Genomic DNA, 55,465 nt, shown 5'->3' with positions numbered 1-55,465 from the left:
CATGCGTTGGTCCTGACGGGTGCCAGTGAGCGACTGGCACTGATCTATCCGCCCAACCAGACAACCGAATCCGAGATCGCGGCGGTGCTGCCGGAGGCAATTGCGCTATCCGACGAGCGGATCGTCGCCGGCCTCGCCGGCGCGCCGCAGACCAATGAAATCGCCCGGTCGGCGATGCTGCTGCCGGGATTTCTGACGGTGGCGCGGGAAACCGGCCTGCCGCTGGATCTGTGCGAGATCGGCGCCAGCGCCGGGCTCAATCTCCTGTTCGACAGCTTTCACTACCGCTACGGCGATGCCGAGTGGGGATACCCGACCTCCCCCGTCCGGTTGGCGCCGGAGGTGCGCGGCCTCGCTGTGCCGCTTGGTGGAGCGATCGACGTCCGCCATCGCGCCGGCTGCGACATCGCGCCGGTCGATGTCGCCGACGCAGCGGCGCGGGTACGGCTTCGGTCTTACGTCTGGGCCGATCAGATGGCACGGCTGGCCCGGCTCGACGCCGCGCTGTCACTTGCCGAAAAGTTTCAACCGCTGCTTGTCAAAGCGGACGCGGCGGATTTTGTCGAGAAGGCACTGGCCGCACGGCAGCCGGGGAGCGCCTTCGTGCTCTATCATTCGATCATGTGGCAATACCTGCCGCGGGTGACCAAGGATGCCATCACCGCCACGCTGGAGCAGGCCGGCAGAGAGGCCACGGCCGTTGCGCCTATCGCAAGGCTGAGGATGGAGCCGCGCGATCCCACGAAGCGGTGGGCGGTACTCAGCCTCACTCTATGGCCCGGCGGCGAGACACGCCGCCTGGCCCATTGCGATTACCACGGCCGCTGGATCGAATGGATTGGCTAGGCCGATCGAACAGTTCTGGTTGCGCATGGTCTCGTCCGAAAAGTCTGCAACTTTTTGCTGCGCCGACCTTCGTTCGGGATCATGCGTCCGCCTCAGCCGTAGATCTGCTTGTGGACCTGGTAGAGCATTTCGCTGCGGTCGGCGCGCATGTCGGCCAGATCGCGGCTGGAAAAGGAGTCGATTTCGGCGATGAGGCGGTTGTATTGCCGGCGCTTGGCGATGCTGGTGCGAGCGCGGCTCATGAGGCTGTCGAGAATCATAGCGAGGTTCCTTCTGTGCCGCATTGTTGCGGCAGGTTGTTCCTCCCTGATCGATATGGAGCATGACATAGTTATGGTGCATTGCAAAAGAAGATGTTGCAATGCACCATTGCACTGGACGCATAGCCGGTTAACCGGGCTGGAAGCCTTCATTCGGCCCCGTGATTTGAGCAAGGGCGGCCTTGCCGCGGTTTGCCTCGATCCCCTCAAGATGCGGTGAGACCGTATCAACGATCTTGCCATATCGATCGCCGGCTGGCTTGATCGCGCCGGCACTAACGATTTGCATGACTGGGAGGAACCATGGCCGCCGAAGACTACGAAATTCTCGATCCACGCTTTGCGCGGCTGTTCAACGGCAATGCGCAGGTGGACAGGCTGTTCACCGGATGCCGGTGGGCGGAAGGGCCGGCCTGGTTTGCGGCCGGCCGCTATGTGGTGTGGTCCGACATCCCCAACAACCGCATGCTGCGCTACGACGAGACCGACGGCAGCGTCAGCGTGTTCCGCCAGCCGTCGGGCAATTCCAACGGCAACACCGTCGACCGGCAAGGCCGGCTGGTCACTTGCGAGCATTCGGGCCGCCGGGTCAGCCGCACCGAGCACGACGGCTCGATCACCACCATCGCCGACAAATGGCGCGGCAAGCGGCTGAACTCGCCCAATGATGCGGTGGTCAAGTCCGACGGTTCGATCTGGTTCACCGACCCGACCTACGGCATCGATACGGATTATGAGGGCGACAAGGCCGAGAGCGAGATCGGCGCCTGTCATGTCTACCGGGCCGATCCCGGCACCGGCGAGATCGACGCGGTGATCACCGACATGGTCAGGCCCAACGGGCTTGCCTTCTCGCTCGACGAGAGCAAGCTCTATGTCGTCGACACCGGCCGCACGCATGGCGCGCAGAATCCGGCGCATATGCGGGTGTTCAATGTCGACGAGGGTGGCAAGAAGGTCTCCGGCGGAAAGGTCTTCGCCGACTGCACGGCCGGCCTGTTCGATGGTTTCAGGCTCGATGACCAAGGGCGGATCTGGACCAGTGCCGCCGATGGCATCCATTGCTACGATCCGGACGGGACGCTGATCGGCAAGATCAAGGTGCCGGAAGTCGTCGCCAATTGCGTGTTCGGTGGCAACAAGCTGAACTGCCTCTACATCGCCGGCACGACCTCGCTCTACATGGTCCGGCTGATGGTCAACGGCGCAAAGACATTTTGAGCGGCCGCCAAGCAATGGAGGACATTGCTATGCCTTCTCGGGCGGATCGCGCCGAGCAGATTTTACCACATGGTGTGTTTGTATTCTTCGTCCAGCCAGCGGTCGGTCGCCTCGGCCGAGTCGGCGAGCGCCAACTGGTCGCGCAGGATCTGGCCGAGCGTCGGCAGCGTCGCGCGGTCGTACCAGGTTTCGGGCTTCCACAGATCGGAGCGCATGAAGGCCTTGGCGCAATGCATGTAGGCGGCCTTCACCGTCACCAGGACGACGCTTTGCGGTTCCTTGCCGTCGACGGCGAGCCGCTCGCGCAAAGCCGCATCGATGGTGATGCGGGCATCGCCGTTGACACGCAGCGTCTCGTTCATGCCCGGGATGAGGAAGAGCAGCCCGACGGATGGGTTGAGAAGAATGTTCTCCAGCGTGTCGAGCCGGTTGTTGCCGGGCCGGTCGGGGATGGCGATAGTCTTCTCGTCAAGCACGGCGGCGAAGCCCGGTCTGTCGCCCTTCGGCGTCACATCGGCATTGCCGGCACCGTCGGAGGAGCCGATCAGCACGAAAGGGCTTTTGCCGATGAAGGAACGGCTGTGGCCATCCAGCGCTTTCAGTTCCTTGCGGATCGAGCCGTCGGTCGGCCGAGGCGTCTTGTAGATCGTTCTCAGCTCTTCGCGCGTGGTGACGAATTCCATGCCCTCTCCTAACCGTTACTTGCCGGCCTTCTCTTCGTTTCCGGTCTTGCCTTCCAGCGAATGGCGCATGATCAGCGGCATCTGGCTGAAGGTGAAAAGAAGCGTGATCGGCATGATTCCCCAGACCTTGAAGGTAACCCAGGCGTCGGTGGAGAAATTCCGCCAGACCACTTCGTTGACAAGGGCCAGAAACAGGAAAAACAGGCCCCAGCGGAAGGTGAGTTTCTTCCAGCCCTCGGCATCAAGGCTGAACGCCGAATCGAAGACGTAGCCGAGCAGCGATTTGCCGAAGAACAGGCCGCCGAGCAGCACGCTGCCGAACAGCATGTTGACGATGGTCGGCTTCATCTTGATGAAGATGTCGTCCTGCAGATAGAGCGTCAGCGCGCCGAAGACGAAGACGACGACGCCCGACACCATCGGCATGATCGGCAAGGTGCGGGTGAGCAGCCAGGAAGCGGCCAGCGCGATCGCGGTCGCGGCCATGAACAGGCCGGTAGCGACGAAGATCGGCCCGCCGAATTCGGCCAGCGCCGGAAATTTCTGCGCCAGCCACGCGCCGCGGGCGTTGGCGAAGAAGAACACCATCAATGGGCCGAGCTCCAGCACCATCTTGAGCAGCGGATTGACGCCTTCCTTCTTCTGTTTCTGCGGGTCGGACGGGTCGCGTTCGAGGATGCGCGGGTTCATTGGCTTTCCTTCTTGCGCATGATCCTGTCCAAAAAGTCTGCGACTTTTTGGGATCATGCTTGTTATGCCACTCCAGCGATCGCCCTGGCGAACTCGCTTGCGGAGAAAGGTTCGAGGTCGTCGACCTGTTCGCCGACGCCGATGAAATAGACCGGCAATTTGTGCTTTGCCGCGATCGCCACCAGAATACCGCCGCGTGCCGTGCCGTCCAGCTTGGTCATCACCAGGCCGTTGACGCCGGCGACATTGCGGAAGATCTCGACCTGGTTGAGCGCGTTCTGGCCGGTGGTGGCGTCGACCGTCTGCAGCACGGTGTGCGGCGCCTCCGGATCGAGCTTGCCCAGCACCCGGACGATCTTTTCCAGTTCCGCCATCAGTTCGGTCTTGTTCTGCAGCCGCCCGGCGGTGTCGATGATCAGCACGTCGGAGCCGGCTTGCTTGGCCTGTTCGAAGGCGTCGTAGGCAAGACCTGCCGCATCGGCGCCAAGCTTCGAGGCGATGACCGGCGACTTGGTGCGCTCGCCCCAGATCTTCAACTGCTCGATCGCCGCGGCACGGAACGTGTCGCCGGCTGCGAGCATCACCGACAGGCCGCCATCGGTCAGCTTTGCCGCCAGCTTGCCGATGGTCGTGGTCTTGCCGGTGCCGTTGACGCCGACGACAAGGATGACATGCGGCTTGTGGCTGAGGTCGAGCTCCAGCGGCAAGGCGACATGGGTCAGTACCTTCTCCACCTCGGTCGCCATGATGGCGCGGACTTCCGTCTCGGAGACGTCCTTGCCGTAGCGGCTGGCGGCCAGCGAATCGGTGATGCGCAACGCCGTCTCCATGCCGAGATCGGCGCGGATCAGCACGTCCTCCAGATCCTGCAGCGTGTCTTCGTCGAGCTTGCGCTTGGTGAAGACGCCGGCGATGTTGCCGGACAGTTCCCGGGAAGAGCGGGCAAGCCCCTCCTTCATGCGCTGGAACCACGAGCGTTTCGGTGCTGGTTCCGGCGCCTTCTGCGGCTCGGCTCTCTGCTCGACCTTCCTGGTGACGGTGACCTTGCCGGGAGCGGGCTTTGCCTCCGGCGATGGTTGCGGAACGGGCTCTGGCTCTGGTGCGATCTCGGCAAGCATCGGCTTCGCCTCGACCGGCGCAGGTTGGCGAATGGGGGGCGGGATTTCGGCTGACGGCGCCTCAGGCGCTGCTGAGAGGGTCTCGGCGGGCGGTGCGGTATCTTGCGCAGGTTCGCGCTGCCCCTCACCCTTACCCGCTCCCCGTAAAGGACGGGGAGAGGGGGGCGTCAGCGTCGGAGCTTCTTCTTTGCCGCTTTCAAGAGGAGGCTCGGCGTGACGATCAGCACCCTTCTCCCCGTCACTATACGGGGAGAAGGTGCCGGCAGGCGGATGAGGGGCAGCGCCACGTTCGGCTGACGGAGGCTCAGTCTGGACGATCTCTGGCTGGGTCGGCCCTGGCTCAGGGATTTCCTCCGGCTCAGGCTCCGGAGCTGGCTCGCGAACGACGGGAGCGGCCTCTGACGCCGGCTGTTCGGCAGGCGCCCCTGGCTCCTCAACCGGAGCAGGCTCCGGCTGGATTTCCGGCGCGGGGGAAATGATCGGAGCGGGCTCGGCCTCTTCAACCGGCGCCGGCAGCGGCGCGGGCGGCGCTTCCGCCTTGACCGGTGGCGGAGGCGCAGCTTCTGCCTCGGGCCGGGGCTCTTCGCGTTTCAAAAATTCCGGAACAGTCTGTTCGGCGGCCGGCTTCAGCGCCTCCAGCGCATCCCATTTGATCGGCGGCAGGGGTGCTGACTCATCGATCCGCTCCTCGACCACTTCCTTCTTGCCGAACGAAAATATCTTCTTGAGAAAACCAGCCATGTTCCTGCGTCTCAGGCGGCGCGGGCGGCAAGCGGCGCCGCGATCAGCCGGGCGCCGTCATGGGCGGCGATGTCAGCCTCAACGATTTCGCCCGGCGCGCCCGCGGAGATCGTGGCAAGCGTAAACCCTTCGGTGCGGCCGAGCCCGTCGCGCTCGACCAGGATCGACTGGCGTGTTCCGGCGAGTGCGGCGAGGTGGCTGATATAGGCGGCCTCCCCGGCGGCGCGCAGCCGTGCCGCACGCTGCTTGACCACCTCGCGGCGAAGCTGCGGCATGCGCGCGGCGGGGGTGCCTTCGCGCGGCGAAAACGGGAAGACGTGGAGATGCGTCAGCCCGCATTCCTCGACGATCTCCAGCGATTTTTCGAACATGGCGTCCGTCTCGGTCGGGAAGCCGGCGATGATGTCGGCGCCGAAGACGATACCGGGACGCAATTTGCGCAAATCCTCGCAAAAACGGATCGACTGATCTCGGTTGTGCCGGCGCTTCATCCGCTTCAGGATCATGTCGTCACCCGCCTGCAGCGACAGATGCAGATGCGGCATCAGCCGAGGTTCGGTGGCAATGGCGTCGAGCAGATCGTCGTCAGCCTCGATCGAATCGATCGAGGAGAGGCGCAGGCGTTTTACGTCAGGCACCTGCTTCAGGATTGTCTTGACCAATTTGCCGAGTTTCGGGCTGCCCGGCAGGTCGGCGCCGAAACTGGTCATGTCGACGCCGGTCAGCACGATCTCGGCATAGCCATTGCCGCTCAGCCGCTTAACCTGTTCGACCACGGCGCCCATCGGCACCGAGCGCGAATTGCCGCGGCCATAGGGGATGATGCAGAAGGTGCAGCGGTGGTCGCAGCCGTTCTGCACCTGGACGAAGGCCCGCGCCCGGCCTTCGATGGCATCGACCATGTGGCCGGCCGTCTCGCGTACCGAAAAGATATCGTTGACGCGAGCCTTTTCGGTATCGTTGACGCCGAAATCCGGCAGCGCGCGATAGGAATGCGCCTTCAGCTTTTCCTCGTTGCCGAGGACGAGATCGACCTCGTCCATGGCGACGAAATTCTGCGGCTCGGTCTGCGCGGCGCAGCCGGTGACGATGATGCGGGCCTGCGGGTTCTCGCGGCGGGCCTTGCGGATCGACTGTTTTGCCTGGCGCACCGCCTCGCCGGTCACAGCGCAGGTGTTGAAGATGATGGCGCCGCCTTCCAGCGCGCCAAGGCCGGCGCTTTCCGCCTCTCGCCGCATCACCTCGGATTCGTAGGTGTTCAGCCGGCAGCCGAAGGTAATGACGTCAACACCTTTAGGAAGAGTCGGACCTTTGGGAAGAGTGGGACCCCTGGAAAGAACGGGACCCTTGTTGGCAAGAGGAGCCATCAGGCGGCGCTTTCGGTGTCGCGGGCCCACACGCCGGCCGACGGGTCGAAGCTGCCGGAAAATTCCCATTCGGCGGTGCCGGTGAGAACGACGTGGTCGTCGTCGCGCCATTCGACATGCAAGGAGCCGCCGCCGGGCGTCACCAGAGAGACGCTGCGTCCGGTCCGCCTGGTGCGCGCGGCAGCGACGACGGCGGCACAAGCCGCCGTACCGCAGGCCTTGGTCAGGCCGGCGCCGCGCTCCCAGGTGCGGATGACCATCGTCTCGGGCGAGGTCACCTGTGCGATGGTGATGTTGGCGCGTTCGGGGAAGATCGGGTGACTTTCGAGCAGCGGGCCGAAGCGGTCGAGCTCGTAGGACCAGACGTCGCGGTCGACCCAAAAGATGGCGTGCGGATTGCCCATCGACACGACCGAAGGCGAGTGCAGCACAGGCGCATCGATCGGGCCAATCTGCAGCTCGATCATGCGGGTGTCACGGAATTCCTCGGCCAGCGGAATATCCTGCCAGCCGAAACGCGGCTTGCCCATGTCGACCGAGATCAGCCCGTCGGCATGTTCTTCGGCGTTGAGGATGCCGGCGACCGTCTGGAAGGCGAATGTCTTCTGGCCGGTCTCGGCAGCAAGTGCCTGCACCACGCAGCGCATGCCGTTGCCGCAGGCCTGCGCGCCGGTTCCGTCGGAATTCAAGATGTCGATGTAAAAAGCGGTGCCCGGCGTCCTGGCGTCGTGGATCGCCATGATCTGATCGAATTTCGTCGCGGCATCGGCATTGAGCGCAAGGGCGGCAGCCGGCGTCACCCGATCGGCGCGACCGCGCATGTCGGCAACGATGATCTCGTTGCCGATGCCGTTCATCTTGGCGAAGGGGGCGGTGCTTGCCATGGATTGAAAGGTCTCATGCCGGTTTGGCGCCTATATGGCGGATACCGGCCGAAATTACCAGTGTGCGGACGCGTCGGAGCGACGTGTGTCCCTTGGACGCACAAAGCACGCGCTGACACTTTGAACGGGCGCATCGTGCTTTCCGAGAATCGATTCCGATTTTTCGGGCCGATGCGTCTAACGCGCGTCGCGTTTGAACGGATTCATACGACGCGCTTAAAGCTCTTGTTTTTATGCATGTCGTTATCGCAAAACCGCTGCGCACTTTTGCGCGACATGTATTAGGCCACCGCGAAGACGCCAAGCATGACCAGCAGGAAGATGATCAGCACGATGCCGATGAGGATACGGGCGCCGGTGGCGGCGGCTCCGGCCAATGCCGGCATGCCGAGCAGGCTGGCTGCGGCCGCGATAATCAGAAGAATGACAATCCATTTGATCATGGGGAAATCCCTCGCAGCCGACGGTTGTGGATGACTACCAACGCGTTTACGACGGCCCGAGTTCCCGTGCGCCGCGAAGCCGGTCGCCTGTCTAGAGCGCCGGCACGTCCCAGACCTCGCCGGGACGCAAGGCGCGAAAGCGTTCATGCGGGACACCTTGATCGTCGAGGGCCTCGCCGAGCTTTCTGGCCGGCTCGTCGATCGGCTCGTTGGTGAGCCGGAACGTGCCCCAATGGCAGCCGGCGGCATAGGCGGCGTTGCACAACAGCATGCCTTGCACCGCCTCCTCCGGGTTCTGGTGGTGCGGCGCCATGAACCAGCGCGGCTCGTAGGCGCCGATCGGCAGGATGGCGAGGCGGAAGCCGCCGTGCCTTTCAGCCATCAGCCGGTAGTTGATGCCGTCGTGGAAACCGGTGTCGCCGGCGAAATAGATCTTTCCGCCCGGCGTCTCGACCACAAAACCAGCCCACAGCGCCATGCGCCGGTCGCGGGTGCCGCGCGCCGACCAGTGGTGCACCGGCTCGACATGGACGGCGACGTCCTTGCCGATCTCGACCCGCTCGCCCCAGTCATGCACGGAAAGCCGCATGCCGGGAACGCCATCGTCGATGATGGCGTCGTTGCCGAGCGGTGTCAGTACCAGCGGGTCGTGCTTTGTCTTCAGCCGCTTCAGCGTGGCGAGGTCGAGATGGTCGTAGTGGTTGTGGCTGACCAATACGAGGTCGATCGGCGGCAGGTTGGAAAAGGCGATACCCGGCGGATTGACCCGTTTCGGCCCGGCAAAGGAGAGCGGCGAGACGCGCCGCGACCAGACCGGGTCGGTGAGGATGTTCAGGCCGGCTGTCTGGATGAGCAGCGTGGAATGGCCGACCATGGTCAGCCTCAGTTCGGAGCCTTCGATCCGTTCGGCCGGTGTCGCCTGATGAAACGGACTTGGATTCGCCGCCGGCCATTTCGAGCGTTCGCCGCCCAGCTGCCACTTCAAAAGATCGGAAAAACGGGCAGGCGGCTTGCCGTTGGGATTGAAGAACAAGGTGCCGTCGAAATGATCGCTCGGTGGGCCGCTATAGTAGCGATTGGCAGCCCTTTTTCTCGCAGCCAAGGTTTCGCCTCCGGCAGGGTTCCGTTTCATCAGAGATAGGACCGAAGCGGGCTGGCGCAAGCATTTGGTGACCAGACTGCCAAGGGCACGCTTGTCCGGGTAGACCCCTGCGCAGCCTGGGGGTCAGCCCCGAAGTGCAAGCTCGGCGGGCATGAATTTTGTGGTAAAATTGCAACAGATGCTGCCGCAAATGCTATTTTAACCATATCGGGTTGAAATTTCGCCACCTTCTCCATCTTGGTGAAGGGGATATTGTGCGGACGGCAGCCCCAGCCGGATCCGACGGAGGTTTGAAATGAATTTTTCGAAAACCGGTCTGCTGGCCGTATCGCTTGCCGCGCTCCTTGCGAGCGGCTGTTCAACGTCACGGTTCTCGTCGATGGACCAGGAGCAGCCGTCGCCGCTGCAAGCCGCGCCCTCTGGCAAGGTGACCGCAAATCAGTTGCCGCCGCCGGCGTCGCCGGGCACGGCCGACCCGTCGAAATTTCCGACGGCGCCGCAAGGGACGGTAAACCCCCAGGTCGCCTCGCTGCCGCCGGACGGGACGGCTCCGGCCGGCGCCCCGGATCTTACGGCAGGCAGCGTCGCCGGCGTGTGGAAGGCCAGCGTGTCCGGCCAGAGCTGCCAGGTGGCGACGCCGCAGACCAAGTTCGGCGCCGGCTACCGCGCTGGACCGCTGCATTGCCCGGCGCCGATCGACGGCATCAAATCCTGGAACGTCGCCGGCAAGCAGTTGACGCTGTACGACGAGAATGGCGGCACGCTGGCACGGCTCTATTCCTCGGGCGGAGAGAAATTTGACGGCCAGACTTCCAACGGCCTGCCGATCTCGCTTACAAGAGGCTGACCCGCCGCTTATTTGTTTTACGCAATTCCGAACGGAAAACCGCTAAGCGCATTTGCTGGAATTGCTCTAGAACGACGTGACCAATGCATCTGCGTGACGGCCTTCAGACCCATGCGACCGTCCGGCAGCGCTACGACCATCTGGTTGTGTCAGGCCTGATCGACCGCGATCCGGCGCAGGAGCGGATCGTCGCGGCACTCGACCGGCTGATCGATGAGATCTCGGCAAAGCGGCTGGCGCACAAATCGAGCGCGCTGGGCTGGCTGTTCGCCCGCAAGCGTGAAACGCGCGAGGCCGTCAAGGGCCTCTATATCCATGGCGGCGTCGGCCGCGGCAAGACCATGCTGATGGACATGTTCTTCGAGCTGGTGCCGGTCAGGCGCAAGCGCCGTGTGCATTTCAACGACTTCATGGCCGATGTGCAGGACCGCATCCAGAGGCACCGGCAGGCGCGTAAAGAGGGCGCCGTCAGGGAAGACGACCCGATCGCGCCGGTGGCCCGCGCGCTGGCCGAGGAAGCCTGGGTGCTGTGCTTCGACGAGTTTTCCGTCACCGACATCGCCGATGCGATGATCCTGTCCCGGCTGTTCTCGGCGCTGTTTGCCAACGGCGTCGTGCTGGTCGCCACGTCCAACGTCGCGCCGCAGGATCTCTACCGCGACGGCCTGAACCGCCAGCTTTTCCTGCCCTTCATTGGCATCCTGGAGCGGCATGCGCAGGTGCTGGTGCTGAACGCCGACAAGGACTACCGGCTGGACAAGCTGAGCCGCCTGCCGGTCTATGTCACCCCTGACGATGCCGCCGCCGATGCTGTCCTCGACGAGGCCTGGGAAGTGATGACGCGTGGCCGACCGACGGCCGAGGCGGCATTGACGGTAAAGGGCCGTCAGGTCGTGGTGCCGCGCGCTGCCGGCGAAGCAGCGCGGTTTTCCTTTGCCGATCTTTGCGAAAAACCGCACGGTGCCCGTGATTTCCTGGCGATTGCCGGCCGCTTCTCGACCGTCTTCATCGATCATGTGCCGGTGCTCGGCGAAGGCAGACGCAACGAGGCCAAGCGCTTCATCCTGCTGATCGACACGCTCTACGACCATCATGTGCGGCTGGTGGTGAGCGCCGCGGCACCGCCACCGCAGCTGTATACGGCCAAGCGCGGCACCGAGGTCTTCGAGTTCGAGCGCACGGCGTCACGGCTGATCGAGATGCAGAGCCACGAATGGCTGGAAGATTGGGCGGAAAGGCAGAAGGCGACGCTGACCGAAGCGAAGCAGGCTCAGGCCTGATAGTCTCCGGAAGGTCGCGATCCTTCGCGTCCCCCTCTGTCCTGCCGGACATCTCCCCCACAAGTGGGGAGATTGGCCGTCATCTTTCGCCTCGCCAATCTCCGCCGTCGCAGTCGTGAGCGGAGCGTCGAAGCTGCCGATCTCCCCCCATGTGGGGGAGATGTCCGGTAGGACAGAGGGGGGCGCTGTCCCGCCGGCGCCTATAGTCCTACACATACATCACGAACTCCTCCGCCGGCCCATGCGGCTCCTTCCGCGCCTCATACACCGCGCGGGCCGCAACATCGTCCGGCTCGGTGCCTACCCAGGCTTCCTCGCAGCCATGCTCGCGGCCGAGCTCAAACATGGCGTCGAGCATCTTCGTCGCTATGCCCTGGCGCTGGAAGGCCGGCGCCACGCCGACTTCGTCGATGTAGAGTTCGCTCACCTTGTCCGGATGGCGGTGGATGACGGCTGCGCATTGGCCGACGACTATGCCTTCGGCCACGGCGATGATCATGAAATGGCCGGGTTCGCGGAGATACGCTGCCAGCCGATCCGGCCTGACCGGTTCATCGAACACATCCTCGGCGATCCGCATCACAAGGGCGTCATCGCTACGGTTGAGCCTTTATGATTTCCACATCCATTGTGTAAAATCTCCCAAGTCGGCTTACAAACTTTGACGTTTACGTAAATCCCAATTCATCTAACCGATTGAAAAAGCTCACTCCAAAATAATCGTTTGAATGTTTTGTGCGCCGGGGCTATTGGGTGCGGCGAAACCTCGCGGCTTCCCCGCAGCATTCCGGCCTCCTTCCTCGGCGCCGTCATCAAATTCGTCAAGGATTTGGGCGCTGTCACAGTCTAAAGGGAAAACATCCTGACATGGCACGCAACAAGATAGCGCTTATCGGCTCGGGCATGATCGGCGGCACGCTCGCCCACATGATCGGCCTCAAGGATCTCGGCGACGTTGTGCTGTTCGATATTGCCGAGGGTATCCCGCAAGGCAAGGGGCTAGATATCGCGCAGTCGTCGCCTGTCGATGGCTTTGACTCCAGGCTGGTCGGCGTCAACGATTATGCCGGCATCGAGGCCGCCGACGTCTGCATCGTCACCGCCGGCGTGCCGCGCAAGCCCGGCATGAGCCGCGACGATCTTCTCGGCATCAACCTAAAGGTCATGGAGCAGGTTGGCGCGGGTCTCAAGAAATACGCGCCGAAAGCCTTCGTCATCTGCATCACCAACCCGCTCGACGCCATGGTCTGGGCGTTGCAGAAATTTTCCGGACTGCCGAAGAGCCATGTCGTCGGCATGGCCGGTGTGCTGGACAGCTCGCGCTTCCGCTATTTCCTGGCCGAGGAATTCAAGGTGTCGGTCGAGGACGTCACCGCCTTCGTGCTCGGCGGCCATGGCGATTCCATGGTGCCGATGATCCGCTATTCGACGGTCGCCGGCATCCCGCTGCCCGACCTCGTCAAGATGGGCTGGACCTCGAAGGAAAAGCTCGACCAGATCGTGCAGCGCACCCGCGACGGCGGCGCGGAGATCGTCGGCCTGCTCAAGACCGGCTCGGCCTTCTACGCACCGGCCGCCTCGGCGATCGCCATGGCCGAAGCCTATCTCAAGGACAAGAAGCGCGTGCTGCCCTGTGCTGCGCATCTCTCCGGCCAGTATGGTGTCAAGAACACCTATGTCGGCGTGCCGGTGGTGATCGGCGCCGGCGGCGTCGAGCGCATCATCGAGATCGAGCTCGGCAAGGCCGAGCAGAAGATGTTCGACAGTTCGGTGGCGGCGGTGCAGGGCCTGTGCGAGGCCTGCGTCAAGATCGCTCCGCAACTCGCCGCCAAGTGATCCACAAGTAAACAAGTGACCGCCGCCAAGTGACCCGGAGATATCTAGCATGAACATCCATGAATATCAGGGCAAGGCGCTGCTGAAGGGCTTTGGCGCACCGGTGGCCGAAGGCGTGCCGGTGTTCGACGCAAGCGAGGCGGAAGCCGCCGCCAAGGCGCTGCCCGGCCCGCTCTATGTGGTGAAGAGCCAGATCCATGCCGGCGGCCGCGGCAAGGGCAAGTTTAGGGAGCTCGGCCCCGACGCCAAGGGTGGCGTCAGGCTGGCGAAGTCGGTGGCCGAAGTGATCGCAAACGCCAAGGATATGCTTGGCCATACTCTGGTCACCAAGCAGACCGGTCCGGCGGGCAAGCAGGTCAATCGCCTCTATATCGAGGATGGCGCCGATATCGAGCGCGAGCTCTATCTGTCGCTGCTGGTCGACCGTTCCGTCGGCCGCATCGCCTTCGTCGTTTCGACCGAGGGCGGCATGGACATCGAGGCGGTCGCCCACGACACGCCGGAAAAGATCATCACTGTCGCCATCGACCCGGAAAAGGGTGCGACGGCGGATGATTTGAAAGAACTCAACGGTGCGCTGAGGCTCGACGGCCAGGCAGCCAAGGACGGCGAGACGCTGTTCCCGATCCTCTACAAGGCCTTCGTTGAGAAGGACATGAGCCTGCTCGAGGTCAACCCGCTGATCGTCATGAAGAACGGCCGGCTGCGCGTGCTCGACGCCAAGGTGTCGTTCGACAACAACGCGCTATTCCGCCATCCGGATGTGCTTAAGCTGCGCGACATCACCGAAGAGGACGAAAAGGAGATCGAGGCGTCGAAATACGACCTCGCCTATGTCGCGCTCGACGGCAATATCGGCTGCATGGTCAACGGCGCCGGCCTCGCCATGGCGACCATGGACATCATCAAGCTCTATGGCGCCGAGCCGGCCAACTTCCTCGATGTCGGCGGCGGCGCGTCGAAGGAGAAGGTGACGGCGGCGTTCAAGATCATAACCAAGGATCCGGCGGTCAAGGGCATCCTGATCAACATCTTCGGCGGCATCATGAAGTGCGACATCATCGCCGAGGGCGTCATCGCAGCAGTTAGGGAAGTCGGGCTGCAGGTGCCGCTGGTAGTGCGGCTTGAAGGCACCAATGCCGAGCTCGGCAAGAAGATCATCAACGACAGCGGGCTCAACGTCGTCTCGGCCGACGACCTCGACGACGCTGCGAAGAAGATCGTGGCGGCGGTGAAGGGCTGATCTGGTGCCTCCGCACAAGATAAATCTCGTCGAGGCGGCGGATCAGAAGATCAAAAAGGTCTTCGATCCCCATATCGCCGGCGACGTCAACGATGCCCAGGTCAAGATCGCCAAATTCGGCGATGTTTTCGACTGGCACGCGCATGACAACGAGGACGAGGCGTTCCTCGTGCTGCGCGGCCGCATCGCCATCGATTTCCGCGACGGCACGGTGGAGCTTGGCAGCGGCGAGTTCATCGTCGTGCCGCGGTCCGTCGAGCATCGGCCGCGCTCGCTGAGCGAAGGGCCGGTGGTGCTGATGTTCGAGCCGGCGACGACGCTCAACACCGGCAACGCCAAGAGCGACCTCACCGTCGCCGATCTCAAGCGTCTCTGACTATGGCGGCTCTGACGATGACCGCGCAGCCTTCCTCGATCAACGGTTTGTAAAAAGGACCACCATGTCCATTCTCGTCGACAAGAACACCAAGGTGCTCGTGCAGGGCCTGACCGGCAAGACCGGCACGTTCCATACGGAGCAGGCGCTGGCCTATCACGGGACAAAAATGGTCGGCGGCATCCACCCCAAGAAGGGTGGCGAAACCTGGACCGGCGCCAAGGGCGAGAGCCTGCCGATCTTTTCCACCGTCGCCGAAGGCAAGGCGCAGACCGGTGCCAATGCGTCCGTTGTCTATGTGCCGCCGGCGGGCGCCGCGGAGGCGATCCTGGAAGCGATCGAAGCCGAGATCCCGCTGATCATCTGCATCACCGAGGGCATCCCGGTGATCGACATGATCAAGGTCAAGGCAAGGCTCGACCGCTCGACATCGCGGCTCATCGGTCCCAACTGCCCCGGTGTCCTGACCCCCAACGAATGCAAGATCGGCATCATGCCCGGCAACATCTTCCGCAAGGGTTCGGTCGGCGTTGTTTCCCGCTCGGGGACGCTTACCTATGAGGCTGTGTTCCAGACCACCAATGTCGGCCTCGGCCAGACCACCGCCGTCGGCATCGGTGGCGATCCGGTCAAAGGCACGGAGTTCATCGACGTGCTGGAGATGTTCCTCGCCGACGACGAGACCCAGTCGATCATCATGATCGGCGAGATCGGCGGCTCGGCCGAGGAAGACGCCGCGCAGTTCCTCAAGGACGAAGCCAAGCGTGGCCGCAAGAAGCCGATGGCCGGTTTCATCGCCGGGCGCACGGCCCCGGCCGGCCGCACCATGGGTCATGCCGGCGCGGTGATTTCCGGCGGCAAAGGCGGCGCCGAGGACAAGATCGCGGCGATGGAATCGGCAGGGATCAAGGTTTCGCCGTCGCCGGCAAGGCTCGGCACGACCCTGGTCGAGGCGATTAAGGGTTAAGAGCAGTCGAGTTTTCGAATGCCGATGAGCAGGACATGGAAGACGAGAAGCGCATCATCCTATGCATACCCGGCCCTTGGGAAGGCAGGTCGGCCTTCGTGCGCGCCGTTGCAGAGGCGTCGATGCCTTCAGCTGATTATGTGGCTGCGGGGATGACCGTTATGCACGGCCCGAGCAAAGCTGCGTTCGAGTTTGATTTCTGCGACCGCGACGAGGACATGACGAGAGCCTTCGCTAGCGCTGGCCTCGTCAACGAGCTTGGTAAGGATGTCATCGATAAAATCGCCTCGCATAGGAGTGTCGTCTACCTGCTTTCCACATCCCCACAAACGATGGAAGCATCGATTTTCATCGCAAAAGCGGCAACCCATCTGATCAAGGCCGGCGGTCTTGGCGTGAAAGTCGAAACGGCCGGCAAGGCATTCTCAGCGGATCAATGGCTTGAACGGACAAGCGGTGATTTTGTTGAGATCTATGAACTGATGGTTCTGGATTCTGTCTCGGATGGCCCGACGACCTACAGCTGCGGCATGCGTAATTTGGGGCTTTGGGATTCTATCGTTTCAGGTGACGAGTTTCAGTCTGCCGTCAAGCTGCTTCGCGGCTTCAACATGTGTCAGCTTTACGAAAGTCCCGAGCTTTTAGCTGGTCAGACGTTCGGACTGGAAGCAGGCGCCCCGCGATATCGTTTGAGTGTGGAAACGCAGCAGCCCGACGGGGACCACAATCTGTATGCAAACCCTTTTGGCATGTGGCGGCTTAGCCGCGTGGCAGCGCATTAGGGATAGGGAGAACGGAGCAACGCTCCGCTAGACAAAAATGGCACGACAAGATCAAACCAACGACCAATTTTCGCTTACCTCTTTCCTCTATGGCGGCAATGCCGACTATATCGATGCGCTCTACGCCGCCTATGAGGACGATCCCTCTTCAGTCGATCCCGAATGGCGGGATTTCTTCGCGGCGCTGAAGGACGACGCCGGCGATGTCCGCAAGAATGCCAAGGGCGCCTCATGGGCCAAGCCCTCATGGCCGCTGCAGGCCAATGGCGAATTGGTGTCGGCGCTCGACGGCGATTGGGGCATCGTCGAGAAGCACATCGAGAAGAAGGTTCAGCACAAAGCTGTGATGAACGGCGTCGCCCTTTCCGACGCCGACGTGCATCAGGCGACGCGTGATTCCGTGCGCGCCATCATGATGATCCGCGCCTACCGCATGCGTGGCCATTTGCACGCCAATCTCGATCCGCTCGGCATCGCCAAGCTCGAGGATTACAACGAGCTGTCGCCGGAAAATTACGGCTTCACATCAGCCGATTACGACCGCCCGATCTTTCTCGACAATGTGCTCGGGCTCGAATTCGGCACGATCCGGCAGATGCTGGACATCCTGACCCGCACCTATTGCTCGACGCTCGGCGTCGAGTTCATGCATATTTCCGATCCCGAGGAGAAGGCCTGGATCCAGGCGCGCATCGAGGGCACCGACAAGGAGATCTCCTTCACCGCAGCCGGCAAGAAGGCGATCCTGCAGAAGCTGGTCGAGGCCGAAGGTTTCGAGCAGTTCATCGACGTCAAGTACAAGGGCACCAAGCGCTTCGGCCTCGACGGCGCGGAGGCGCTGATCCCGGCGCTGGAGCAGATCGTCAAGCGCGGCGGTCAGCTCGGCATGAAGGAAATCGTGCTCGGCATGGCTCATCGCGGCCGGCTGAACGTGCTCTCCCAGGTGATGGCCAAGCCGCACCGCGCCATCTTCCACGAGTTCAAGGGCGGCTCGGCCGCACCCGACGAGGTCGAGGGCTCGGGCGACGTGAAGTACCATCTCGGTGCTTCCTCGGACCGCGAGTTCGACGGCAACAAGGTGCACCTGTCGCTGACCGCCAATCCTTCGCATCTTGAAATCGTCGATCCGGTGGTGATGGGCAAGGCGCGGGCCAAGCAGGACTCTCTGTTCGGCCGCAGCCGCGAAGAGATCGTGCCGCTGGAAGAGCGCGCCAAGGTGCTGCCGCTGCTCTTGCACGGCGACGCCGCCTTTGCCGGCCAGGGCGTGATTGCCGAAATCCTCGGCCTGTCGGGGCTGCGCGGCCATCGCGTCGCCGGCACGCTGCACTTCATCATCAACAACCAGATCGGCTTCACCACCAATCCGCGCTTCTCGCGCTCGTCGCCTTATCCGTCGGATGTGGCCAAGATGATCGAGGCGCCGATCTTCCACGTCAATGGCGACGATCCGGAAGCCGTGGTCCACGCCACCAAGGTGGCAATCGAATTCCGCATGAAGTTCCACAAGCCTGTCGTGGTCGACATGTTCTGCTACCGCCGCTTCGGCCACAATGAGGGCGACGAGCCGGCTTTCACCCAGCCGATCATGTATCGCAACATCCGCAACCACAAGACGACGGTGCAGATCTATGCGGACCGGCTGATCGCCGAAGGCCACATCACCCAGGCCGAATTCGACAAGATGAAGGCCGACTGGCGGGCACATCTCGAGCAGGAATTCGAGGTCGGCCAGCACTATAAGCCCAACAAGGCCGACTGGCTGGATGGCGCCTGGTCGGGCCTGCGCACGGCCGACAACCAGGACGAACAGCGGCGCGGCAAGACCGCCGTGCCGGTGAAGACGCTGAAGGAGATCGGCAAGAAGCTGACCGAGGTCCCGAAGGATTTCGAGGCGCACAAGACGATCCTGCGCTTTCTCGAGAACCGCCGTCAGGCGATCGAGTCGGGCGAAGGCATCGACTGGTCGACGGCCGAGGCGCTGGCCTTCGGCGCCATCCTGCTCGACGGCAATCCGGTCCGGCTGTCGGGCCAGGATTCGGAGCGTGGCACGTTCTCGCAACGCCACTCCGTGCTCTACGACCAGCGCGACGAGACACGCTACATTCCGCTCAACAATCTGTCGGCGGCGCAGGCCGGCTTCGAGGTCATCAACTCGATGCTGTCGGAAGAGGCCGTGCTCGGCTTCGAATACGGCTACAGCCTGGCTGAGCCGAAGGCGCTGACGCTTTGGGAAGCCCAGTTCGGCGATTTCGCCAATGGCGCCCAGGTGGTGTTCGACCAGTTCATCTCGTCGGGCGAGCGCAAGTGGCTCAGAATGTCGGGCCTCGTCTGCCTGCTGCCGCATGGCTATGAAGGCCAGGGGCCGGAACATTCGTCGGCCAGACTCGAGCGCTTCCTGCAGCTTTGCGCCGAAGACAATATGCAAGTGGCTTACTGCACGACGCCGGCCAACTACTTCCACATCTTGCGCCGACAGTTGAAGCGGGATTTCCGCAAGCCGCTGATCCTGATGACGCCGAAGTCGCTGCTGCGCCACAAGCGGGCGGTGTCGACGCTGCCGGAAATGTCGGGCGAAAGCGCGTTCCACCGGCTGTTGTGGGACGATGCCCAGCAGCTCCCCGGCCAGGCGATCAAGCTCACCAAGGATTCGAAGATCCGCCGCGTCGTGCTCTGCTCGGGCAAGGTCTATTACGACCTTTACGAGGAGCGCGAGAAGCGCGGCATCAACGACATCTACCTGCTGCGCGTCGAACAGCTCTATCCGTTCCCGGCCAAGGCGCTGATCACCGAGCTGTCACGCTTTCGCAACGCCGAGATGGTGTGGTGTCAGGAGGAGCCCAAGAATATGGGCGCCTGGTCGTTCATCGATCCGTATCTTGAATGGGTGCTGGCGCATATCGACGCCAAGCATCAGCGGGTGCGCTATACCGGCCGGCCGGCCGCGGCGTCGCCGGCGACCGGATTGATGTCGAAGCATCTCGCCCAGCTTGCCGCCTTGCTCGAAGATGCGCTCGGTGAATAGAACAGAGCTGGGCGAATAGAACAGAACCGACAGAAAAACGGACAGGCACAATGGCTACCGAAATCCGCGTCCCCACCCTTGGCGAATCCGTCACCGAGGCGACCATCGGCAAATGGTTCAAGAAGGTGGGCGATGCGATCGCCACCGACGAGCCGCTGGTCGAGCTCGAAACCGACAAGGTAACGGTGGAGGTGCCGGCCGCGGCCGCGGGAACGCTTAGCGAGATCGCCGTCAAGGAGGGCGAGACAGTCGAAGTCGGCGCTTTGCTCGGCATGATTTCGGCGGGCGACGGGGCAAAATTGACAGCACCCGCGAAGTCGTCAACTCCTGAAACAAAGCAGGACGCGGTATCGCAGGCTTCGGCGCCGACCGCCGCATCCACCGTCAAGCAAGCCGCGGCCGAGACCGCCAAGATCGCCGGCGACGCCGGGCCGATTGAGGCGCGCACGATGCCGCCGGCGCCAGCGGCGGCGAAGCTGCTGGCCGAGAGCAATCTCGCGGTCGACCAGGTCTCGGGTTCCGGCAAGCGCGGCCAGGTGCTGAAGGGCGACGTGCTCGACGCGATCGCCAGGGGCGCGCCGTCGCAACCGGCCGAGACGCCGAAGGCCCCTGCACCGGTCGTCGCCCGTGCGCCGTCCTCGGCCGATGACGCGTCGCGCGAAGAGCGCGTGCGCATGACCAAGCTGCGGCAGACCATCGCGCGCCGACTCAAGGAAGCGCAGTCGACTGCCGCCATGCTGACCACCTTCAACGAGGTGGACATGAGCGCGGTGATGGTGCTCAGGACCAAATACAAGGATGTGTTCGAAAAGAAGCACGGCGTGAAGCTGGGCTTCATGGGCTTCTTCACCAAGGCCGTCACCCATGCGTTGAAGGAAATTCCTTCCGTCAATGCCGAGATCGACGGCACCGACATCATCTTCAAGAACTACGCCCATATCGGCGTCGCCGTCGGCACCGAAAAAGGCCTCGTCGTGCCGGTGGTGCGCGATGCCGACCAGATGGGAATAGCCGAGATCGAGAAGGAGATCGGCCGGCTGGGCATCGCCGCGCGTGACGGCAAGCTTTCCGTGGCGGACATGCAAGGAGGCACGTTTACGATTTCAAACGGCGGTGTTTACGGGTCGCTGATGTCGACGCCAATCCTCAACGCGCCGCAGTCGGGCATTCTGGGCATGCACAAGATCCAGGAGCGGCCGGTGGTGGTCGGCGGCCAGATTGTGATCCGGCCGATGATGTATCTGGCGCTCTCCTACGATCACCGCATCGTCGACGGCAAGGAAGCGGTGACCTTCCTGGTCCGGGTCAAGGAAAGCCTGGAGGATCCGGAGCGGCTGGTGCTCGACCTCTAGGGTCGGTCGAGGTGAGCCGGAGAATGGATCTGCGCCACCGAATGAGCTCCTCTCGTTTGCGCTCCGGATTGTTTTTCACGCTGTGCACTGCTGGTGTTGCGCAGACGGGATCGGCAGCCTTTGCCGCCTGTCCGCTCGAGCTCGCCGTCTATGGCGAAGCCGAAAGCGAAGCCGAGATCGATTTCCGGCCGACCGATGGATCGGCTGTCGTCACCAACACGTTCAAGATGGTTCTCGATAAAGACGTCGTGCTCGACGGCATCGTCATGTGGACGCAAGGCGTGGCGCGGCCGCATGGTTCGCTGATGTACAAATGCCCGACAGGCGACGTCACCGGCGACGAGCTCGCCGCCTGCACGCTGTGGGAGGGGGTCGTCTACAGTGCTGACGACAAGGGCAACATCGCTCTGCTGCCGGCCGAAGGCGTCGACGCGCCGAAGACCCTGATCTTTCCCGACCTCGGACCGTCGCTGCAGATGTCGGCCGCCTATGGCGCCAACGGGTTTTCGAAAGTGCCGTGGGATGTTTTCACATTGAAGGGTTGTCAGGAATGAGCGCGGCCAAAAAAGTGCTGCTGGTGACCGGCGGCAGCCGCGGCATCGGCGCCGCCACGACCAGGCTTGCCGCCAAGGCCGGATACCGTGTTGCGATCAACTATGCGTCGAACGAGGCTGCCGCCGCAGCACTTGTCGAGGCGATCGAGCAGGATGGCGGCGAAGCGCTGGCCATCAAGGGCGACGTCGGCAGCGAGGCCGATGTTCAGGCGATGTTCGAGAGGATCGATCATGCGTTCGGGCCGCTCGACGCGCTCGTCAACAATGCTGGCGTGGTCGACCGCAGGGCGCGTGTCGACGAAATGAGCGGAGCAAGGCTGGAGCGCATGATGCGCATCAACGTCATTGGCTCCATGCTCTGTGCCCGCGAAGCGGTGAAGCGCATGTCGACCAGCCATGGCGGCAAGGGCGGCGCTATCGTGAATATCTCCTCGATTGCCGCGAGAATTGGCGGGCCGGGCGAATATGTCGACTACGCCGCCTCGAAGGGCGCGATCGATTCCTTCACCATTGGCCTGGCGCGCGAAGTGGCCGGCGAAGGCATCCGCGTCAACGCGGTCAGTCCAGGCATCATCGACACCGAAATCCACGCCTCCGGCGGGCAGCCGGATCGCGTCGAGAGGATGCGTCACACCGTGCCCATGCAAAGGGCGGGAACCGCCGAAGAGGTCGCCGCGGCAATTCTCTGGCTCCTGTCAGACGAGGCGTCCTTTACGACAGGCGCGAATTTGGAAGTGGGCGGCGGCCGCTAATCCCAGCCAAGGCTGAGTGCCAGACCAGAAGGACAGTATCATGGCTTATGACGTCGTTATCATCGGATCGGGACCAGGCGGCTATGTCTGCGCCGTCAAGGCCGCACAGCTCGGCCTGAAGACGGCGGTGGTCGAGAAGAACCCGACCTTCGGCGGCACCTGCCTCAATATCGGCTGTATCCCGTCCAAGGCGCTGCTGCATGCCTCCGAGATATTTTCTGAGGCCGGTCATTCCTTCGATACGCTGGGCGTCGAGATCGGCGCGCCGAAGCTCAATCTGGAAAAGATGATGGCGCACAAGGACGCGACGGTGGCGTCCAACGTCAACGGCGTCGCCTTCCTGTTCAAGAAGAACAAGATCGACTCGTTTCGCGGCACCGGCAAGGTCTTGTCCGCCGGCAAGGTGTCGGTGACCGGCGAGGACGGCAAGGTCGAGGAGATCGAGACCAAAAACATCGTCATCGCCACCGGCTCCGACGTCGCCGGCATTCCGGGGGTCGAGGTCGACATCGACGAGAAGGTGATCATGTCCTCGACCGGCGCGCTGTCGCTGGACAAGGTGCCGGGCCATCTGATGGTGGTCGGCGGTGGCGTCATCGGGCTGGAGCTCGGCTCGGTATGGGCGCGGCTCGGCGCCAAGGTGACCGTCGTCGAGTTCCTCGACACCATACTGGGTGGCATGGACGGCGAGGTCGCCAAACAGTTCCAGCGCATGCTGTCCAAGCAAGGCATCGAATTCAGGCTCGGCGCCAAGGTGACCGGCGTCGCCAAGGCCAAGAAGGGTGCCACAGTGACTTTCGAGCCGGTCAAGGGGGGTGCTGCCGAGACGATCGAGGCGGATGCGGTGCTGATCGCGACGGGACGCCGGGCCTATTCGGACAGTCTCGGGCTGAAGGAGGCCGGGGTCGAGGTCGACGAGCGCGGCCGGGTCAAGACGGATGGCCATCTCAAGACCAATATGCCGGGCATCTACGCCATCGGCGATGTCATCGCCGGGCCGATGCTCGCCCACAAGGCCGAGGACGAAGGCGTGGCGGTGGCCGAGACCATGGCCGGCCAGGCCGGCCATGTGAATTACGAGGTGATCCCGAACGTCGTCTACACCAGTCCGGAAATCGCCTCGGTCGGCAAGACGGAGGAAGAGCTGAAGGCGGCCGGTATCGACTACAAGTCCGGCAAGTTTCCGTTCAGTGCCAATGGCCGGGCGCGCGCCATGCTGCATACCGACGGCTTCGTGAAGATCCTGGCGGACAAGCAGAGCGACCGCGTGCTCGGCGTCCACATCGTCGGCTTCGGCGCCGGCGAGATGATCCACGAGGCGGCGGTGCTGATGGAGTTCGGCGGCTCGTCGGAAGATCTTGCCCGCACCTGTCACGCCCACCCGACGATGTCGGAAGCGGTGAAGGAAGCGGCACTGGCGACCTTCTTCAAGCCGATCCACATGTAGGCCCTCCCAAGCTACTCCGGCAGCCATCTGACGGCTCAAAGCAAAACGGCCCGCTTTTCAGCGGGCCGTTCGTATTTGAAATCAGCAGCCGATCACTGCGGGGCTGGTGCGGGCGCCGGAGCAGGCGCTGGCTCTGCAGGCGCCGGAGCAGGCGCCGGAGCAGGCTCTGCCGGTGCCGGAGCTGGCGCAGGCTCTGCCGGAGCAGGCGTCGGTTCAGCCGGTGCTGGCGCCGGTGCCGGCGTCGTGGCGGCAGGCGGTTCGGCAGGCTCAGGCGCCTCACCGCTTCTTCCAAAAACATAGTAAGCGACAATAGCCAGAATAACGACAACCAGGGCGATCAGCCAGCCGGTGGCGCCGCCACCCGACCTGGGAGGGGGTGTCGGAGTGGTGTACGGGTCGTTTGGATTCGCCATAAAAGTGTCCTCCGTGGATGAAAAGTATCAATCAACACACTTCAACGCGCAATCGTTGAACAGGTTTCACGCTAGAGATCGAAAACGCCGAAAACAGGGCAATCTTCGCCTGGAATCGTTTGTCTGCACCCACTTTACTCGCAAAATTCGCAGAGATCGAGCCAAAACAAACCTTTTCGACCTCGCGTACTGAGACAACCTTCCGTGATTCGGGAACGCATCGCCCCGAATCACGTCTTGCCGGATCGCAACTCAACCGTGCAACTCAGTCGACGGCAGTGACAGTGTAGCCGGCCTTGCGGAAATCCTCGACCAGGCCTTCCGCGCCCGGAAGGTGCAGGGCGCCGACCGCCATGAAGGCGTTACCCTTGGCGAGGATCGGCCCGGCATGGTCGATCATCACCTTGTTGCGGCGGGTGATCATGGTTTCCTCGAAGGCGGCATAGCCCGCCGAATCGTCTTCGCCGCCGGGAAGGACGGCACGAAACAGCGGCCAGAACATGCCGATGTCGCCGCGCTGGTAGAGCACGATCATGGTTTCGTTGACGTCGCTCATTCTGTCGCCGAGCTTCAATGTGTCGACGAGGCCCTTCATGTGAAAAGCGAGCGGCAGCGAGGCCATGGCGCGAAGCTGGTCGGCGATGGTCTCCAACCCATCGACGGCCTTGCCTGAGGCTTTGGCGTCCTGCGCAAGCTTGATGTCGAGCACCGGCGTGCCGCCGGCCTGGCGGGCCAGTTCACAGGCCGGGAGCGCGACCATGGTCGACAGCATCCACGGTTTCATCTTGGCGACACTCGCCGGCGGGATGCCGCGCGCGTCGAGCGCCTTGTTCACCGCCGCCGCATCGTCCGGCGACAGCAGCGAGGACAGCGTGGTGCTGTCGGTGAACATCATCAGCTCCGGCTCTTTCAGGAACGCCGCCATCATCTTCTGCTGATCGAGCACCTCCGTGGTCTCGATGACGATAGTGTCGGCGGCGTCGAAGGCCTTCTGCGCGGCGGGCGGCAGCGTGGTCACACGCGGGTCGGTCATGTGCATGGTGCCGAACAAGAAGGACGGTCTTTCCCCCGCCTTTTCCAGTTTCCACAACAGGCCCTTGCCGTTCGGTGTCGCGGCCGCTTCGGCCTCGATCTTGCGGTAGCTGGCCGGGTCGTCCTTCTGCAAGGCCGACAGTATGTCGGCGCCGGCGCAGACCGGGGTTTCGGCGCGCGCCTTGCCGGCGGCGAGCAGCGCGATGATGAGGAAAGAAAGAAAAAACAGAATGTTGAGCGCCACGAGCAGCCTCAACGAGGCAAGGGCCGTGCGGTCGGCGATGGCAACGGCGCGTTTCATGGCTCGCTTTCTAGAGACAAAGAACGGCGAAACGGTTAACCGGCGCGGCAAAATTGTCTCAGACATGGCTCCACGACTCATATCTTGGCTGCACCTTTGCGAAATCACGCGTCGGTTACGCCCGCGGATGGGACGCTTCATAGATTTCGAGCAGCCTCGCGGTGTCGACGCCGGTGTAGATCTGCGTCGTCGACAGGCTGGCGTGGCCCAAAAGTTCCTGGATGGTGCGCAGGTCGCCGCCGCGTCCAAGCAGATGCGTGGCGAAGGAATGGCGCAAGGCGTGCGGCGTGGCGGTGTCGGGCAGATTGAGCGCCGAGCGCAGCCTGGCCATGTCGCGCTGGACGATGGCCGGGTTGAGTGGGCCGCCGCGGGCGCCGCGAAACAGCAGGCCTTTCGGATCGAGATGATAGGGGCAGAGCCGGCGGTATTCGGCGATTGCCCGCAGCGCCACCGGCAGCACCGGCACCAGCCGGGTCTTGCCACCCTTGCCGGTGACGCGCAGCACGGTATCGCCAGCCGACGACAGATTGGCGCCCGACAATCCGAGTGCCTCGGAAATGCGCAGGCCCGAACCGTAGAGCAGCGTCAGCACGGCGGCGTTGCGGGCGGCGATCCACGGTTCCTCCGCCAGCTGACCTTCCACCGAAACGACGTGTTTCGCATCGCTTGCCGTCAGCGGCTTGGGCAGCGACTTCGGCTGCCTTGGCGCGCGCAGTGCAGCGGCACCCGCCGCATTGACGAGGCCGCGCCGCTCCAGAAAGCGCAGCAGCGAGCGGATGCCGGCCAGCCCGCGTCCGAGCGTGCGGGCGCCGGCGCCTCCGGCGCGGCGGGCGGCGAGAAAGCCGCGCAGATCGGCCGGGCGCAGATCGGCGATGTCCGAAATGCCGGGCGAGCCGCCGCAATGGCCTGTCAGGAAGTGCAGGAACTGGCGCGTATCGCGCTCATAGGCCTCCACGGTTTCCGGCGACAGCCGGCGTTCCCGCGCCAGCATCTTCAACCAGCTTTCGCGGGCCGCCTGAAGGTCTGGTTTGGCCGGGATGAGGAATTCCTGCATTGCGCTCTTCCGATGCCGTTCTTCCGGTTCTGGGCCATCTTCCGGCAGCCGGGTTAGGAAGCGGTGAAGAGCCGCGTCATTGAAATGACAAGAGGGTGGAGCTAGAGCAAGGCAAAGGAACCACCGATGACCAAACCGCAAAACCCCGTCCTGATGGCCGTGATCGGCGCCGCCCACGGCATCAAGGGCGAATTGCGCGTGAAGACCTTCACCGGCGATCCGTTGGCGCTGGCCGACTACGGGCCGCTCTATGCCAAGGACGGCCGCGCCTTCCAGATCGTCGACATCAGGCCGGCCAACACGGTCGTCGTGGTGCGCTTCAAGGGCATCAGCGACCGCAACGCCGCCGAGGCGCTCGCCGGCACGGAATTATTCGTCGACCGCTCGATGCTGCCTGACGATGGCGAAGAGGACGAATTCTATCATGCCGATCTCGTCGGGCTGGCGGTCCGGGACGATACCGGTGCTGACATCGGCAAGGTCGTTGCCGTGCATAATTTCGGCGGCGGCGACATTCTCGACGTGACGCTTGGCGAGCGCAAAGGCGTGCTGATCCCGTTCACGCAGGCCGCCGTGCCTGACGTGTCGATCAAAGAGGGCTTCCTCCGCATCGATCCGGCGGCGGCGGGCTTGATCGATGACGAAGACAGCGATGCTCCCGGCCGCGATGGTTTCGACCCGAAGGGCAGGCCGCGCGGGCCGAAGGACGCCGGGGGCAACCGGTGAGTTTTTCCGCCTCGGTGCTGACGCTCTATCCAGAGATGTTTCCCGGCGCGCTCGGCCTGTCGCTGGCCGGCCGGGCGCTGGAGGCCGGCACATGGTCGCTGGAAGCAATCCAGATCCGCGATTTCGCCAGCGATCGCCATCGCACCGTCGACGACACGCCGGCCGGCGGCGGCGCAGGCATGGTTATGCGAGCCGACGTTTTGGCCAAGGCGATCGACCATATCTCGCCACCGGGCGATCCACGGCCACGGCTGCTTATGAGTCCGCGTGGAAAACCGCTGACGCAGTCCCGCGTGCGCGAACTGGCCGGCCAGCCGGGCGTCATCATCGTCTGCGGCCGCTTCGAGGGCGTCGACCAGCGGGTTATCGAGGCGCGGGGGCTTGAGGAGGTCTCGATCGGCGACTTCATCCTCTCCGGCGGCGAGCCGGCAGCGCTGGTGCTGCTCGACGCTGTCGTGCGGCTGTTGCCCGGCGTAATGGGCAACGCGGTGTCGGGCGATGAAGAGAGCTTTGAAAACGGCCTGCTCGAACATCCGCACTACACGCGGCCGCAGGAATTCGAGGGCCGGCAAATCCCCGAGGTTCTCACTTCGGGCAATCACAAGAAGATCGCGGCTTGGCGGCGGGCGGAGGCGGAAAAATTGACGAAGAAGCGGCGGCCGGACCTGTTAGCCGTTCACCCCTTGGTGAAATAATAAAAGGCCAGGAACACGCCGACCCCAACGACGAAGCCACGCACGGCAATTTGCGGCACGCGCTTGGCGATCCAGACGCCAGCATAGCCGCCCAGCGCGCCGCCCGGTATCATGACGATCGCCTGCGGCCAGGCGATGACATCGCCCGAGATGAAGACCAGGATGGCTACTGCCGCGATGACCACGGCCAGCATGTTCTTCAGCGCGTTCAGTCGGTGATAGTCGCCGGCCTGGGTGAGACCGAGCGTCGCCAGCATCATGACGCCCATGCCTGCGCCGAAGAAACCGCCATAGACGGCGGTGGCGAATTGCGCCAGGGAACCGACCAGCGAACCCACCGCGGCCTCATGCCCCGGCTTGGGCGCCGGCTTCAGCCACGGCCCGGCGGCGAACAGCGCGGTTGCCGCCAGCAGCAGCCATGGCACCAGGACGCGGAACGACGGATTGTCGAGCGCCAGAAGGATGAGAGCACCGGCCAGTGCACCGAAAGCCGAGATAAGGCCGAGCAGCAATGCCGTGCGCCAGAAATGCTTGATTTCGGACCAGTAGGCGAGCGTCGAGGTGATGTAGCCGGGAAACTGTGTTACCGACGAGGTGGCGTTGGCGACGATCGGCGGCAAGCCGACCAGCGACATGGCGCCGAAGGTTATGAACGTCCCGCCGCCGGCTATGGCGTTGACGGCACCTGAGAGAAAGCCCGCGAAAAAGAGCAGGGCCGCATCGAGGACTGGCATGGAGCGTATTACCGCCGGAGGAAAGTCACGTTTCCCCCGGCTTAAAAAGCTTGGGCCTTCGACGCAACCCCTGCGCTGAAAGATTGCAATGTCGGCCAACGACCAAAAAAGACACGGGCAAAGGCGTGACAAAGCGTCGAAATAGCTGTATGTGCGCGCCGAACCGGAAGAACAATCTGCCAAGAGCGATCTTCTGGCCCGTCAACAATGGCGGTGTAGTCGCCCCTGCCCGATGTTCTCCGAACAAAGGGCATAGCCGAGCGGTCGATGGAACTGCAAGGCGAGTGTCGGACGCTCTGACTGTCGGAAGAACAAGAAGTGGATTTTTGAGATGGATATCCTCCGTCAGCTCGAGGCCGAACAGGCCGCCAAGATCGAAGCCAAGCGCAAGCTTCCCGAATTCCAGCCCGGCGACACCGTGCGCGTCCAGGTCCGCGTGACCGAAGGCACCCGCACCCGCGTCCAGGCTTATGAGGGCGTCGTCATCGCCCGCGCCGGCGCCGGCTTCCAGGAGAACTTCACCGTTCGCAAGATTTCCTACGGCGAAGGCGTCGAGCGCGTGTTCCCCGTCTTTTCACCGATGGTCGAGGGCGTCGAGATCGTCCGCCGCGGCAAGGTGCGCCGCGCCAAGCTCTATTACCTGCGCGATCGTCGCGGCAAGTCGGCCCGTATTTCGGAAAACACCGGCGTGCGCGCCCGCAAGCTGAACGATGATGAGCGCGATGCGCTGAACGCCGAAAAGGCCCGCATCGAGGCCGAGAAAGTGGCCGCAGCCCAGGCGCTGGCCGCCGAGAAGGCGGCGCAGGACGCCGCCGAGAAGAAGGCCGCCGACGAGGCCGCCAAGGCTGCGGAAGCGGCTGTCGCCGAATAACGCGTCTCCAACCATGTTTCGAAAAGGCGGCTTCGGCCGCCTTTTTTTCGCGGGATGGATTCGATCTTGCCGGGCCACGTTGGTCCGCAATCGAAACGGATCGTTCCGTAATCGTTTGGTAAAAGCATGGGAATTCATTTTCGCGCGACGCGGCGCATCGGACCGGCTTGCAAGGCGCTTGCGGAAAGCTAAAGTCGGCGCCGGATTTCCAGCAAGCCTCGACCATGTCGAGGCCGTTCAAGGTTTTAGGGGTGCACCATGACCAAATCGAAACTGCTGTTGGCCGGCCTGTTGGCTCTGATACTTGCGCCCGTCGCCGCCCTGGCGCAGTCGCTGCCGGATCTCGGCGGCAAGAAGGTGGTGGTGGTGACGGAGAACGCTTACCCGCCGCTGCAGTTCATCGACGCCAAAACCGGCAAGCAGATCGGCTGGGAATATGACGCGATGAACGAGATCGCTAAGCGGCTGAACTTCCAGGTCGAGTACCAGAACACTTCCTGGGACGCGATGATCCAGGCGGTCTCCGACAACCAGTACAACATCGGCATGACCGGCATTACCATCAAGGATGACCGCAAGCAGAAGGTCGATTTCTCCGACCCCTACATGCGCTCGGAACAGTTCATGCTGGTGCGTGGCGACGAGAAGCGCTTCACCGACGCCAAGACGTTCGGCGCCTTCAAGGATGGGCTGATCGGCGCGCAGGCCGGCACGACGCCCTTCTACACTGCCGTCTACAGCGTGCTCGACGGCAATGAGCAGAACCCGCGCATCAAGCTGTTCGAGACATTCGGCGCGACGGTGCAGGCGCTGAAGACCGGCGACGTCGATGTCGTGCTGACCGACGGCACTGCCGGCAAGGGCTATGTCGAGGCGTCCAATGGCGGGCTGAAGCTGATCGGCGGACCGCTCGGCACCGAGGATTTCGGTTTCATCTTCCCCAAGGGCTCGGATCTGGTGAAGCCGGTCAATGCAGCGATCGCCGCACTGAAGGCCGACGGCACGCTCGATGCGCTCAACAAGAAATGGTTCCTTGATTACAAGATGGGGCAGTAGGACTTTTGTCGCGGACGTTGCGGGACGCGCAAGAACTCGTGCTGCCTTCGTTCCTTCGCGCCCCCCTCTGTCCTGCCGGACATCTCCCCCACTTGGGGGGAGATTGGCTATCGCGACCGATTTCGCCTATCTGCAGCGCTGAAAAGGAGGCGCCTTCGCAAGAGCTGCCAATCTCCCCCCTCGTGGGGGAGATGTCCGGCAGGACAGAGGGGGGCGCCATAGAGCGCTGCCTCCGCGATGCCTGCTTTACCGGCACTGCCTAATGCCCCCCGCTTCCTCCGACAAGTCAGACTTCCCGTGGTGGCTTGCCGTGGCGGCGGCGCTCGGCGTGGCCGCCGCCATCTTCATTGCAGCAAGCGACCTCTACGCCCAGGTTTTCGCGACGGTTGCCAAGGGCATCGGCATTACCGTCTTCGTCACAATGGTCGCCTTTGCGCTGGCCTCGGCAATCGGGCTCGGCATTGCGCTGATGGGGCTGTCGGGGTCGCGCTGGCTGCGCCAGATCGCCCGCTTCTATGTCGAGATCATCCGCGGCGTGCCAATGCTGGTGCTGTTGTTCTGGATCGCCTTCGCCGGGGCGCCGGCCTTCGTCGCGGCGTGGAACACGCTGACCGCGCCATTGCAAAATGCGGGTCTGTTCGGAGAACTGCTGGTCCGCGACGTGTCGCTGCTGTGGCGCGCCATCATGGCGCTGACCATCGGCTACTCCGCCTTCATCTCCGAGGTCTTCCGCGCCGGCATCCAGGCAGTCGAGAAGGGTCAGATCGAGGCGGCGAAGGCGCTGGGGCTGACGCGCACGCAGCGTTTCCGGCTGATCGTGTTTCCGCAGGCGATCCGCACCATCCTGCCGCCGCTCGGCAATGATTTCGTCGCCATGGTCAAGGATTCGTCGCTGGTCTCGGTGCTCGGCGTCGCCGACATCACCCAGATGGGCAAGATCTACGCTGCCGGCTCGTTCCGCTTCTTCGAGACCTATTCGATCGTCGCTTATATCTATCTCATCCTGACGGTCGGCCTGTCGCTGGCCTTGCGGGGGCTGGAGAAGCGGCTGCGCCGCCAGCATGAGGAATAGCCGGCAGGCGAAGACGGCGCTACGATCGCGGCAGATACGTTTCAAGGGATGCCACCCATGATCATCGACAAAGCCAATGCGGCGCTGGATGCGGTCTATACGGCCGATACGCCGGAAGCGCTTGCCGAGGCTTATGCCGCATGGGCAGCAACCTACGACAGCGAAACCGCCTCGCTCGGCTACCTCCTGCCGTTCCTGATCACCGCCTGGGTGGCGCGCCATGTGCCATCAGGCGAGGGGCCGCTGCTCGACGCCGGCTGCGGCACCGGTCTGTCGGGACCGTCGCTCAAGGCACTCGGCTATCAGGACATCGCCGGGCTCGACCTGTCGGAGGACATGCTTGACATCGCCGGCAGCCGGCAAGCCTACAGCGAGCTGAAACAGGCGATGCTTGGCGATCCGCTGCCCTGGCCCGACGGGTATTTCCGCGCCTTCTTCTCGACCGGTGTGTTCACCATCAGCCATGCGCCGGCTTCCGGCCTGCATGAACTGGTGCGCATCACCAAGAAGGGCGGCCACGCCATTTTCACCGTTCGCGACCGGGTGTTTGAAAGCGGCGGCTTTCGCGATGTCTTTGCCGATCTGGAGCACGACGGAAAATGGCAACCGGTCGAGGAAAGCCCGTGGTTCCGCTGCTATGCGATCGCCGAGCCCGAGGCGCTGGTGAAAACCTTCGTCTTTGAAATCTTATAATTCGTGGGCTTAGATCAGGGGGATTATGAGGGTATCTACCAGTTCCGCTACCACCGAGCTTGACGGTGACTATGGATCGATAGAAGGCATTTGTGTAACGTGCGGCCGCTGTCAATTCGAAGTCGAGGTGTTTGGTACGGGACCTTCTTCCTACCAACGTGCGGCGGTTATGTTGCGAGAGGAATGCCCGCGGCAAGAGGATAACTTCTATGTGGTCGATGAGTATAGCATCTGATCGCCGGTGCTCTCCGATTGCCGAAATCGGCAAACATTGATAAGAGCAGGCACATGGAACAGCTTTTTGGCGATCCGGCTTACAAGGGTTTCGTGCTGCAGGACAGAAAACGCCTGCCGTCGCGGTTCTCCGCGCGCGTTTCCGGCGCTCTGACCAGCCGACTTCGCTAGGCCGTGTTCGCTGGCTAGCCGGCGCTTGTCCCTTCCCATTTCCATATCGACGGATTTACGCACATGAGCGCACCGCGCACCCTCTACGACAAGATATTCGACGACCATGTCGTCGACCGCCAGGACGACGGCACCTGCCTGCTCTATATCGACCGTCACCTCGTCCATGAAGTGACCAGCCCGCAGGCTTTCGAAGGCCTGCGCATGACCGGCAGAAAGGTTCGGCATCCGGAAAAGACGCTGGCCGTGGTCGACCACAATGTGTCGACCTCGCCCGAGCGCAAGTTCGGCATCAAGAACGAGGAAAGCCGCATCCAGGTCGAGGCGCTGGCCAAGAATGCCAAGGATTTTGGCGTCGAATATTATTCTGAGAAGGATGTCCGCCAGGGCATCGTCCACATCATCGGTCCGGAGCAGGGCTTTACGCTGCCCGGCATGACCATCGTCTGCGGCGACAGCCACACCTCGACGCATGGTGCTTTCGGCGCATTGGCGCATGGCATCGGCACCTCGGAAGTCGAGCATGTGCTGGCCACGCAGACGCTGATCCAGCGCAAGGCCAAGAACATGCTGGTGCGCGTCGACGGCGTGCTGCCGGAAGGCGTCACCGCCAAGGACATCATTTTGGCGATCATCGGCGAGATCGGCACTGCCGGCGGCACCGGCTACGTCATCGAATATGCCGGCGAGGCGATCCGCGCGCTGTCCATGGAAGGCCGCATGACGATCTGCAACATGTCGATCGAGGGCGGCGCCCGGGCCGGCCTGATCGCGCCTGACGAGACGACCTTCGCCTATGTCAAGGACAAGCCGCGCGCGCCGAAGGGCGAGGCGTGGGATGCCGCGCTCGCCTACTGGAAGACGCTGCAGTCCGACGAAGGCGCGCATTTCGACAAGGTGGTCGTGCTCGACGCGGCGAAATTGCCGCCGATCGTCTCCTGGGGCTCCTCGCCCGAGGACGTCGTCTCGGTCCAGGGCATCGTGCCGAACCCCGACGATATCACTGATGAGAACAAGCGCACGTCCAAGCAGCGCGCGCTCGACTATATGGGGCTGAAGCCGGGCACCAAGATCACTGATATCGCGCTCGACCGTGTCTTCATCGGCTCCTGTACCAACGGCCGCATCGAGGATCTGCGCGCCGTCGCCAAGGTGGTCGAGGGCAGACAAGTCAGCCCGCATGTCGATGCGATGATCGTGCCGGGCTCCGGTCTGGTCAAGCAGCAGGCGGAGGCCGAGGGGCTCGACAAGATTTTTGTTGCCGCCGGCTTCGACTGGCGTGAGCCGGGCTGCTCGATGTGCCTTGCCATGAATGACGATCGGCTGAAGCCGCATGAGCGCTGCGCCTCGACCTCGAACCGCAATTTCGAAGGCCGTCAGGGCTTCAAGGGCCGCACCCATCTGGTGTCGCCGGCCATGGCGGCGGCAGCGGCGATTGCCGGCCACTTCGTCGACATCCGTGAGTGGAAATAACTCAGGGCTGCCACAGTCCGTATATGACGATATGCCAGAGCCCGAACCGCGATACGGTTCGGGCTCTTTTCACGCCGGGCGCCTGACGAGTTCATGGAATTGCTCACGCCGGCCGGGTTGCTCTGCGGCGACCACCAAGGCCAGCTGCCGTTCGTCGAACAGCTTGAACCACTCGTCCCATTCAACCAGTTCGTAGCCGCCCGCGTTGGCCGGGCGTTCGGCCTGATCCTGGTCCTGATAGGCGTGCTGGCCGAAGACCAGCCTCAGCAGGGCTTGCGTCCCTGTTTCGGGCGACACGTCGACGATTGCCGGAAATCCAGCGCGCGCCGCGGCCCATGAGCGAATTGCCTCGTGGTCGGTCAGCATGATCGTATCGGCCATGAAAGCGTCTCCTCTTGGCTGCTGCCGGAAAACGCCGGCCGCGGTTTCAAGTTCCGTGCAGCAGCTTGATTGGCGGCCTTGCGCATATTCGACTTTGCTTAACCGCTTGTTCGGGCTTCCGCTCTAGGTTCTTGCCTGACGGAAGCGTGGGGGTCACGGTCCTTTGGACACCGGTCTGCTGGTAGGGTTGCTCAACCCGACGATCGCGCTTGCGCTCGGCGCGGTGTTTCTCGTGCTGTGGTTCTATCAGCGTCACCGCCCCTATCTGGCCGTGCTCGCCGCCAGCTACTGGCTTTCGGCGGCCGGTTTCCTGTTGCAGTATTTCACGCTGCCCATCGGCATGGCGCCGACCAAGCTGATCTCCAACCTCTGCTTCACCATTGCCGCCTGTGGTCTCGCCGGCGCGATTGTGACACGCTATGGACGGCGCGTGCCCTTTGCCGCGATCGGCGTTCTGGCGAGCGGCGGCTTGGCCGCTTTTTGCTGGTTCATGTTCTTCCAGCCGGATCTCACCTGGCGAATCCTGGTGATGAATTTCGCTTTCGGCGGCCTCAGTCTGGTTGTCGCCGCCGAACTGCGCGTAGTGCGCGACAAGGGCCCGACGGACATGGTTCTGTTCGTGCTGTCGCTGCTTTCCGGGTTTAACTTCTTCGTGCGCACCCTCGGTATCGTCATCGCGCATGGACCTTACCAAAGCTATGACGGGTTCTATGCCTCGTCCTACTGGACGACGGCGCTGCTGTCGCATGCGCTGCTGTCGTTGCTCATCGCGCTTTGCCTGTTTTGCGCGGCTGCACTCGACGTGATGAAAGCGCTGAAGGCCGAGGCGTATACCGACCCGCTGTCGGGCCTGCTCAACCGCCGCGGTTTCGAGGAGCGCGCCACGCTTGTCCTGCAGCACTGCGCCAGCGCCAAACTGCCGGTCGCGCTGGTGCTCGCCGACCTCGATCATTTCAACGCGCTCAACGATCTGCACGGGCATGCGGCGGGCGATCGCGTGATCGCCGACTTCGCCGCCAAACTTCTATCGGCTGCCGGCACCAGCGGCGTCGCCGGCCGCATCGGTGGCGAGGAGTTCGCCGTGCTTTTGCCGCTGAGCGACCTTGGCGCGGCAAGGCTGTTTGCCGAAGCCATTCGCACGCTCTATTCGGCGGGCAGCGTCGACGGGCTTCCGTCCGGCACAAGAGTGACGGCGAGCTTCGGCGTGGCGGCCTGCACCGGCGAGGAAGGGCTGGAGCCGCTGATGCGCCGCGCCGACGAGGCGCTTTACAAAGCCAAGAGGAACGGCCGTGACAGCGTGCAGCTATCCCATGAACGGTCGGAAACGGTGCTCGTTGTGGAGCCGCTCAAAGCCGGCTGATCATCCCGCTCCGGGTCCACGTTAACGTCTTTTTCGCCCGTTCATGATTTGCTGGCGCAGGGAGTGCGAAAACCACACATGGGCGGCGGCGCAGAGTTCATCCTTGCAATCAACCTGCTCGTCGCCGGCCTGCTGGCGGCTGCCTTCATGACCATCTCGTTCAACGATGTGGCGCGCGCGCCGGCGCGGTGGCTGGTCTTCGGTTACCTGCTCGGGATGGCCTATTTCGCCATCGAGTTCATTATTCCGGTCTTCGACAATGCGCGACCGGCAGTCGTCGCGGGTTTCGCCGTTTTCCTGGGCGCCACAATCGCCTTCAACGGCGGGCTTGCCCATAAATACGGCGTGGCGCCGCGCTGGGCGCCGATGCTCGTCTTCCTGTTTGCGGCCACCGTGGCCGTGTATTTCGTGCAGGACCTGCCACGTCAGTCGCTCGCCCGCATGATGGCCTACCAGCTTCCCTATGCGGCCATGCAGTTCGTCGGCTTCGGCATCGTCTGGTCGTCCAGGCAAAGACGCGACTGGCTCGACCATGCGTTGATGGCCGTTCTGGCGGCCAGCGCCCTGCAATTCGTGAGCAAGCCGTTCATCGCCCATGCGTTGGGCGGCTGGGGTGTCAATCCGCAGGCCTATCTGCACAGCAACTACGCTCTGGTGTCGCAATCGCTTGGCACGGTGTTCGGCCTGACAATCGCGCTTCTCATTCTGGTCATCCTGGTCCGCGACGTGCTCGCCGAAGCGACGTCGAAGTCGGAGACGGACACGCTATCGAGGCTGCTCAACCGCGGCGGCTTCGAACGTCATGCCGAGCTGGCGATGCGTGACGCCGTGCGCAGGGGTATTCCGGTCGCCCTGGTCATCGCCGACCTCGACCATTTCAAGAGCATCAACGACAGTTTCGGTCACGCATCCGGCGACCGGGTCATCGAAGCCTTTGCCGGGTTCCTGCGTGATGCGGCCGCCGATCATCACGTCGCCGGCCGCATCGGTGGTGAGGAATTCGCTATCATCCTGCCGGGAACCAACCTCGCCGCCGCGCGGCTCTTCGCCGAAGGCACGCGCAGCGCTTTCGGCGCCTTGCCGATCGACTGTCTGCCGGCGCACCATCGTTGCACCGCCAGCTTCGGCGTTGCCGAGCTTCACCCGGCCGAAGGGTTTTCTGACCTGCTGCGGCGCGCCGACGAAGCGCTCTATCAGGCGAAGGGCAGCGGACGTGATTGCGTGCGCATCTCGATAGGGTCAATCGCCGCCCGGCAGACGGCTGTCGCCAATGCCGGGCCGAAGATCAGCGGCAGGGGCTGAGCTCGGGCATCTCGCCGTCGGAAAGCCCGTACATATAGCTGCGGCCCTTCACGAAAACCGGCGGCCTGTAACAGTCGCTGCTGCTGACATCGTCCGTCTCGTTTTCATAAATTTTGGGCTGGCCGGCGCCGGTGTAGTCCGACAGTTCCTTGGCCAGGTTGCCCTCGCCAACGAGGATGCGCTTGTAGCCGGCGGCGCTTTCGAGGACGAGATTGCCAAAAGAATCGGCGTAGACGCGGTCGCGCGTCCCGGCGAGTGCCGGTGCTGCGAAGCCGATGGCTGCGAAGCCGATGGCCACCGCCACCAGGATGAGCGCCGGAAGGCGCGATCTGCCTGAATTCGAACGCATGGCATCCCCCATTTGTCAGAGGCGAGTCTTCCTCGAATCATAAATTAACCTTTTATTAACCTTTGTTAAGAGGCTAAGCCTGCTGGCAGCCAGGTCTCGGCAAACATGGTTAATATCCGGCGCCTTGGAAGGCTGCGGCCATCTTTCGGCCATGCTTGCCCGCACCATCGCGGCCGGCGCCAAGCGCGACGTCGGGTGATCTTGGCCAATCGCGGCTGGATTGACGCGTAGGGAGGGCAGCATATGGCGTTTGGCCGGACCGTTCGGGTGACGCTTGCGCTTTTACCGTTGCTGATCACCGTTGCCTGCGTGTCGCAGACCAATGCGCCGGCCGCCGCGACCGATTCACCGCAGCCGCGCACCGCGACCTACACTTGCGCTGATGGCGCCAGGATCACTATCGAAAACCTCGGCACTTCGGTGCGCGTACTTGGCCCGGACGGCGCCAGCCAGGACCTGCCGGCCTCGCCCACCAATCAAAGCAGCCGCTTCGGCGCGGCGCATGACGCAATCGTGATCGACGGACGCGACGCGCTGGTGATGAAGGGCGGGCGGACGCCGCTGACCTGTAAGCGTTAATCAGTTTACCGCACTGCAGCGAACATTGCGCCGGCTTTGGCTTGCGCCCTAATCGATTGAAGCGAAACATCGCCCTTTTGTCAGACTAAATTACGTTTTCGAAACGATTTTCCGGCTTTGACGCGGTGCAAAAAGCGCATTAGAAACCGGCTGTCCGAAGTCGCAACCGGAAGCGGTAATGCCGCATTTCCCCTGGGGCTCCAGAGACGCCGAACTGGGGGAGCCATGAGCAAATCACCAGCCACCCGCGAATTTGCCAGACGTGAGCGGCCGCTTTCGCCGCATCTGACCGTCTATCGACCGCCGATCACGATGACGATGTCGATCATCCATCGCATCACCGGTGGGGCGCTTTATTTCGGCACGCTGCTGGTCGCGCTGTGGCTGATGGCGGCGGCGAGCTCGCAATCCACCTTCGATGCCGTCAACTGGGCCTTCGGCTCGTGGCTGGGGCGGCTCGTGCTGTTCTTCTATACCTGGGCGCTGATGCACCACATGCTGGGCGGCGTGCGCCATCTGATCTGGGACACCGGGGCCGGTCTTGAGAAGGACACGGCCTCGAGGATCGCCTGGGCGACGCTGGCCGGCTCGATTGTACTGACGCTGCTGATCTGGATCGCCGGCTACATGGCGCGGGGGGCCTGATCGTGAGCCACCACAACACCGACATGCGCACGCCGCTGGCGAAGGTCCGCGGCCTCGGCTCCGCCCGCGAGGGTACGGAGCATTTCTGGCGCCAGCGCCTGACGGCGATCGCCAACATCCCGCTGATCCTGTTCTTCGTCGGCTTCCTGATCGCGTTGAACGGCGCCGGCTATGCGGAAGTGCGCGCCGCACTTGCCAACCCGTTCGTGGCGCTGGTCCTGGCCCTGGTGCTCTTGTCCGGGCTCTATCATATGCGGCTCGGCATGCAGGCGATCATCGAGGACTATGTGCATGGCGAGGGCATGCGGCTGGCGCTGCTCGCCCTCAACACGTTCTTTCCCGTAGTGGTCGGCGTCGCCTCGATCTTCGCCCTGCTCAAACTGGCATTTGGAGGCTGAGTTTTGGCCAAGGACGCGAAAAACGCCAACACGGCGTCCGCCTATACCTATGTCGACCACAAATTCGACGTGGTGGTCGTCGGCGCCGGCGGCGCCGGCCTGCGCGCCACGCTCGGCATGGCCGAACAGGGCCTGCGCACCGCCTGCATCACCAAGGTTTTCCCGACGCGGTCGCACACAGTCGCCGCTCAGGGCGGCATCGCCGCCTCGCTGTCCAACATGGGCCCCGATTCCTGGCAGTGGCACATGTACGACACCGTGAAAGGATCGGACTGGCTCGGCGACGTCGACGCCATGGAATATCTGGTGCGCGAAGCACCTGCCGCCGTCTACGAGCTTGAGCATTACGGCGTGCCGTTCTCGCGCACCGAAGAGGGCAAGATCTACCAGCGGCCGTTCGGCGGCCACATGATGAATTTCGGCGACGGCCCGCCGGTGCAGCGCACCTGTGCGGCGGCCGACCGCACCGGCCACGCCATCCTGCATACGCTCTACGGCCAGTCGCTGAAGAACAACGCGCAGTTCTTTATCGAGTATTTCGCGCTCGACCTGATCATGGAGCCGGACGGCACCTGCACCGGCGTCGTCGCCTGGAACCTCGACGACGGCACCATCCACCGCTTCTCGGCAAAAATGGTGGTGCTGGCGACAGGCGGTTATGGCCGCGCCTATTTCTCGGCCACCTCGGCGCACACCTGCACCGGCGACGGCGGCGGCATGGCGGCGCGGGCCGGGCTGCCGCTGCAGGACATGGAGTTCGTGCAGTTCCACCCGACCGGCATCTATGGCGCCGGCTGCCTGATCACCGAGGGCGCGCGCGGCGAGGGCGGCTATCTCGTCAACTCCGAGGGCGAGCGCTTCATGGAGCGCTACGCGCCGTCGGCCAAGGACCTTGCCTCGCGCGACGTGGTCTCGCGCTGCATGACGCTGGAGATTCGCGAGGGACGCGGCGTCGGCAAGAACAAGGACCATATTTTTCTCCACCTCGACCACCTCGATCCGGCCGTTTTGCACGAGAGACTTCCGGGGATTTCGGAGTCGGCAAAAATCTTTGCCGGCGTCGACCTGACCAAGGAGCCGATCCCGGTGCTGCCGACGGTCCACTACAATATGGGCGGCGTGCCGACCAATTACTGGGGCGAGGTGCTCAACCCCACCGCCTTGAACCCGGACCAGGTGTCGCCAGGGCTGATGGCGGTCGGCGAAGCCGGCTGCGCTTCCGTCCATGGCGCCAACCGGCTGGGCTCCAACTCGCTGATTGATCTGGTGGTGTTCGGCCGCGCGGCGGCGATCAGGGCCGGCCAGGTGATCGACCGCAACGCCGCGATCCCGTCGCCCAACGAAGCCTCGGTCGAAAAGATCATGGACCGCTTCGACCGGCTGCGTCACGCCAACGGCTCGACGCCGACGGCCGTGCTGCGCGAAAAGATGCAGAAGGCGATGCAGGACGATGCGGCGGTGTTCCGCACACAGGAATCGCTGGAAAGCGGCTGCAAGCGCATCTCGCAGATCTGGGGCGAGCTCAAGGATGTAAAAGTATTCGACCGCTCGATGATCTGGAACTCCGACCTGGTCGAGACGCTGGAGCTGGAAAACCTGATGGCCAACGCCATCACCACCGTCTACGCCGCCGGAGCGCGCAAGGAGAGCCGCGGCGCGCATGCGCGGGAAGATTTCTCGGCTCGTGATGATCTGGCCTGGCGCAAACACACGCTGGCCCGGCTCAGCGAAGATGGCGAGGTGACACTCAGCTACCGGCCGGTGCACACCGAGCCGCTGCTTAGCGAAGCAGACGGCGGCATCAACCTGGCCAAGATCGCGCCCAAGGCCAGGGTGTATTGACGATGGCCGCCGTGGATGAGACTTGGTTCGGGCTGAGGCTCGTCATCCGAAAGGACCCGAGGTAATGGTCGAACTGACGCTCCCAAAGAACTCGAAGATCAAGCCTGGAAAAACCTGGCCGAAGCCGGAGGGCGCGACCAATCTGCGCGAATACCGCATCTACCGCTGGTCGCCGGACGATGACGAGAACCCGCGCATGGACACCTATTTCGTCGACATGGACGATTGCGGGCCGATGGTCCTCGATGCGCTGCTCTGGATCAAGAACAAGATCGACCCGACGCTGACGCTGCGCCGCTCCTGCCGCGAGGGCATCTGCGGCTCCTGCGCCATGAATATCGACGGTTCCAACACGCTCGCCTGCACCAAAGGCTGCGATGACATTTCCGGCGCGATCAAGGTCTATCCGCTGCCGCATATGCCGGTGGTCAAGGACCTGGTGCCCGACCTCACCAATTTCTACGCCCAGCACGCCTCGATCGAGCCGTGGCTGAAGACGGTGTCGCCCGAGCCGGCCAAGGAATGGTTGCAGAGCCATGAGGACCGCGAAAAGCTCGACGGGCTCTACGAATGCATATTGTGCGCCTGCTGCTCGACCTCATGCCCGAGCTATTGGTGGAACGGCGACCGCTATCTCGGCCCGGCGACGCTGTTGCAGGCCTATCGCTGGCTGATCGATTCCAGGGACGAGGCCACGGGCGAACGGCTCGACAATCTCGAAGACCCGTTCCGGCTCTATCGCTGCCACACCATCATGAACTGCGCCCAGACCTGTCCCAAGGGTCTGAACCCGGCCAAGGCAATCGCCGAGATCAAGAAGATGATGGTGGAGAGACGGGTGTAGCGGCGGACGGGTGCCGTCGAGATCGTGTCATAGGTAGCGATCCTTCGCGCCCCCCTCTGTCCTGCCGGACATCTCCCCCACAAGGAGGGAGATTGGCTGTCGCAACGGCTTTCGCCAATCGCCAACGTCGCAAGAAAGGCTCCATCGGCGAAGCTGCCAATCTCCCCCCAAGAGGGGGAGATGTCCGGCAGGACAGAGGGGGGCGCTGTCCCGCCGACTTCAAAAAAGGTTCTGCCCTGTCGCGGCGCTCCGATGTCTGTCAAAATTACAGCCAAAGAACCATTAGCAATCAAACAGCCAATCCAATGACCGACTCCGAACTGCCCGTCCTGTCTCCCGTCGAAGCGCGCGTGCTCGGTTGCCTGATCGAAAAGAAGGAACTGACGCCCGATATCTACCCGCTGACGCTCAACGCAGCACTTGCCGCCGCCAACCAGAAGACGGCGCGCGAGCCGGTGATGTCGGTCGAGCTTGTCGAGGTAAGACGAGCGCTTGGCCAACTTGAGCACAAGGGTCTGGTCAGGCAGGTCTTTGCCTCGCGCGTCGAGCGCTATGAGCATATCGTCGCGCAGCGCTTTTCGCTGACCTCAGCGCAGATTGCGCTGCTCGGCCTGCTGTTGCTGCGCGGTCCGCAGACCGCCTATGAATTGCTGGCGCGAGCTGAGCGCATGGCGCGGTTACCCTCCATCGATGAGCTTCGCAGCAATCTCGACCTGTTGATCGGCCGCAAGCCGCCGCTCGTTCAGCAGATCGATCGTGGACCCGGCCAGCGTGAGGACCGCTATGCGCATCTCTTGAGCGGACCGGTGCAGACGCCAATGGCTGCAACGCCACTGCAATCGCCTTCGCCGGCCCCGGATCTCGAAGCACGCGTGCAGGCTCTCGAGGAAGAGGTTGCAGAATTGCGCGCACGCATCGACGCGCTGACCGGCGAAGGACGATAACGCCTCGCCGGTCCATTGCGCTGCCGGTTCGCGAGAGCGGGCCGCTCAGCCGAGCTTGGCGTCGAGTGACACTTTTATCGCGCCAAGCGCCTTCGAAACGGGACACCCGGCCTTGGCCTGTTCGGCCAGCTCCTGGAATTTCGCCGCATCGATGCCCGGCACCTTGCCGACCAGCGTGAGCGCGCTGCCGGTGATGCCGGTGCCTGGAACCAGCGTCACCACGGCCTTGGCGTCGAGTTCGGTGGCGGGGGTGCCGTTCTCGGCCAGGACATGCGAAAGCTGCATGGCAAAGCAACCGGCATGCGCCGCTGCGATCAGTTCCTCCGGATTGGTGCCGGATTTGCCGCTCTCGTCCTCGAAGCGCATCTTGAACGAGTAGGGCGTGCCTTTCAGAGTCCCGCTCTGGGTGTCGAGCGTGCCCTTGCCCTCTTTCAGATTGCCTTGCCAGACGGCGTTTGCAGTGCGGTCCATGAATTCCTCCTTGATGCGGTGGCTGAGCCGGGTTCGGCGTCTGATCGACTATAGCGCGCGCGGGCACGAAGGCCACCCGTGCTTTCGCGCCAATGGCCACGCAAAAAAATCCGCGTGCAAAAATGTCGACTTCCATCCGCCTCGGCCGTCCTGCGGGCGGCCACGGGTTTTGTGGCCGGATGGAGGATCACATGAATGATTTGTTTTCTGCCCACTGGAGAGACACCGGCGGAAAGGCTGCTGAACAAGAAGCCGACTGGTTGCATCGGCCAACTTCCGGTTTCGGTCGACTGCTTGTGGCGGTCGCCATCATCGGGGTTGCGTTGTCCCTTGTCGATCACGCGGCGGACAAAAGCCCGGCTGAGACGTTGGTTGCCAACGGCTCGTCCCAACGAGGAAGATGAGAGATGAAATACGTTTGCCTGGTCTACGGCGAGGAAAAAGACCTTTATGCAATGAGCCCGGAGAGGCTGGCCAAGCTCGACGCTGACTCGCTGGCTTATTACAAATCGGTGGAGCAAAGCGGTCGGCTGATCATCGCGCAGGCGCTGCAGTCGGTGAAGACCGCGAAAACCGTGCGCCGGCGCAAGGGCAAGAGGCTGATCACCGATGGCCCTTTCGCCGAGACCAAGGAGCAATTGCTCGGCTTTGTCATGATCGAGGCTCGGGATATCGACGAGGCGCTGGAGATTGCCGACGGCATCCCGCTGGCCGAAATCGGCACGATCGAGGTCAGGGCGATCTACAACGTGCCGGGGTCCTAGAGATTATTCTGTTTTGCGTCCGGCTGAATCAGTATCTTCTGCAGGCGCAACTTTTGCGTGTTGAAGCGAGGCAGCACTTCTCCTATCGTCGCTGCGGTTTGGGGATCACGGGCATGCATATTCTGATTGCTGCAATTGGGCTGTTGGGGGCGGCGGCGTTCTGGTGGTATCGGATGAAGGCCATGAACGATGCGGCGCGCGAGGTCGCGGACGTCGTCGGGCGTGTGCAAGGGAACATTCGCCGTAAGAGACTGCGTAAGCAGGCGGCGCTCTCACCGCTGACGGCGATCGACGATCCGGTCGTGGCGGCCGCGACGCTGATCACCGCAATCGTCTCCGAGAACGGCCCTGTCCTGCCGCAGCGCGAAGCTGCGATTCGGTCGCTGATGTCGGAGATTGCAGACGACAAGAAGACCGAGGAGGCCGTGGTCTACGCCAAATGGGCGGCGTTGCAGATCGATGATGCCACTGTTGTCATCGACAAGCTGGCGCCGTTCCTGCGCGAACGTCTGGATGTGACTGAGCGAAACGATTTGCTGCAGATGGTGAACCGCGCGGCGCAGGCCGGTGAGCAACCCCTGAAGATATCCGACCAGCGGATACTGCGGCTGCGCCAGAAGCTCGGCTTCGAGGTCAACTAGATCGCCTCGCCCTTGAGCAGCTTCGGCGTGTCGCCGGACAGACCGGACGCCTGGCGGATGAAGAAATCCTTCAACCGCGGCATGCGTTCGACGAGTCCGAGGCCGATGTCGCGGACGGCGCGCAGCGGGCTGATGTCGTTGGAAAACAGCCGGTTCAGGACATCGGTGGTGATGCCCATCTGCAGCGTGTCGAAGCGCCGCCACTGCTGGTAGCGTTCGAGCACGTCGAGCGCGCCGATATCCTGGCCGAGCCGGTCGGCCTCGACCACCACTTCAGCCAGTGCCGCCACATCCTTGAAGCCGAGATTGAGGCCCTGACCGGCGATCGGGTGGATGCCGTGGGCCGCGTCGCCGGCGAGCGCAATGCGCGGCGCGACGAAGGCGCGGGCAAGCGTCAGGCCGAGCGGCCAGGCGCGCGGCCTGTCGGCGACGTGTATTTCGCCGAGCTTCAAGCCAAACCGCTGTTCGAGCTCGTGCTCGAAGACGAGGTCGTCGCCGTCGACCAGTTTTTCGGCATCTTCCGACCGCTCGACCCAGACGATCGACGAGCGGTTGGTCCCGTCCTTGTCAGGCTTGAGCGGCAGCGTGGCGAACGGGCCGGCTGGCAGAAAATGCTCTTCGGCGCGGCCGTTGTGCGGCCGTTCGTGCGCCACGGTGCAGACGATGCCCGACTGGCCGTACTCCCATTTCACCGTCTTGATGCCGGCCATGTCGCGCAGCTTCGAGTTGACGCCGTCGGCGGCGATCAGCAGCCGCGCCTTCAGCGTCGGGCTGTCGGCAAGATGCACGGTGATGCCGGCGCCGTTCACGTCGAAGGCACTGACGGCGACGCCTTCGATGATGTCGATGCCGATTTTTTCAGCGTGCCGGCGCAAGACGCCATTCAAATCCCGGTTTGCGACCATGTGCGCAAAGGCTTCGCCGGGCGCGACCTCGCCATCGAAAGTGAGAAACACCGGGCGCACCGGATCCGAGGTGCGCGAATCGGTGACGATCATTTCGGTGATAGCCTGCGCCTCGGGCGCGATTTCGGCCCAGACGCCGAGCTGGTCGAGCATGCGGCAAGCGGCAGCGGCGATGGCCGAAGCGCGGCCGTCCTTTTGCCAGACGCCGGCGGGCGCGGCGTCGACGACAGCGACCGCCAGGCTCGGCCGGGCCTGTTTCAGCGATACGGCGGCGGCAAGGCCGACATAGCCCGCGCCGGCGACCAGGATGTCGAGCGAGGTTTTTGCATCCGCCTTGCGATCCACCATGGCAAATTCCTTTCCGGCCAAATTCCCTTCCGGCCTTGACTGCCCGTCATTCCTGTCGGAAACCGCCATAACACTTTTGCAGTGAGGGCGCGAAACATGACGGCGGCCATGGACGAGCTTCTCGGCATTCTCGACCTCGAGCAGCTGGAACACAACCTGTACCGTGGTCGCAGCCCCAAACTCGACTGGCAGCGTATCTTCGGCGGCCAGACCATCGCCCAGGCGCTGGTCGCAGCCCAGCGAACGGTCGAGCCCGAACGCCACGTCCATTCTCTGCACGGCTATTTCATGCGGCCCGGCGACACCAAGGTGCCGATCATCTACCAGGTCGACCGCATCCGCGACGGCGGCTCCTTCACCACGCGCCGCGTCGTGGCGATCCAGCACGGCCAGGCGATCTTTTCGCTGGAAGCCTCGTTCCAGCAGGACGAGGTCGGGCTCGAGCATCAGGTGCCGATGCCGCAGCACGTTCCGGCGCCCGACACATTGCTGTCGCAGCGCGAATTGATCGGCAAGTTCGGTGAGGCCGTGCCCGACGGCATCAGGCGCTATTGGGAGCGTGACCGGCCGATCGAGATGAAACCGGTGATGCTTGAGCATTACACCAGCCGGGAAAAGCTGGAGCCGAAGCAGAACATCTGGATCCGCACGACCGGCCCGGTTCCGGCCGATCGCGCCACGCAGGCGGCAGTGCTTGCCTATCTTTCCGACATGACGCTGCTCGATACCTCGACCTTTGCGCATGGCCGCGCCATTTTCGATAGCGACATCCAGGCGGCGAGCCTCGATCACGCCATGTGGTTCCACCGCAGCCATCCGCTCGACGACTGGATGCTGTACACGCAGGACAGCCCCTCGACGCAAGGGTCGCGGGGGTTCACTCGCGGGTCGCTGTTTGCCCGCGACGGCACGCTGATCGCCTCGGTTGCCCAGGAAGGCCTGATCAGGCTGAAGCGGTCGCCCGCCGAATAGGCATTTTTGCAAAATTGCCTAGTTTTTAATCAGTTGCGTTATCGCGACTATGCACAGTCAGCCGACAAACCTTCCCCAATCCCTTATTTAACAACAGGTTAACACCCTGCTTCGGCAACTGGCACGGAGCTTGAATCCTAGCGGGCACTCTCCGGCTCTCATGGGGATCGGCGACGTCGTACAAACGCGGGGGACCGCAACAGCAAAGGGTGAAACCTTATGAAAATCGTGATGGCAATCATCAAGCCGTTCAAGCTCGACGAGGTGCGCGAAGCGCTCACCGCAGTCGGCATTCAGGGCCTGACCGTCACCGAAGTCAAAGGCTACGGGCGTCAGAAGGGACACACGGAAATCTATCGCGGGGCGGAATACGCGGTCAGCTTCCTGCCGAAGATCAAGATCGAAGTCGCGGTCGCCCTGGACATGGTCGACAAGGCTGTCGAAGCCATCACCGCGGCGGCCAAGACCGGTCAGATCGGCGACGGCAAGATCTTCGTTTTCGGCATCGACCAGGCGGTGCGCATTCGCACCGGCGAAACAGACACCGACGCGCTTTGAGCTGCGGACACGTATCCCAATGGAGAGTTCAATGAATATTCCTTCTACTTTGAAGTCGGTGGCGCGCACCGCGCTGCTGGGCTCGCTCGCTATCGCAGCACTGGGCACGGTCGCCGCATTCGCGCAGGAAGCGGCGCCAGCCGTCCCGGCAGCGCCAGCCGCACCGGCCTTTACAGTCGACAAGGGTGACACGACGTGGATGATGATTTCCACGATCCTGGTGCTGTTGATGACCATTCCCGGCCTTGCCCTTTTTTACGGCGGCCTGGTTCGCGCCAAGAATATGCTGTCGGTGCTGATGCAGGTTTTCACCATCACCAGCGTGGTCATGATCGTCTGGGTTTTCTACGGCTACAGCCTTGCCTTCACCCCCGGCAACGCCTTCATCGGCGGTCTTTCCAAGATGTTTCTCGCCGGCGTCGACGTGACGACGGTGTCGGAAACCTTCACCAAGGGCGTCGCCATTCCCGAGCTGGTGTTCGTCATCTTCCAGATGAGCTTCGCCTGCATCACGCCCGCCCTGATCGTCGGCGCCTTCGCCGAACGCGTCAAGTTTTCGGCCGTGATCCTTTTCACCATCCTCTGGGTCACATTCGTCTATTTCCCGATCGCGCATATGGTCTGGTTCTGGGGCGGCCCGAGCGCTTATAGCGACCCGTCGGGGCTCATCTTCGGCTTCGGCGCCATCGACTTCGCCGGCGGCACCGTCGTTCACATCAATGCGGGCATCGCCGGCCTTGTCGGCGCGCTGATGATCGGCAAGCGCATCGGCTACAACAAGGACATCATGGCACCGCACTCGATGACGCTGACCATGGTCGGTGCTTCGCTGCTGTGGGTTGGCTGGTTCGGCTTCAACGCCGGCTCGAACCTCGAAGCCAACGCCTACGCTGTGCTGGCCATGGTCAACACCTTCGTCGCCACAGCGGCGGCGGCAGTGACCTGGATCGTACTCGAAACGCTGCTGCGCGGCAAAGCGTCCATGCTTGGCGCGGTTTCGGGCGCCGTTACCGGCCTTGTCGCCGTCACGCCCGCTGCCGGTTTTGCCGGACCGATGGGCGCCATCGTGCTCGGCATCGTCGCCACCTGCGTCTGCTACTTCTTCGTCTCGGTCGTGAAGAACAAGTTCGGCTACGACGACAGCCTCGATGTCTTCGGCATCCACTGCATCGGCGGCATCATCGGCGCGCTCGGCACCGGCATCCTGGTCAACCCCGCCCTTGGCGGCGCTGGCATCGTCGATTATTCGACAGCCGACTTCGCCGCCGGCTATGCCGGCACGGCCACCCAGTTGTGGTCGCAGTTCAAGGGTGTCCTGGTAACCGTCCTGTGGTCGGGCATCGGCAGCGCCATCCTCTACAAGATCGTCGATATGATCGTAGGCCTGCGTCCGACAGCGGATGCAGAGCGTGAAGGGCTCGACCTCACCGCGCATGGCGAAGCGGCCTATCACCCGTAAGTCTTGTCGGGGCGGCCTCGGCCGCCCCGCATCCTCCCATCCCGTCGTGACGCTCCTGAAAAGGGCTCACGCATTGAGGCCCGGACCCGTTCCGGGCCTCTTTTTTGCGCGCAGATGGCCGTTGTGGCTCGATCACAATCGCTTGATCAGGCGGTTGATCGGCCGGCAATGCGAAACGCCGGCCGCGGCGGCCCCGAGGAAACCATTTATGGATACCGAAAACATCTGTCTGGGAGCGCTTGCTCTGCCATGAGCGCGCCCCTCACTTTTTCTGCCAACCAGATGCACTAGTGGCCGGTCTCTTGGGATTCGTAGGTGTAGGCGGGGCAGGGCGATCCACGCCGCGCGGCGGTGGCGGGTTTATACCCCCTTTGCGCTCATACCCTTCTTCGAGTTTGATTGCGTAACCACGGCTCTCCGAGTTCTTTGGCGGTGACGGTCTATGTGACATTGTCGGTGACCTCCGGGCGCGTCGGCTGAATGGGGAACTCAATGTGCAGTCCCTCTGGCTCTCTGGCTATATATAGTCTCGGAGGCGACGATATCAGGTTGCCTTCGAAATCGTAAACATCGACTTCGGAAAGTACCAGCTCGCGAAGTTTTTCGGTTTCCGAGAAAACCAGTACCCAGCCGGAATAGACGACTTTGTTCGCGAAATCGCGAATGTGCACAAACTGAACATCGGCAGAGTTCGAATTGAACGTGAATTCCCAAACGTCCTCGTCGCCGTATCGCTTCGTCGCTCGAATTCCTTGAAGTATGCGGGTCAGGATTTTGTAATTGACGGCGTAAAGCCAAATGATCGACGCAGAAAACCCGACTAATATCGCCCAGAGGGTCTGGATCACCATGCCCCGGGTGAGGACGTTTTTGTCTGCTGCGTTAGCAAGGTCAATCATTTCAAAAGGGGCATTTAGCAGCAAGAACAACACGTACGTCGCGGCATACGAGGTAAGGCCAAACAAGATCACGCGAATGCCGAACTCGAAGTGTGATTGATCTCTTTTATTGCCGTAGGCGGCGTCGATCCTTGCCCAAAGAACGCCCGGCAGCAGCAAGATAGCAAGCTGAATAAAAAACAGACTTGGCGTCATTGTCAGTCTTCACGATGTTTTGAGGCAACAGCAGATGCTTAAACGCCTATCACCTCGCGAGCGGTTCGAACAGCTTGTCTCGATCCTTTGATCCGTTGCTGCGCGCCGCGTGTATCAAGGCGATTCAGGACAATCAAAAATGCCAGCTCCGGGATGGACAGGACCGGCCCACAGCTCAACCCCGGCAACCGCCTTAATCATTTCAACCCCTTATAGTTAATGCTGCCTTAACCTTCCCGCCGATAGTCTGGAGCCCGAATCTGCCGATCTGCGCGTACGCTATCGGCCAGGCAATGACAGACGGGGAAGAACATGCGTTCAGGGGCTTCAGCACCGCTCGCGCTGGCCGATACGGGGTACGGCATCCGGGCGTTCGCGCGGCGTCAGGTCGGCCGGCTGGTCGGCGCCGGCCTGTTTGCGCTGGTCGCCTTCGGTATCGCCAGCCTCGCCACCTGGAACGTCGCCGACCCAAGCTTCTCCCACGCCACCGATAACATCGTCACCAACGCCATGGGCTATGTAGGCGCTGTCTTCTCCGACCTTGCCATGCAGTTCTTCGGCCTTGCTGCCGTCGCGGCGCTGGTGCCGGCGGTGGTCTGGGGATTTCTGCTGTTTTCTGCGCGCGGCGTCGACAGGCTGCCGAAGCGCGGGCTCGCCTGGTTTGGCTACGCGGTGCTTGCCGCGGCCATCGCCGGCTGCGTGGTGCCGCCCAAGACCTGGCCGCTGCCGACCGGTCTCGGCGGCGTGTTCGGCGACATGGTGCTCAAGATTCCCGGTCTCATCGTCGGCGGCTATCCAACCGGTCTTATCGCCAGCGTGCTCGCCGTGCTTCTCGCCGCCCCGGCGCTGTGGCTGTTTGCCTATGGCTCGGCGCTGATTGCACGCAAGAACGGTTTCGCCGTCCTGGAGCAACCGGCCGCAGCCGATCCGAGGGACCAAGACGATCTGCTTTTCGACAATGACGAGGACGAGGGCGACGAGGGCATTCTGGCGCTTGGCGCGATCACGCATTGGTGGCTGTCGTTGCGCGCCTACCTTCGCCGCCGCGCGGCGCGCCGCCGGGAGCGCGACGATTTCGAACCGGAAATGGAGCCGCGCGCCAGCGCCTGGCGTCGCGCTGCCGAGCGGGTCGAATCGGCCGAATTCGCTGAATCGCGGATGAGCGCCGATGGCCGGGCCCGCGTCGAGCCGGAATTCTTCGCCGCCATGGTCAACGATCGCAGCGCCTCGCTCGATCCCGACGACGCCGATGTTTTTGACGATGACGACGACATGGACTTTGCGCCGGAGCCCGTGGGCCAGCGCAGCACTGCGCCCAATGCGAAGGTGCAGCCGTTCCGCTCCGATGCGGCCACCCGCGTCGCGGCGCCGGCGCCCCGGCCGGTTCCGGGCGCCCGTGTCCAGCGCGAAGCCCAGACCTCGCTGATCGGCTCCGAACAATTCGAAATGCCATCGCTGCATTTCCTGTCCGAGCCGAAGAACGTCGTGCGCGACGCCAGCCTGTCCAAGGATGCGCTGGAGCAGAATGCCCGACTGCTCGAGGGCGTGCTGGAGGATTTCGGCGTCAAGGGCGAGATCATCCATGTCCGCCCCGGCCCGGTCGTCACGCTCTATGAGCTGGAACCGGCGCCCGGCATCAAATCGTCGCGGGTCATCGGCCTGTCCGACGACATCGCCCGCTCGATGAGCGCGATCGCCTGCCGCGTCGCCGTGGTGCCTGGCCGCAACGCCATCGGCATCGAGCTGCCGAACGCCAAGCGCGAGACCGTTTATCTCAGGGAGATCATGGCCAGCCGCGATTTCGAGACCACCAAGGCCAAGCTGGCGCTGGCCCTCGGCAAGACCATCAACGGCGAGGCGGTCATCGTCGACATCGCCAAGATGCCGCACGTGCTGGTCGCCGGCACCACCGGTTCGGGCAAGTCGGTCGCCATCAACACCATGATCCTGTCGCTGCTTTACCGGCTGACGCCGCAGGACTGCCGGCTGATCATGATCGACCCGAAAATGCTGGAGCTCTCGGTCTATGACGGCATCCCGCATCTTTTGACGCCTGTCGTCACCGACCCGAAGAAGGCGGTGGTGGCGCTGAAATGGACCGTGCGCGAGATGGAGGACCGCTACCGCAAGATGTCCAAGGTCGGCGTCCGTAACATCGACGGTTTCAACGCGCGGGTGCAGCAGGCGGAGAAGAAAGGCGAGAAAATCTCGCGCACCGTGCAGACCGGCTTCGACCGCCAGACCGGCGAAGCGATCTACGAGACGGAAAACCTCGATCTCGAGCCGATGCCCTACATCGTCGTCATCATCGACGAGATGGCCGATCTGATGATGGTCGCCGGCAAGGACATCGAAGGCGCGGTGCAGCGCCTTGCGCAGATGGCGCGTGCCGCCGGCATACACGTCATCATGGCGACGCAGCGACCGTCGGTCGACGTCATCACCGGCACGATCAAGGCCAACTTCCCGACCCGCATATCCTTCCAGGTGACGTCGAAGATCGACAGCCGCACCATCCTGGGCGAGCAGGGCGCCGAACAGCTGCTTGGCATGGGCGACATGCTCTACATGGCTGGCGGCGGCCGCATCCAGCGCGTACACGGCCCCTTCGTTTCCGATGACGAGGTCGAGAAAATCGTCGCGCATCTGAAGCTGCAGGGCGTGCCGGAGTATCTTGATGCCATTACCGAGGATGACGATGAGGACGACGACGAGCCGTCGGGCAAGGGTGGTTCGGGCGGCGGCGGCAATTTCGAGGATTCCGACGATCCCTACGACCAGGCGGTTGCCGTGGTGCTGCGCGACGGCAAGGCCTCGACCAGCTACATCCAGCGCCGGCTTGGCATCGGCTACAACCGCGCCGCCTCGATCATCGAGAAGATGGAGAAGGAAGGCATTGTCGGCCCGGCCAACCATGCCGGAAAACGCGAGATTCTGGTGCCGACGGAAGACGACAAGTTCTGATCCGACCGGCAGGACCCGATAGGATTTTCGCCGCTGCAACCTGACCGCAGCAACTTTGAACCTTCTGGCGCGTTTGCAACGACCAAGCGCTGTTCGGCCGCCAAACTTAAGCCCAACTGGGGGGCCAAACACTGCGACAACAGATAAACCAGACGAGAGTGACCGGCATGAAAAACTCTTCTTTCGCCACGATCAGCGATTTTGCCCCGACCCGCCGCCAGCTGCTTGGCCTCGGCCTGGTCCTGGCAGGTGCTGCGGCCATCAATGTCGTGCCGGGGGTCCAGTTGCTGGCGTCGGCGCAAGCGGCGGTGCCACCCACCGCGCAGAAGATCGCCGACCATTTTTCCTCGGTCAAATCGATGACCGGCGAATTCGTGCAGTTCGGACCCAAGGGCGAGCAGACCGGCGGCAAGTTCTTTCTGGAACGGCCGGGCAAGATCCGCTTCAACTATGACGGGACGTCGAATTTCAGGGTGATTTCCGATGGCAAGTCGGTGGTCATCCTCAACAAGCGGCTGAAAACGTCCGATCTCTACCCACTGTCGAAGACGCCGCTCAAGCTGCTGCTCGACACCAAGATCGACCTCTCCGGCGGCCGCGTCAAAAGCGTCAAGGAAGAGAACGACGTCACCACCATTCAGCTCGCCGACAAATCGGTGTTCGGCAGTTCGAAAATAACCATGATGTTCGATCCGAAGACCTACGAATTGCGCCAGTGGACGATAACCGATGCGCAAGGCAAGGACACGACGGTGATGATCTTCAACGTCAGGGAAGGCGTGAGCTTCGCCCCCGACACCTTTGCTATCGATTATACGGCGAACCGCGAGCTGAACACCAAGTCGCGGTAGCATTCCATCGCCGTCGGAAGGGTTTCCGGCGTTTGCGCTGCCCCTCACCTGCCTGCCGGCATCCTCTCCCCGTATAGTGACGGGGAGAGGGGACCCTTTGTCATGATTTCGCCAATTGTCAGCGTTGCAAACGAGCGCCAAGGCTGCCGCCAGCCCCTTCTCCCCGTCACTATACGGGGAGAAGTGCCCGGCAGGGCGATGAGGGGCGGCGCCGAGGTCGACCATGACATCAACAGGTCCGGCCAGGCGCCCGGCTTGTTTTTGAAGCGTATGGCTGGCAGTAGTTTCCGGAACTGCCTCGCCAAAAAGGCACCAGCCCGTAGGAGCCCTCTGGCGGATTTGGCGCTGTCCCGGAATCCCAAAATATGCCCTTTTCCATCGCCACCTGGAACATCAATTCCGTCCGCCTGCGCATGCCGATCGTCGAACGCCTGCTTGTCGAAAAGGCACCGGACGTGCTCTGCCTGCAGGAAACCAAAGTTCCGGATGAGCTGTTTCCCGAGAAGGCCTTTCGCAAGCTCGGCTACGAGCACATCGCCTTCCACGGCCAGAAGGGCTATCACGGCGTGGCGACGGTGGCACGCCGGCCGATCGAAGTGGTCGAAAGGCGCCGCTTCTGCGAGATCGAGGACTGCCGGCATCTCTCGGTCACCGTGCAAGCCGGCGGCAGGGCGATCCTGCTGCACAATTTCTACGTCCCGGCCGGCGGCGACGAGCCCGACCCGGAGATCAACCGCAAGTTCAGGCACAAGCTGGATTTCGTCGCCGAGATGAACGCCATCCGCGCCGAGCACGACGAAGTCTCCGGTTCGATCCTGGTCGGCGACCTCAACATCGCGCCGCTCGAGCACGATGTCTGGTCGCACAAGCAGCTCTTGAAAGTCGTCAGCCATACGCCGGTCGAGACGGAAAATTTCGAGGCGATGCGGCTCGCCGGCAACTGGGTCGACCTGATGCGGCTCAACGTGCCTTATGAGCAGAAGCTCTACACCTGGTGGAGCTATCGCGCGCAGGATTGGGAAGCGTCGGATCGCGGCCGGCGGCTCGACCATGTCTGGTCGTCGCCAAATCTGGTGCCGAGCTTTGCCGGCTACGAGATCCTGCGGCCGGCGCGCGGCTGGGAACGGCCGTCGGACCATGTGCCGGTCATAGCGCGGTTCGACCTGGATTAGCGCCGGCAGTCATTCTACGACTGAAAGTCCTTCTGTAGCGATCCTTCGCGCCCCCCTCTGTCCTGCCGGACATCTCCCCCACTTGTGGGGAGATTGGCCGTCACCTTGGCTTTCGCCAATCTCCAACGCTGCAGAAGTGGGCGGAGCGCTCGAACTGCCAATCTCCCTCCTTGTGGGGAGATGTCCGGCAGGACAGAGGGGGGCGCTGTCCCATAGGCGCTAACTTAGGGCACGAGCGTTATCCTTGCTGCGGCGGATTGGCTTTTTCGTCGCCTCGGTGGATC

At 63.0% G+C, this 55,465-nt stretch carries 55 protein-coding genes (1 of these 55 cut by a window edge); 38 read left to right on the top strand and 17 right to left on the bottom strand.

The window, feature by feature from the left end:
• Positions 1-846: the 3' portion of a DUF2332 domain-containing protein gene (locus AC0L25_RS23765; protein WP_473597756.1), read on the top strand. 198 nt of this gene lie to the left of the window's left edge; only the last 846 of its 1,044 coding nucleotides appear in the window; its start codon lies beyond the left edge, outside the window; its stop codon occupies positions 844-846.
• A 92-nt stretch (positions 847-938) separates the two neighbouring features.
• On the opposite strand, the gene AC0L25_RS23760 is transcribed toward AC0L25_RS23765, so the two are convergent.
• Positions 939-1,106 carry a hypothetical protein gene (locus AC0L25_RS23760; RefSeq protein ID WP_287121051.1) on the bottom strand — a complete coding sequence of 56 codons (168 nt, stop codon included), beginning with the start codon at positions 1,104-1,106 and terminating at the stop codon, positions 939-941.
• A gap of 303 nt (positions 1,107-1,409) precedes the next feature.
• Between AC0L25_RS23760 and AC0L25_RS23755 the strand changes: the two genes are divergently transcribed.
• Positions 1,410-2,327, top strand: a complete 918-nt coding sequence (locus AC0L25_RS23755; RefSeq protein WP_473597755.1) for an SMP-30/gluconolactonase/LRE family protein — start codon at positions 1,410-1,412, stop codon at positions 2,325-2,327.
• A 62-nt stretch (positions 2,328-2,389) separates the two neighbouring features.
• Here AC0L25_RS23755 and AC0L25_RS23750 read toward each other — a convergent pair whose 3' ends face one another.
• From AC0L25_RS23750 to AC0L25_RS23720, 7 genes are all read right to left on the bottom strand, one after another.
• Positions 2,390-3,010 (bottom strand): pyridoxamine 5'-phosphate oxidase family protein, encoded by a 621-nt coding sequence (locus AC0L25_RS23750; RefSeq protein WP_473597754.1) that lies wholly within the window; start codon positions 3,008-3,010, stop codon positions 2,390-2,392.
• 15 nt (positions 3,011-3,025) lie between these two features.
• A complete protein-coding gene (locus AC0L25_RS23745) occupies positions 3,026-3,700 on the bottom strand; it encodes a septation protein A (protein ID WP_473597753.1) in 675 nt (224 codons plus the stop codon).
• A gap of 62 nt (positions 3,701-3,762) precedes the next feature.
• Complete coding sequence (gene ftsY, locus AC0L25_RS23740; RefSeq protein WP_473597752.1) at positions 3,763-5,559, bottom strand: signal recognition particle-docking protein FtsY; 1,797 nt, start codon at positions 5,557-5,559, stop codon at positions 3,763-3,765.
• Positions 5,560-5,570: 11 nt separating this feature from the next.
• Positions 5,571-6,926: a tRNA (N(6)-L-threonylcarbamoyladenosine(37)-C(2))-methylthiotransferase MtaB gene (gene mtaB / locus AC0L25_RS23735; RefSeq protein WP_473597751.1), complete on the bottom strand. Its 1,356-nt coding sequence runs from the start codon at positions 6,924-6,926 to the stop codon at positions 5,571-5,573.
• Positions 6,926-7,810 carry a diaminopimelate epimerase gene (gene dapF, locus AC0L25_RS23730; RefSeq protein WP_473597750.1) on the bottom strand — a complete coding sequence of 295 codons (885 nt, stop codon included), beginning with the start codon at positions 7,808-7,810 and terminating at the stop codon, positions 6,926-6,928. Before dapF ends, mtaB begins: the two co-directional genes overlap by 1 nt.
• Positions 7,811-8,091: 281 nt before the next feature.
• Positions 8,092-8,253 carry a DUF1328 family protein gene (locus AC0L25_RS23725; RefSeq protein WP_128175373.1) on the bottom strand — a complete coding sequence of 54 codons (162 nt, stop codon included), beginning with the start codon at positions 8,251-8,253 and terminating at the stop codon, positions 8,092-8,094.
• A gap of 91 nt (positions 8,254-8,344) precedes the next feature.
• Positions 8,345-9,385: an MBL fold metallo-hydrolase gene (locus tag AC0L25_RS23720; protein WP_473597749.1), complete on the bottom strand. Its 1,041-nt coding sequence runs from the start codon at positions 9,383-9,385 to the stop codon at positions 8,345-8,347.
• Between the two features lie 265 nt (positions 9,386-9,650).
• Between AC0L25_RS23720 and AC0L25_RS23715 the strand changes: the two genes are divergently transcribed.
• Positions 9,651-10,202: an AprI/Inh family metalloprotease inhibitor gene (locus AC0L25_RS23715; protein WP_473597748.1), complete on the top strand. Its 552-nt coding sequence runs from the start codon at positions 9,651-9,653 to the stop codon at positions 10,200-10,202.
• A gap of 83 nt (positions 10,203-10,285) precedes the next feature.
• On the top strand, positions 10,286-11,482 hold the full coding sequence (zapE, locus tag AC0L25_RS23710; RefSeq protein ID WP_473597747.1) for a cell division protein ZapE: 1,197 nt from the start codon (positions 10,286-10,288) through the stop codon (positions 11,480-11,482).
• Positions 11,483-11,690: 208 nt separating this feature from the next.
• Here the strand turns inward: zapE and AC0L25_RS23705 are convergent, their stop codons facing one another.
• Positions 11,691-12,062, bottom strand: a complete 372-nt coding sequence (locus tag AC0L25_RS23705) for a GNAT family N-acetyltransferase (RefSeq protein WP_473597746.1) — start codon at positions 12,060-12,062, stop codon at positions 11,691-11,693.
• 287 nt (positions 12,063-12,349) lie between these two features.
• Here AC0L25_RS23705 and mdh point away from each other — a divergent pair, with 287 nt between their 5' ends.
• From mdh to lpdA, 10 genes are all read left to right on the top strand, one after another.
• Positions 12,350-13,318: a malate dehydrogenase gene (mdh, locus tag AC0L25_RS23700; protein WP_473597745.1), complete on the top strand. Its 969-nt coding sequence runs from the start codon at positions 12,350-12,352 to the stop codon at positions 13,316-13,318.
• Between the two features lie 49 nt (positions 13,319-13,367).
• Positions 13,368-14,561 (top strand): ADP-forming succinate--CoA ligase subunit beta, encoded by a 1,194-nt coding sequence (gene sucC, locus AC0L25_RS23695; protein WP_473597744.1) that lies wholly within the window; start codon positions 13,368-13,370, stop codon positions 14,559-14,561.
• Between the two features lie 4 nt (positions 14,562-14,565).
• Complete coding sequence (locus AC0L25_RS23690) at positions 14,566-14,937, top strand: cupin domain-containing protein (RefSeq protein WP_473597743.1); 372 nt, start codon at positions 14,566-14,568, stop codon at positions 14,935-14,937.
• Between the two features lie 64 nt (positions 14,938-15,001).
• Positions 15,002-15,904: a succinate--CoA ligase subunit alpha gene (gene sucD, locus AC0L25_RS23685; protein ID WP_473597742.1), complete on the top strand. Its 903-nt coding sequence runs from the start codon at positions 15,002-15,004 to the stop codon at positions 15,902-15,904.
• Between the two features lie 35 nt (positions 15,905-15,939).
• Positions 15,940-16,686, top strand: coding sequence for a hypothetical protein (locus tag AC0L25_RS23680; RefSeq protein ID WP_473597741.1), 747 nt, complete (start codon positions 15,940-15,942; stop codon positions 16,684-16,686).
• Between the two features lie 37 nt (positions 16,687-16,723).
• Complete coding sequence (locus AC0L25_RS23675; protein WP_473597740.1) at positions 16,724-19,708, top strand: 2-oxoglutarate dehydrogenase E1 component; 2,985 nt, start codon at positions 16,724-16,726, stop codon at positions 19,706-19,708.
• Positions 19,709-19,758: 50 nt separating this feature from the next.
• On the top strand, positions 19,759-21,060 hold the full coding sequence (gene odhB / locus AC0L25_RS23670; protein WP_473597739.1) for a 2-oxoglutarate dehydrogenase complex dihydrolipoyllysine-residue succinyltransferase: 1,302 nt from the start codon (positions 19,759-19,761) through the stop codon (positions 21,058-21,060).
• A 41-nt stretch (positions 21,061-21,101) separates the two neighbouring features.
• Positions 21,102-21,614, top strand: coding sequence for a hypothetical protein (locus AC0L25_RS23665; RefSeq protein ID WP_473597738.1), 513 nt, complete (start codon positions 21,102-21,104; stop codon positions 21,612-21,614).
• The gene (locus AC0L25_RS23660; RefSeq protein WP_473597737.1) at positions 21,611-22,366 is read left to right on the top strand and encodes an SDR family oxidoreductase; all 756 of its coding nucleotides are present in this window, start codon (positions 21,611-21,613) and stop codon (positions 22,364-22,366) included. Before AC0L25_RS23665 ends, AC0L25_RS23660 begins: the two co-directional genes overlap by 4 nt.
• 40 nt (positions 22,367-22,406) lie before the next feature.
• Complete coding sequence (gene lpdA / locus AC0L25_RS23655) at positions 22,407-23,813, top strand: dihydrolipoyl dehydrogenase (RefSeq protein ID WP_473597736.1); 1,407 nt, start codon at positions 22,407-22,409, stop codon at positions 23,811-23,813.
• A gap of 678 nt (positions 23,814-24,491) precedes the next feature.
• Here lpdA and AC0L25_RS23650 read toward each other — a convergent pair.
• Both AC0L25_RS23650 and AC0L25_RS23645 read right to left on the bottom strand, forming a co-directional pair.
• On the bottom strand, positions 24,492-25,559 hold the full coding sequence (locus AC0L25_RS23650; protein ID WP_473597735.1) for a TraB/GumN family protein: 1,068 nt from the start codon (positions 25,557-25,559) through the stop codon (positions 24,492-24,494).
• Between the two features lie 115 nt (positions 25,560-25,674).
• Positions 25,675-26,613: a tyrosine recombinase XerC gene (locus AC0L25_RS23645; protein ID WP_473597734.1), complete on the bottom strand. Its 939-nt coding sequence runs from the start codon at positions 26,611-26,613 to the stop codon at positions 25,675-25,677.
• Positions 26,614-26,739: 126 nt separating this feature from the next.
• Here AC0L25_RS23645 and rimM point away from each other — a divergent pair, with 126 nt between their 5' ends.
• Complete coding sequence (rimM, locus tag AC0L25_RS23640) at positions 26,740-27,339, top strand: ribosome maturation factor RimM (RefSeq protein WP_473597733.1); 600 nt, start codon at positions 26,740-26,742, stop codon at positions 27,337-27,339.
• Positions 27,336-28,034 (top strand): tRNA (guanosine(37)-N1)-methyltransferase TrmD, encoded by a 699-nt coding sequence (trmD, locus tag AC0L25_RS23635; RefSeq protein WP_473597732.1) that lies wholly within the window; start codon positions 27,336-27,338, stop codon positions 28,032-28,034. The genes rimM and trmD overlap by 4 nt, the downstream gene beginning before the upstream one ends.
• On the opposite strand, the gene AC0L25_RS23630 is transcribed toward trmD, so the two are convergent.
• Complete coding sequence (locus tag AC0L25_RS23630; RefSeq protein ID WP_473597731.1) at positions 28,016-28,768, bottom strand: sulfite exporter TauE/SafE family protein; 753 nt, start codon at positions 28,766-28,768, stop codon at positions 28,016-28,018. The two genes, trmD and AC0L25_RS23630, sit on opposite strands and share 19 nt — an antisense overlap.
• 331 nt (positions 28,769-29,099) lie before the next feature.
• Between AC0L25_RS23630 and rplS the strand changes: the two genes are divergently transcribed.
• From rplS to leuC, 5 genes are all read left to right on the top strand, one after another.
• Positions 29,100-29,639 carry a 50S ribosomal protein L19 gene (gene rplS / locus AC0L25_RS23625; protein ID WP_127208339.1) on the top strand — a complete coding sequence of 180 codons (540 nt, stop codon included), beginning with the start codon at positions 29,100-29,102 and terminating at the stop codon, positions 29,637-29,639.
• Between the two features lie 258 nt (positions 29,640-29,897).
• The gene (locus AC0L25_RS23620; RefSeq protein ID WP_473597730.1) at positions 29,898-30,695 is read left to right on the top strand and encodes a transporter substrate-binding domain-containing protein; all 798 of its coding nucleotides are present in this window, start codon (positions 29,898-29,900) and stop codon (positions 30,693-30,695) included.
• A gap of 262 nt (positions 30,696-30,957) precedes the next feature.
• Positions 30,958-31,767: an amino acid ABC transporter permease gene (locus tag AC0L25_RS23615; RefSeq protein WP_473597729.1), complete on the top strand. Its 810-nt coding sequence runs from the start codon at positions 30,958-30,960 to the stop codon at positions 31,765-31,767.
• A 57-nt stretch (positions 31,768-31,824) separates the two neighbouring features.
• A complete protein-coding gene (locus AC0L25_RS23610) occupies positions 31,825-32,460 on the top strand; it encodes a class I SAM-dependent DNA methyltransferase (RefSeq protein ID WP_473597728.1) in 636 nt (211 codons plus the stop codon).
• A 468-nt stretch (positions 32,461-32,928) separates the two neighbouring features.
• A complete protein-coding gene (leuC, locus tag AC0L25_RS23605) occupies positions 32,929-34,338 on the top strand; it encodes a 3-isopropylmalate dehydratase large subunit (protein WP_473597727.1) in 1,410 nt (469 codons plus the stop codon).
• A gap of 69 nt (positions 34,339-34,407) precedes the next feature.
• On the opposite strand, the gene AC0L25_RS23600 is transcribed toward leuC, so the two are convergent.
• Positions 34,408-34,719, bottom strand: coding sequence for a hypothetical protein (locus AC0L25_RS23600; RefSeq protein ID WP_292165063.1), 312 nt, complete (start codon positions 34,717-34,719; stop codon positions 34,408-34,410).
• A gap of 163 nt (positions 34,720-34,882) precedes the next feature.
• Between AC0L25_RS23600 and AC0L25_RS23595 the strand changes: the two genes are divergently transcribed.
• Both AC0L25_RS23595 and AC0L25_RS23590 read left to right on the top strand, forming a co-directional pair.
• A complete protein-coding gene (locus AC0L25_RS23595) occupies positions 34,883-36,079 on the top strand; it encodes a GGDEF domain-containing protein (RefSeq protein ID WP_473597726.1) in 1,197 nt (398 codons plus the stop codon).
• 78 nt (positions 36,080-36,157) lie between these two features.
• Complete coding sequence (locus AC0L25_RS23590) at positions 36,158-37,381, top strand: GGDEF domain-containing protein (protein WP_473597725.1); 1,224 nt, start codon at positions 36,158-36,160, stop codon at positions 37,379-37,381.
• Here AC0L25_RS23590 and AC0L25_RS23585 read toward each other — a convergent pair.
• Complete coding sequence (locus tag AC0L25_RS23585; protein ID WP_473597724.1) at positions 37,365-37,730, bottom strand: hypothetical protein; 366 nt, start codon at positions 37,728-37,730, stop codon at positions 37,365-37,367. The two genes, AC0L25_RS23590 and AC0L25_RS23585, sit on opposite strands and share 17 nt — an antisense overlap.
• 243 nt (positions 37,731-37,973) lie before the next feature.
• Here AC0L25_RS23585 and AC0L25_RS23580 point away from each other — a divergent pair, with 243 nt between their 5' ends.
• The 6 genes from AC0L25_RS23580 (at position 37,974) to AC0L25_RS23555 (ending at position 42,982) form a co-directional block, all read left to right on the top strand.
• Positions 37,974-38,309, top strand: coding sequence for a hypothetical protein (locus tag AC0L25_RS23580; RefSeq protein ID WP_473597723.1), 336 nt, complete (start codon positions 37,974-37,976; stop codon positions 38,307-38,309).
• Between the two features lie 225 nt (positions 38,310-38,534).
• Entirely contained in the window at positions 38,535-38,954 is a 420-nt protein-coding gene (sdhC, locus tag AC0L25_RS23575) for a succinate dehydrogenase, cytochrome b556 subunit (protein ID WP_065007244.1), read from the top strand.
• Positions 38,955-38,977: 23 nt separating this feature from the next.
• Positions 38,978-39,352 (top strand): succinate dehydrogenase, hydrophobic membrane anchor protein, encoded by a 375-nt coding sequence (gene sdhD / locus AC0L25_RS23570; RefSeq protein WP_210335001.1) that lies wholly within the window; start codon positions 38,978-38,980, stop codon positions 39,350-39,352.
• 3 nt (positions 39,353-39,355) lie between these two features.
• Positions 39,356-41,194: a succinate dehydrogenase flavoprotein subunit gene (gene sdhA, locus AC0L25_RS23565; protein ID WP_473597722.1), complete on the top strand. Its 1,839-nt coding sequence runs from the start codon at positions 39,356-39,358 to the stop codon at positions 41,192-41,194.
• Between the two features lie 64 nt (positions 41,195-41,258).
• On the top strand, positions 41,259-42,038 hold the full coding sequence (locus AC0L25_RS23560) for a succinate dehydrogenase iron-sulfur subunit (RefSeq protein WP_473597721.1): 780 nt from the start codon (positions 41,259-41,261) through the stop codon (positions 42,036-42,038).
• 305 nt (positions 42,039-42,343) lie between these two features.
• Positions 42,344-42,982 carry a YceH family protein gene (locus AC0L25_RS23555; protein WP_473597720.1) on the top strand — a complete coding sequence of 213 codons (639 nt, stop codon included), beginning with the start codon at positions 42,344-42,346 and terminating at the stop codon, positions 42,980-42,982.
• Positions 42,983-43,027: 45 nt separating this feature from the next.
• Here AC0L25_RS23555 and AC0L25_RS23550 read toward each other — a convergent pair whose 3' ends face one another.
• Entirely contained in the window at positions 43,028-43,453 is a 426-nt protein-coding gene (locus tag AC0L25_RS23550) for an OsmC family protein (RefSeq protein WP_473597719.1), read from the bottom strand.
• A 191-nt stretch (positions 43,454-43,644) separates the two neighbouring features.
• On the opposite strand from AC0L25_RS23550, the gene AC0L25_RS23545 reads away from it, so the two are divergent.
• The 3 genes from AC0L25_RS23545 to AC0L25_RS23535 all read left to right on the top strand — a co-directional run bounded on the left by AC0L25_RS23545 (position 43,645) and on the right by AC0L25_RS23535 (position 44,858).
• Positions 43,645-43,857: a hypothetical protein gene (locus AC0L25_RS23545; RefSeq protein ID WP_473597718.1), complete on the top strand. Its 213-nt coding sequence runs from the start codon at positions 43,645-43,647 to the stop codon at positions 43,855-43,857.
• Positions 43,858-43,860: 3 nt separating this feature from the next.
• The gene (locus AC0L25_RS23540) at positions 43,861-44,217 is read left to right on the top strand and encodes a YciI family protein (protein WP_473597717.1); all 357 of its coding nucleotides are present in this window, start codon (positions 43,861-43,863) and stop codon (positions 44,215-44,217) included.
• 113 nt (positions 44,218-44,330) lie between these two features.
• Positions 44,331-44,858, top strand: coding sequence for a hypothetical protein (locus AC0L25_RS23535; RefSeq protein ID WP_473597716.1), 528 nt, complete (start codon positions 44,331-44,333; stop codon positions 44,856-44,858).
• Here the strand turns inward: AC0L25_RS23535 and AC0L25_RS23530 are convergent.
• Positions 44,855-46,111, bottom strand: a complete 1,257-nt coding sequence (locus AC0L25_RS23530) for a ubiquinone biosynthesis hydroxylase (RefSeq protein WP_473597715.1) — start codon at positions 46,109-46,111, stop codon at positions 44,855-44,857. The genes AC0L25_RS23535 and AC0L25_RS23530 overlap by 4 nt on opposite strands.
• Positions 46,112-46,207: 96 nt before the next feature.
• Here AC0L25_RS23530 and tesB point away from each other — a divergent pair, with 96 nt between their 5' ends.
• The 3 genes from tesB (at position 46,208) to AC0L25_RS23515 (ending at position 49,100) form a co-directional block, all read left to right on the top strand.
• The gene (gene tesB / locus AC0L25_RS23525; protein WP_473597714.1) at positions 46,208-47,083 is read left to right on the top strand and encodes an acyl-CoA thioesterase II; all 876 of its coding nucleotides are present in this window, start codon (positions 46,208-46,210) and stop codon (positions 47,081-47,083) included.
• Between the two features lie 219 nt (positions 47,084-47,302).
• Entirely contained in the window at positions 47,303-47,641 is a 339-nt protein-coding gene (locus tag AC0L25_RS23520) for a P-II family nitrogen regulator (protein ID WP_006201125.1), read from the top strand.
• A 31-nt stretch (positions 47,642-47,672) separates the two neighbouring features.
• Complete coding sequence (locus tag AC0L25_RS23515) at positions 47,673-49,100, top strand: ammonium transporter (RefSeq protein WP_473597713.1); 1,428 nt, start codon at positions 47,673-47,675, stop codon at positions 49,098-49,100.
• 440 nt (positions 49,101-49,540) lie between these two features.
• On the opposite strand, the gene AC0L25_RS23510 is transcribed toward AC0L25_RS23515, so the two are convergent.
• Positions 49,541-50,194, bottom strand: a complete 654-nt coding sequence (locus AC0L25_RS23510; RefSeq protein WP_473597712.1) for a hypothetical protein — start codon at positions 50,192-50,194, stop codon at positions 49,541-49,543.
• Positions 50,195-50,506: 312 nt separating this feature from the next.
• Here AC0L25_RS23510 and AC0L25_RS23505 point away from each other — a divergent pair, with 312 nt between their 5' ends.
• The 3 genes from AC0L25_RS23505 to AC0L25_RS23495 all read left to right on the top strand — a co-directional run bounded on the left by AC0L25_RS23505 (position 50,507) and on the right by AC0L25_RS23495 (position 55,181).
• Positions 50,507-53,158: an FtsK/SpoIIIE family DNA translocase gene (locus AC0L25_RS23505; protein ID WP_473597711.1), complete on the top strand. Its 2,652-nt coding sequence runs from the start codon at positions 50,507-50,509 to the stop codon at positions 53,156-53,158.
• A gap of 167 nt (positions 53,159-53,325) precedes the next feature.
• Positions 53,326-54,009 carry an outer-membrane lipoprotein carrier protein LolA gene (locus AC0L25_RS23500; protein WP_455840863.1) on the top strand — a complete coding sequence of 228 codons (684 nt, stop codon included), beginning with the start codon at positions 53,326-53,328 and terminating at the stop codon, positions 54,007-54,009.
• Positions 54,010-54,374: 365 nt separating this feature from the next.
• Positions 54,375-55,181: an exodeoxyribonuclease III gene (locus AC0L25_RS23495; RefSeq protein ID WP_473597710.1), complete on the top strand. Its 807-nt coding sequence runs from the start codon at positions 54,375-54,377 to the stop codon at positions 55,179-55,181.
• Positions 55,182-55,465 lie beyond the last annotated feature (284 nt).

The sequence above is a fragment of the Mesorhizobium sp. WSM4813 genome, assembly GCF_055811555.1.
Note: the sequence above shows the minus strand (reverse complement) of the source record. Positions and strands in the feature narration are given on the sequence as shown.

Coding starts and splice junctions, on each gene's coding strand:
- AC0L25_RS23715 (WP_473597748.1), top strand. CDS start 9,651: ATGAATTTTTCGAAAACCGGTCTGCTGGCCGTATCGCTTGCCGCGCTC.
- AC0L25_RS23515 (WP_473597713.1), top strand. CDS start 47,673: ATGAATATTCCTTCTACTTTGAAGTCGGTGGCGCGCACCGCGCTGCTG.
- AC0L25_RS23680 (WP_473597741.1), top strand. CDS start 15,940: ATGGAAGACGAGAAGCGCATCATCCTATGCATACCCGGCCCTTGGGAA.
- AC0L25_RS23530 (WP_473597715.1), bottom strand. CDS start 46,111: ATGGTGGATCGCAAGGCGGATGCAAAAACCTCGCTCGACATCCTGGTC.
- AC0L25_RS23725 (WP_128175373.1), bottom strand. CDS start 8,253: ATGATCAAATGGATTGTCATTCTTCTGATTATCGCGGCCGCAGCCAGC.
- zapE (WP_473597747.1), top strand. CDS start 10,286: ATGCATCTGCGTGACGGCCTTCAGACCCATGCGACCGTCCGGCAGCGC.
- sucC (WP_473597744.1), top strand. CDS start 13,368: ATGAACATCCATGAATATCAGGGCAAGGCGCTGCTGAAGGGCTTTGGC.
- AC0L25_RS23665 (WP_473597738.1), top strand. CDS start 21,102: ATGAGCTCCTCTCGTTTGCGCTCCGGATTGTTTTTCACGCTGTGCACT.
- AC0L25_RS23760 (WP_287121051.1), bottom strand. CDS start 1,106: ATGATTCTCGACAGCCTCATGAGCCGCGCTCGCACCAGCATCGCCAAG.
- tesB (WP_473597714.1), top strand. CDS start 46,208: ATGACGGCGGCCATGGACGAGCTTCTCGGCATTCTCGACCTCGAGCAG.
- rplS (WP_127208339.1), top strand. CDS start 29,100: ATGGATATCCTCCGTCAGCTCGAGGCCGAACAGGCCGCCAAGATCGAA.
- AC0L25_RS23510 (WP_473597712.1), bottom strand. CDS start 50,194: ATGACGCCAAGTCTGTTTTTTATTCAGCTTGCTATCTTGCTGCTGCCG.
- dapF (WP_473597750.1), bottom strand. CDS start 7,810: ATGGCAAGCACCGCCCCCTTCGCCAAGATGAACGGCATCGGCAACGAG.
- AC0L25_RS23545 (WP_473597718.1), top strand. CDS start 43,645: ATGAATGATTTGTTTTCTGCCCACTGGAGAGACACCGGCGGAAAGGCT.
- AC0L25_RS23620 (WP_473597730.1), top strand. CDS start 29,898: ATGACCAAATCGAAACTGCTGTTGGCCGGCCTGTTGGCTCTGATACTT.
- AC0L25_RS23555 (WP_473597720.1), top strand. CDS start 42,344: ATGACCGACTCCGAACTGCCCGTCCTGTCTCCCGTCGAAGCGCGCGTG.
- odhB (WP_473597739.1), top strand. CDS start 19,759: ATGGCTACCGAAATCCGCGTCCCCACCCTTGGCGAATCCGTCACCGAG.
- AC0L25_RS23495 (WP_473597710.1), top strand. CDS start 54,375: ATGCCCTTTTCCATCGCCACCTGGAACATCAATTCCGTCCGCCTGCGC.
- AC0L25_RS23585 (WP_473597724.1), bottom strand. CDS start 37,730: ATGCGTTCGAATTCAGGCAGATCGCGCCTTCCGGCGCTCATCCTGGTG.
- leuC (WP_473597727.1), top strand. CDS start 32,929: ATGAGCGCACCGCGCACCCTCTACGACAAGATATTCGACGACCATGTC.
- AC0L25_RS23560 (WP_473597721.1), top strand. CDS start 41,259: ATGGTCGAACTGACGCTCCCAAAGAACTCGAAGATCAAGCCTGGAAAA.
- lpdA (WP_473597736.1), top strand. CDS start 22,407: ATGGCTTATGACGTCGTTATCATCGGATCGGGACCAGGCGGCTATGTC.
- AC0L25_RS23600 (WP_292165063.1), bottom strand. CDS start 34,719: ATGGCCGATACGATCATGCTGACCGACCACGAGGCAATTCGCTCATGG.
- rimM (WP_473597733.1), top strand. CDS start 26,740: ATGACCAAACCGCAAAACCCCGTCCTGATGGCCGTGATCGGCGCCGCC.
- AC0L25_RS23500 (WP_455840863.1), top strand. CDS start 53,326: ATGAAAAACTCTTCTTTCGCCACGATCAGCGATTTTGCCCCGACCCGC.
- AC0L25_RS23550 (WP_473597719.1), bottom strand. CDS start 43,453: ATGGACCGCACTGCAAACGCCGTCTGGCAAGGCAATCTGAAAGAGGGC.
- AC0L25_RS23705 (WP_473597746.1), bottom strand. CDS start 12,062: ATGCGGATCGCCGAGGATGTGTTCGATGAACCGGTCAGGCCGGATCGG.
- AC0L25_RS23580 (WP_473597723.1), top strand. CDS start 37,974: ATGGCGTTTGGCCGGACCGTTCGGGTGACGCTTGCGCTTTTACCGTTG.
- AC0L25_RS23675 (WP_473597740.1), top strand. CDS start 16,724: ATGGCACGACAAGATCAAACCAACGACCAATTTTCGCTTACCTCTTTC.
- AC0L25_RS23540 (WP_473597717.1), top strand. CDS start 43,861: ATGAAATACGTTTGCCTGGTCTACGGCGAGGAAAAAGACCTTTATGCA.
- AC0L25_RS23720 (WP_473597749.1), bottom strand. CDS start 9,385: ATGAAACGGAACCCTGCCGGAGGCGAAACCTTGGCTGCGAGAAAAAGG.
- mdh (WP_473597745.1), top strand. CDS start 12,350: ATGGCACGCAACAAGATAGCGCTTATCGGCTCGGGCATGATCGGCGGC.
- AC0L25_RS23745 (WP_473597753.1), bottom strand. CDS start 3,700: ATGAACCCGCGCATCCTCGAACGCGACCCGTCCGACCCGCAGAAACAG.
- AC0L25_RS23645 (WP_473597734.1), bottom strand. CDS start 26,613: ATGCAGGAATTCCTCATCCCGGCCAAACCAGACCTTCAGGCGGCCCGC.
- AC0L25_RS23630 (WP_473597731.1), bottom strand. CDS start 28,768: ATGCCAGTCCTCGATGCGGCCCTGCTCTTTTTCGCGGGCTTTCTCTCA.
- AC0L25_RS23505 (WP_473597711.1), top strand. CDS start 50,507: ATGCGTTCAGGGGCTTCAGCACCGCTCGCGCTGGCCGATACGGGGTAC.
- AC0L25_RS23660 (WP_473597737.1), top strand. CDS start 21,611: ATGAGCGCGGCCAAAAAAGTGCTGCTGGTGACCGGCGGCAGCCGCGGC.
- sdhD (WP_210335001.1), top strand. CDS start 38,978: ATGCGCACGCCGCTGGCGAAGGTCCGCGGCCTCGGCTCCGCCCGCGAG.
- AC0L25_RS23610 (WP_473597728.1), top strand. CDS start 31,825: ATGATCATCGACAAAGCCAATGCGGCGCTGGATGCGGTCTATACGGCC.
- AC0L25_RS23590 (WP_473597725.1), top strand. CDS start 36,158: ATGGGCGGCGGCGCAGAGTTCATCCTTGCAATCAACCTGCTCGTCGCC.
- AC0L25_RS23535 (WP_473597716.1), top strand. CDS start 44,331: ATGCATATTCTGATTGCTGCAATTGGGCTGTTGGGGGCGGCGGCGTTC.
- AC0L25_RS23615 (WP_473597729.1), top strand. CDS start 30,958: ATGCCCCCCGCTTCCTCCGACAAGTCAGACTTCCCGTGGTGGCTTGCC.
- AC0L25_RS23650 (WP_473597735.1), bottom strand. CDS start 25,559: ATGAAACGCGCCGTTGCCATCGCCGACCGCACGGCCCTTGCCTCGTTG.
- AC0L25_RS23520 (WP_006201125.1), top strand. CDS start 47,303: ATGAAAATCGTGATGGCAATCATCAAGCCGTTCAAGCTCGACGAGGTG.
- mtaB (WP_473597751.1), bottom strand. CDS start 6,926: ATGGCTCCTCTTGCCAACAAGGGTCCCGTTCTTTCCAGGGGTCCCACT.
- sucD (WP_473597742.1), top strand. CDS start 15,002: ATGTCCATTCTCGTCGACAAGAACACCAAGGTGCTCGTGCAGGGCCTG.
- sdhC (WP_065007244.1), top strand. CDS start 38,535: ATGAGCAAATCACCAGCCACCCGCGAATTTGCCAGACGTGAGCGGCCG.
- ftsY (WP_473597752.1), bottom strand. CDS start 5,559: ATGGCTGGTTTTCTCAAGAAGATATTTTCGTTCGGCAAGAAGGAAGTG.
- AC0L25_RS23755 (WP_473597755.1), top strand. CDS start 1,410: ATGGCCGCCGAAGACTACGAAATTCTCGATCCACGCTTTGCGCGGCTG.
- AC0L25_RS23750 (WP_473597754.1), bottom strand. CDS start 3,010: ATGGAATTCGTCACCACGCGCGAAGAGCTGAGAACGATCTACAAGACG.